This window comes from Chryseobacterium sp. 27AL, from assembly GCF_057815395.1.
Genome location: NZ_JBYRIW010000001.1, coordinates 115344 through 173014 on the forward strand (window position 1 = coordinate 115344; position 57671 = coordinate 173014).

General features: G+C 37.1%; 57 protein-coding genes and 1 riboswitch (2 of these 58 cut by a window edge). Of the genes, 30 read left to right on the forward strand and 27 right to left on the reverse strand.

Annotated features, from left to right (window positions below; translation table 11 throughout):
- From AC3WV0_RS00515 to AC3WV0_RS00535, 5 genes are all read left to right on the forward strand, one after another.
- On the forward strand, positions 1–249 hold the end of the coding sequence (locus tag AC3WV0_RS00515) for a heme ABC transporter ATP-binding protein (protein ID WP_488843000.1). The gene continues 522 nt to the left of window position 1, outside the view; the window shows 249 of its 771 coding nt (coding positions 523–771); its start codon lies beyond the left edge, outside the window; it ends in the stop codon at positions 247–249.
- A 1-nt stretch (position 250) separates the two neighbouring features.
- Positions 251–901: a class I SAM-dependent methyltransferase gene (locus tag AC3WV0_RS00520; protein ID WP_488843002.1), complete on the forward strand. Its 651-nt coding sequence runs from the start codon at positions 251–253 to the stop codon at positions 899–901.
- 4 nt (positions 902–905) lie between these two features.
- Complete coding sequence (locus AC3WV0_RS00525) at positions 906–1934, forward strand: hemin-degrading factor (protein ID WP_488843004.1); 1029 nt, start codon at positions 906–908, stop codon at positions 1932–1934.
- Positions 1935–2125: 191 nt separating this feature from the next.
- On the forward strand, positions 2126–2998 hold the full coding sequence (locus tag AC3WV0_RS00530; protein WP_488843006.1) for a ChaN family lipoprotein: 873 nt from the start codon (positions 2126–2128) through the stop codon (positions 2996–2998).
- Between the two features lie 497 nt (positions 2999–3495).
- Positions 3496–4125, forward strand: a complete 630-nt coding sequence (locus AC3WV0_RS00535; protein WP_488843008.1) for a peptide deformylase — start codon at positions 3496–3498, stop codon at positions 4123–4125.
- Positions 4126–4159: 34 nt separating this feature from the next.
- Here the strand turns inward: AC3WV0_RS00535 and AC3WV0_RS00540 are convergent, their stop codons facing one another.
- The 13 genes from AC3WV0_RS00540 to AC3WV0_RS00600 form a co-directional block, all read right to left on the reverse strand.
- Entirely contained in the window at positions 4160–5194 is a 1035-nt protein-coding gene (locus tag AC3WV0_RS00540; RefSeq protein ID WP_488843010.1) for a serine hydrolase domain-containing protein, read from the reverse strand.
- A 130-nt stretch (positions 5195–5324) separates the two neighbouring features.
- A complete protein-coding gene (locus AC3WV0_RS00545) occupies positions 5325–5747 on the reverse strand; it encodes an organic hydroperoxide resistance protein (protein ID WP_488843011.1) in 423 nt (140 codons plus the stop codon).
- Positions 5747–6181, reverse strand: coding sequence for a MarR family winged helix-turn-helix transcriptional regulator (locus tag AC3WV0_RS00550; RefSeq protein ID WP_488843013.1), 435 nt, complete (start codon positions 6179–6181; stop codon positions 5747–5749). Before AC3WV0_RS00550 ends, AC3WV0_RS00545 begins: the two co-directional genes overlap by 1 nt.
- A gap of 23 nt (positions 6182–6204) precedes the next feature.
- Positions 6205–6837, reverse strand: a complete 633-nt coding sequence (locus AC3WV0_RS00555) for an NAD(P)H-dependent oxidoreductase (protein WP_488843015.1) — start codon at positions 6835–6837, stop codon at positions 6205–6207.
- A 128-nt stretch (positions 6838–6965) separates the two neighbouring features.
- The gene (gene lipB / locus AC3WV0_RS00560; protein ID WP_488843017.1) at positions 6966–7697 is read right to left on the reverse strand and encodes a lipoyl(octanoyl) transferase LipB; all 732 of its coding nucleotides are present in this window, start codon (positions 7695–7697) and stop codon (positions 6966–6968) included.
- 32 nt (positions 7698–7729) lie between these two features.
- Positions 7730–8497 (reverse strand): tryptophan synthase subunit alpha, encoded by a 768-nt coding sequence (trpA, locus tag AC3WV0_RS00565; protein WP_488843019.1) that lies wholly within the window; start codon positions 8495–8497, stop codon positions 7730–7732.
- Positions 8498–8659: 162 nt separating this feature from the next.
- Positions 8660–9838 (reverse strand): tryptophan synthase subunit beta, encoded by a 1179-nt coding sequence (gene trpB, locus AC3WV0_RS00570; RefSeq protein WP_488843021.1) that lies wholly within the window; start codon positions 9836–9838, stop codon positions 8660–8662.
- A gap of 86 nt (positions 9839–9924) precedes the next feature.
- On the reverse strand, positions 9925–10377 hold the full coding sequence (gene tnpA, locus AC3WV0_RS00575) for an IS200/IS605 family transposase (RefSeq protein ID WP_488843022.1): 453 nt from the start codon (positions 10375–10377) through the stop codon (positions 9925–9927).
- 164 nt (positions 10378–10541) lie between these two features.
- A complete protein-coding gene (locus tag AC3WV0_RS00580) occupies positions 10542–11207 on the reverse strand; it encodes a phosphoribosylanthranilate isomerase (protein ID WP_488843024.1) in 666 nt (221 codons plus the stop codon).
- Positions 11208–11228: 21 nt separating this feature from the next.
- Positions 11229–12008, reverse strand: coding sequence for an indole-3-glycerol phosphate synthase TrpC (gene trpC / locus AC3WV0_RS00585; RefSeq protein ID WP_488843026.1), 780 nt, complete (start codon positions 12006–12008; stop codon positions 11229–11231).
- A 20-nt stretch (positions 12009–12028) separates the two neighbouring features.
- A complete protein-coding gene (gene trpD, locus AC3WV0_RS00590; RefSeq protein WP_488843028.1) occupies positions 12029–13015 on the reverse strand; it encodes an anthranilate phosphoribosyltransferase in 987 nt (328 codons plus the stop codon).
- Positions 13016–13037: 22 nt separating this feature from the next.
- Positions 13038–13607 carry an anthranilate synthase component II gene (locus AC3WV0_RS00595; RefSeq protein WP_488844684.1) on the reverse strand — a complete coding sequence of 190 codons (570 nt, stop codon included), beginning with the start codon at positions 13605–13607 and terminating at the stop codon, positions 13038–13040.
- A 45-nt stretch (positions 13608–13652) separates the two neighbouring features.
- Positions 13653–15074 carry an anthranilate synthase component I family protein gene (locus AC3WV0_RS00600; protein WP_488843029.1) on the reverse strand — a complete coding sequence of 474 codons (1422 nt, stop codon included), beginning with the start codon at positions 15072–15074 and terminating at the stop codon, positions 13653–13655.
- Positions 15075–15448: 374 nt separating this feature from the next.
- On the opposite strand from AC3WV0_RS00600, the gene AC3WV0_RS00605 reads away from it, so the two are divergent.
- The 6 genes from AC3WV0_RS00605 (at position 15449) to AC3WV0_RS00630 (ending at position 20126) form a co-directional block, all read left to right on the forward strand.
- Positions 15449–15673, forward strand: a complete 225-nt coding sequence (locus tag AC3WV0_RS00605) for a hypothetical protein (RefSeq protein ID WP_042720120.1) — start codon at positions 15449–15451, stop codon at positions 15671–15673.
- A complete protein-coding gene (locus AC3WV0_RS00610) occupies positions 15673–16047 on the forward strand; it encodes a c-type cytochrome (protein ID WP_488843032.1) in 375 nt (124 codons plus the stop codon). Before AC3WV0_RS00605 ends, AC3WV0_RS00610 begins: the two co-directional genes overlap by 1 nt.
- Positions 16048–16974: a 23S rRNA (adenine(1618)-N(6))-methyltransferase RlmF gene (gene rlmF / locus AC3WV0_RS00615; protein WP_488843034.1), complete on the forward strand. Its 927-nt coding sequence runs from the start codon at positions 16048–16050 to the stop codon at positions 16972–16974.
- Positions 16975–17096: 122 nt separating this feature from the next.
- Complete coding sequence (gene lysS / locus AC3WV0_RS00620; RefSeq protein WP_488843036.1) at positions 17097–18797, forward strand: lysine--tRNA ligase; 1701 nt, start codon at positions 17097–17099, stop codon at positions 18795–18797.
- Between the two features lie 127 nt (positions 18798–18924).
- Entirely contained in the window at positions 18925–19179 is a 255-nt protein-coding gene (locus tag AC3WV0_RS00625) for a hypothetical protein (RefSeq protein WP_488843038.1), read from the forward strand.
- A 128-nt stretch (positions 19180–19307) separates the two neighbouring features.
- The gene (locus AC3WV0_RS00630; RefSeq protein WP_488843040.1) at positions 19308–20126 is read left to right on the forward strand and encodes an OmpA family protein; all 819 of its coding nucleotides are present in this window, start codon (positions 19308–19310) and stop codon (positions 20124–20126) included.
- 49 nt (positions 20127–20175) lie between these two features.
- On the opposite strand, the gene AC3WV0_RS00635 is transcribed toward AC3WV0_RS00630, so the two are convergent.
- The 3 genes from AC3WV0_RS00635 to AC3WV0_RS00645 are packed head-to-tail and all read right to left on the reverse strand — an operon-like array spanning position 20176 to position 23041.
- A complete protein-coding gene (locus AC3WV0_RS00635; RefSeq protein WP_488843042.1) occupies positions 20176–20679 on the reverse strand; it encodes a ClbS/DfsB family four-helix bundle protein in 504 nt (167 codons plus the stop codon).
- A gap of 17 nt (positions 20680–20696) precedes the next feature.
- Positions 20697–21701: a cytochrome d ubiquinol oxidase subunit II gene (locus tag AC3WV0_RS00640; RefSeq protein ID WP_488843043.1), complete on the reverse strand. Its 1005-nt coding sequence runs from the start codon at positions 21699–21701 to the stop codon at positions 20697–20699.
- Positions 21698–23041, reverse strand: a complete 1344-nt coding sequence (locus AC3WV0_RS00645; RefSeq protein ID WP_488843045.1) for a cytochrome ubiquinol oxidase subunit I — start codon at positions 23039–23041, stop codon at positions 21698–21700. Before AC3WV0_RS00645 ends, AC3WV0_RS00640 begins: the two co-directional genes overlap by 4 nt.
- Positions 23042–23274: 233 nt before the next feature.
- Here AC3WV0_RS00645 and gyrB point away from each other — a divergent pair, with 233 nt between their 5' ends.
- The 8 genes from gyrB (at position 23275) to AC3WV0_RS00685 (ending at position 35311) form a co-directional block, all read left to right on the forward strand.
- Positions 23275–25209, forward strand: a complete 1935-nt coding sequence (gene gyrB, locus AC3WV0_RS00650) for a DNA topoisomerase (ATP-hydrolyzing) subunit B (RefSeq protein ID WP_488843047.1) — start codon at positions 23275–23277, stop codon at positions 25207–25209.
- Positions 25210–25330: 121 nt separating this feature from the next.
- Complete coding sequence (locus AC3WV0_RS00655; RefSeq protein WP_488843048.1) at positions 25331–27223, forward strand: DUF3858 domain-containing protein; 1893 nt, start codon at positions 25331–25333, stop codon at positions 27221–27223.
- A 3-nt stretch (positions 27224–27226) separates the two neighbouring features.
- Positions 27227–29158, forward strand: coding sequence for a DUF3858 domain-containing protein (locus tag AC3WV0_RS00660; protein WP_488843050.1), 1932 nt, complete (start codon positions 27227–27229; stop codon positions 29156–29158).
- 79 nt (positions 29159–29237) lie between these two features.
- Positions 29238–30068, forward strand: coding sequence for an RsiV family protein (locus AC3WV0_RS00665; RefSeq protein ID WP_488843052.1), 831 nt, complete (start codon positions 29238–29240; stop codon positions 30066–30068).
- A gap of 22 nt (positions 30069–30090) precedes the next feature.
- Entirely contained in the window at positions 30091–30906 is an 816-nt protein-coding gene (locus AC3WV0_RS00670) for a hypothetical protein (protein WP_488843054.1), read from the forward strand.
- Between the two features lie 5 nt (positions 30907–30911).
- Positions 30912–31802: a diacylglycerol/lipid kinase family protein gene (locus tag AC3WV0_RS00675; protein ID WP_488843055.1), complete on the forward strand. Its 891-nt coding sequence runs from the start codon at positions 30912–30914 to the stop codon at positions 31800–31802.
- Positions 31803–32149: 347 nt separating this feature from the next.
- Entirely contained in the window at positions 32150–32746 is a 597-nt protein-coding gene (locus AC3WV0_RS00680) for a hypothetical protein (protein WP_488843057.1), read from the forward strand.
- A 183-nt stretch (positions 32747–32929) separates the two neighbouring features.
- Entirely contained in the window at positions 32930–35311 is a 2382-nt protein-coding gene (locus tag AC3WV0_RS00685) for an autotransporter outer membrane beta-barrel domain-containing protein (protein WP_488843059.1), read from the forward strand.
- 813 nt (positions 35312–36124) lie between these two features.
- On the opposite strand, the gene AC3WV0_RS00690 is transcribed toward AC3WV0_RS00685, so the two are convergent.
- The gene (locus AC3WV0_RS00690; protein ID WP_488843061.1) at positions 36125–37405 is read right to left on the reverse strand and encodes a dicarboxylate/amino acid:cation symporter; all 1281 of its coding nucleotides are present in this window, start codon (positions 37403–37405) and stop codon (positions 36125–36127) included.
- A 123-nt stretch (positions 37406–37528) separates the two neighbouring features.
- Positions 37529–39214: a gamma-glutamyltransferase gene (gene ggt / locus AC3WV0_RS00695; RefSeq protein ID WP_488843063.1), complete on the reverse strand. Its 1686-nt coding sequence runs from the start codon at positions 39212–39214 to the stop codon at positions 37529–37531.
- A gap of 90 nt (positions 39215–39304) precedes the next feature.
- Between ggt and AC3WV0_RS00700 the strand changes: the two genes are divergently transcribed.
- Together AC3WV0_RS00700 and AC3WV0_RS00705 are read left to right on the forward strand one after the other, a co-directional pair.
- Positions 39305–40267, forward strand: coding sequence for an NAD-dependent epimerase/dehydratase family protein (locus tag AC3WV0_RS00700; protein ID WP_488843065.1), 963 nt, complete (start codon positions 39305–39307; stop codon positions 40265–40267).
- A gap of 89 nt (positions 40268–40356) precedes the next feature.
- Complete coding sequence (locus AC3WV0_RS00705; protein ID WP_488843067.1) at positions 40357–41109, forward strand: polysaccharide deacetylase family protein; 753 nt, start codon at positions 40357–40359, stop codon at positions 41107–41109.
- A 3-nt stretch (positions 41110–41112) separates the two neighbouring features.
- Here the strand turns inward: AC3WV0_RS00705 and AC3WV0_RS00710 are convergent, their stop codons facing one another.
- From AC3WV0_RS00710 to AC3WV0_RS00720, 3 genes are all read right to left on the reverse strand, one after another.
- Positions 41113–41943 (reverse strand): class I SAM-dependent methyltransferase, encoded by an 831-nt coding sequence (locus AC3WV0_RS00710; protein WP_488843068.1) that lies wholly within the window; start codon positions 41941–41943, stop codon positions 41113–41115.
- 28 nt (positions 41944–41971) lie between these two features.
- Positions 41972–43177 carry a metallophosphoesterase gene (locus AC3WV0_RS00715; RefSeq protein ID WP_488843070.1) on the reverse strand — a complete coding sequence of 402 codons (1206 nt, stop codon included), beginning with the start codon at positions 43175–43177 and terminating at the stop codon, positions 41972–41974.
- A gap of 69 nt (positions 43178–43246) precedes the next feature.
- Positions 43247–44314, reverse strand: a complete 1068-nt coding sequence (locus AC3WV0_RS00720; protein ID WP_488843072.1) for a 3-oxoacyl-ACP synthase III family protein — start codon at positions 44312–44314, stop codon at positions 43247–43249.
- Positions 44315–44416: 102 nt separating this feature from the next.
- On the opposite strand from AC3WV0_RS00720, the gene AC3WV0_RS00725 reads away from it, so the two are divergent.
- From AC3WV0_RS00725 to AC3WV0_RS00760, 8 genes are all read left to right on the forward strand, one after another.
- Positions 44417–44986, forward strand: a complete 570-nt coding sequence (locus AC3WV0_RS00725) for a hypothetical protein (RefSeq protein ID WP_488843074.1) — start codon at positions 44417–44419, stop codon at positions 44984–44986.
- Between the two features lie 3 nt (positions 44987–44989).
- On the forward strand, positions 44990–45721 hold the full coding sequence (gene ubiE, locus AC3WV0_RS00730; RefSeq protein ID WP_488843076.1) for a bifunctional demethylmenaquinone methyltransferase/2-methoxy-6-polyprenyl-1,4-benzoquinol methylase UbiE: 732 nt from the start codon (positions 44990–44992) through the stop codon (positions 45719–45721).
- Positions 45722–45724: 3 nt separating this feature from the next.
- Entirely contained in the window at positions 45725–46507 is a 783-nt protein-coding gene (porT, locus tag AC3WV0_RS00735; RefSeq protein ID WP_089998545.1) for a type IX secretion/gliding motility protein PorT/SprT, read from the forward strand.
- A gap of 137 nt (positions 46508–46644) precedes the next feature.
- The gene (locus AC3WV0_RS00740) at positions 46645–46947 is read left to right on the forward strand and encodes a hypothetical protein (protein ID WP_029294115.1); all 303 of its coding nucleotides are present in this window, start codon (positions 46645–46647) and stop codon (positions 46945–46947) included.
- On the forward strand, positions 46947–47234 hold the full coding sequence (locus tag AC3WV0_RS00745) for a cell division protein ZapA (protein ID WP_089998547.1): 288 nt from the start codon (positions 46947–46949) through the stop codon (positions 47232–47234). Before AC3WV0_RS00740 ends, AC3WV0_RS00745 begins: the two co-directional genes overlap by 1 nt.
- Before the next feature lie 227 nt (positions 47235–47461).
- A complete protein-coding gene (gene rny, locus AC3WV0_RS00750; protein ID WP_488843078.1) occupies positions 47462–49027 on the forward strand; it encodes a ribonuclease Y in 1566 nt (521 codons plus the stop codon).
- Between the two features lie 74 nt (positions 49028–49101).
- Positions 49102–50343, forward strand: coding sequence for an MFS transporter (locus AC3WV0_RS00755; protein ID WP_488843080.1), 1242 nt, complete (start codon positions 49102–49104; stop codon positions 50341–50343).
- 168 nt (positions 50344–50511) lie between these two features.
- Positions 50512–50703, forward strand: a complete 192-nt coding sequence (locus AC3WV0_RS00760; RefSeq protein WP_089998551.1) for a hypothetical protein — start codon at positions 50512–50514, stop codon at positions 50701–50703.
- Between the two features lie 246 nt (positions 50704–50949).
- Here the strand turns inward: AC3WV0_RS00760 and AC3WV0_RS00765 are convergent, their stop codons facing one another.
- From AC3WV0_RS00765 to AC3WV0_RS00785, 5 genes are all read right to left on the reverse strand, one after another.
- Positions 50950–51870 (reverse strand): YeiH family protein, encoded by a 921-nt coding sequence (locus tag AC3WV0_RS00765; protein ID WP_488843082.1) that lies wholly within the window; start codon positions 51868–51870, stop codon positions 50950–50952.
- 97 nt (positions 51871–51967) lie between these two features.
- Positions 51968–52852, reverse strand: a complete 885-nt coding sequence (locus AC3WV0_RS00770; RefSeq protein ID WP_488843084.1) for a LysR substrate-binding domain-containing protein — start codon at positions 52850–52852, stop codon at positions 51968–51970.
- Positions 52853–52881: 29 nt separating this feature from the next.
- Positions 52882–54189 (reverse strand): voltage-gated chloride channel family protein, encoded by a 1308-nt coding sequence (locus AC3WV0_RS00775; RefSeq protein WP_488843086.1) that lies wholly within the window; start codon positions 54187–54189, stop codon positions 52882–52884.
- 31 nt (positions 54190–54220) lie between these two features.
- A riboswitch (Fluoride riboswitch) is annotated at positions 54221–54288 on the reverse strand.
- A 14-nt stretch (positions 54289–54302) separates the two neighbouring features.
- Positions 54303–55175, reverse strand: a complete 873-nt coding sequence (locus AC3WV0_RS00780) for a sugar phosphate isomerase/epimerase family protein (protein ID WP_488843088.1) — start codon at positions 55173–55175, stop codon at positions 54303–54305.
- Positions 55175–55642: an acyl-CoA thioesterase gene (locus tag AC3WV0_RS00785; RefSeq protein ID WP_312903029.1), complete on the reverse strand. Its 468-nt coding sequence runs from the start codon at positions 55640–55642 to the stop codon at positions 55175–55177. Before AC3WV0_RS00785 ends, AC3WV0_RS00780 begins: the two co-directional genes overlap by 1 nt.
- A 108-nt stretch (positions 55643–55750) precedes the next feature.
- On the opposite strand from AC3WV0_RS00785, the gene AC3WV0_RS00790 reads away from it, so the two are divergent.
- Positions 55751–56104 (forward strand): arsenate reductase family protein, encoded by a 354-nt coding sequence (locus tag AC3WV0_RS00790; protein WP_488843091.1) that lies wholly within the window; start codon positions 55751–55753, stop codon positions 56102–56104.
- Between the two features lie 560 nt (positions 56105–56664).
- Here AC3WV0_RS00790 and gcvT read toward each other — a convergent pair.
- A protein-coding gene (gene gcvT, locus AC3WV0_RS00795) for a glycine cleavage system aminomethyltransferase GcvT (protein ID WP_488843093.1) crosses the window boundary here: on the reverse strand, positions 56665–57671 show its 3' portion. Its footprint extends 70 nt past the window's final position; the window shows 1007 of its 1077 coding nt (coding positions 71–1077); its start codon lies beyond the right edge, outside the window; it ends in the stop codon at positions 56665–56667.

Genomic DNA, 57671 nt, shown 5'->3' on the forward strand with positions numbered 1-57671 from the left:
CAGTATAAAGCATTGGGAATTATTAAAAATTTTACAAAAAGGGCAAATTCTGCCGTAGTGGTTCTCCACGACCTGAATCTTGCAGCACAATATGCAGATAAAATATTGCTAATGAAATCAGGAAGGGTGGCAGCATACGGAACACCGGAAGAGGTATTTACTACGGAAAACATCAGTAATGCGTACAATTTTCCATGTACGATCTGCGAACATCCGATTACCAGTAACCCCATGATTATTTTCGGATAAAATGGACAAAGAAAATTTAAAAATATTAGCACAGCATCTTGCCAATCCTCAAGGTGAAAAAGGCATTGAAATCGGTGAGATGATGAATGCCACCAATATCGGAATGACGTTGGAAAGCATTAAAACACTTTTAATAGAAGATAACGAGCACATCCTGGAAATCGGACACGGAAACGCTGCACATGTTAAAAGTATTCTAAACAGGGCTCAAAATGTAAAGTATACAGGAATTGATATTTCCGAAACGATGCATAATGAGGCAAAACGATTAAATGAACCTTTTAAAGATCAGGTCGATTTTGTTTTGTATGAAGGTGAAAAACTCCCTTTCGGAGATCAAACGTTTGACAAGATATTTACCGTAAACACGGTTTATTTCTGGCAGCAGCCGGTGGAATATCTAAATGAAATTTACAGGGTTCTAAAAAAGACAGGAATTTTTGTCCTGACTTTCGGACAAAGGGATTTCATGGAGAAACTGCCATTTACACAATTCGATTTCACTTTATACAATACCGATGAAATGGAAGAGACCGTCTCACGAAGCCATTTTAAAAGAATGAAAATTTCCGAAAAGGAAGAACAGGTGAAAAGTAAAACAGGAGACGAAACAATAACAAGAAATTATACGATTTTAACCATTAAAAAATAAAAAAATGAGCACATTAGTTAACGATCTTAAAGAAAAATGGGAAGCTCTTAAAGCTGAAAATCCACATTTGAGAATCAGAAACGCAGCTGCAGAACTTGGTGTAAGTGAAGCGGAATTATTGGCAACAAATGTAGGCGAAGGCGTAACGGTTTTAAAGCCGGAATTTAAAGATATTTTAACGGAAACCGAAAAGTTAGGAAAAGTAATGGCTCTTACCCGTAACGACGAGTGCGTTCACGAAAGAAAAGGAACTTACCAGAATGGTGATTTCAGCAGTCCTCACGCACAGCTTTTCGTAGGAGAAGATATCGATCTTAGAATTTTCCTGAACCACTGGAAATTCGCTTTTGCTGTTGTGGAGGGCGATAAAAAAAGCTTACAGTTTTTCGGAAAAGACGGATTGGCTTTGCATAAAATTTACTTAACCAAAGACAGTAATGAAGCTGCTTTTGATGCAATAGTTGATCAATTTAAGGCTGATGAGCAGCAATCATCATTCGAATTTGAAACGGTAGCTCCAAAAACGGAAGATAAACCGGATGCTGAAATCGACATAGAAGGTTTCCAAAATGCATGGAGATCACTGAAGGATACCCACGATTTCTTTATGATGACCAGAAAATTTGGAGTAAGCAGAACGCAGGCATTAAGGCTTGCCCCGGAAGGCTTCGCAAAAAAGATCGACAGCTCAAAAGTGGTGAATGTACTTGAAGATGCTTCTGAAAAACAGCTTCCGATCATGATTTTCGTAGGAAACAGAGGAATTATCCAGATTCACACGGGAAATGTAAAGAAAACATTATGGCACCAGCAGTGGTTCAACGTAATGGATCCGGATTTCAACTTACACCTCGATGTCACAAAAATCGCAGAAGCGTGGATCGTGAAAAAACCTACAGAAGACGGTGAAGTAACTGCCATTGAAGTATTCAATAAAGAAGGAGATTTCATCGTTCAGTTATTCGGAAAAAGAAAACCGGGAATCCCTGAATTACAGGAATGGAAGGATCTTGTAGCAGATCTTGAAAAATAAATAGTTAGATCATTTTTTTAAAGCCGTTTTGTATATTGCAGGGCGGCTTTTTTGATCTAAATACAATTTGCGCAAATATTTCACAAATAACTCAAATCCTGTTACTCAATTATCATGGATCTGAAAAGTCAAAAAGTATTGTGATATTTGTGTAAATTATTTCTGGTATTTGTGTTAAAAAATAAATTAGAATGAAAAATATTTTCTCAATACTATTATTTGCCCTATTCTGTTCATTGAATGCGCAGGATTTCAAGGCTTATCAATTCTACAACAAAAAAGGAAAGGAAATCGGAACTGAAAAATTAGTGAAAGAACTCGCTGATTACGATATCGTTTTCTTTGGTGAAAACCACAACAGTTCCATCAACCATTGGCTGCAGTTAAAAGTTACGGAAGCTTTATTTGAAAAGAAAAGTGGACAACTTATCCTGGGTGCCGAAATGTTTGAAAGGGATAATCAGGAACAATTAAACAAATACTTACATGGAGCATTTGACGCTAAAACGCTAAAAGATTCCGCAAGGCTGTGGAATAATTTTTCCACGGATTATAAACCGTTGGTTGATTTTGCTAAAGCTCAAAAACTGCCGTTCATTGCGACCAATGTTCCCAGAAGATACGCCTCCCAAACCTCAAAAGAAGGACTGGAATCGTTGAATAATTTACCGGCTAAAGACAAAACATATATCGCTCTATTACCAATCAAGGTGACACTTGACACCCCCGGTTATCCTGAAATGAAAAAAATGATGGGCGATCATGCGGAAGAAATGAAAGTGATGAACTTTATTTCGGCACAGGCCATTAAAGATGCCACCATGGCAGAATCGATCCTGAAAAATTTACAGCCAGGAAAAACTTTTATCCATTACAACGGAAATTATCACAGCAAAGAATTCGGTGGTATTTACTGGTACATCAGACAAAAAAATCCTAACCTGAAAATGGCGGTCATTTCGGTCTTCGAATCTGAAGATCCCGAATTGAAAGTTCCGCAAAAAGATTATATTCCGACAGATTTTAATCTGATCATTCCTGCAGATATGACGAAAACGTATTAGAAGAGCCAAGTTTAAAGGTTAAAAGTTAAAAGTGATAAGCGATTAAAATTACCCACCATTTTGTCATTCTGAACAAAGCGAAGCGGAGTGAAGAATCTCTTAAAATAAATGTAATAGTTTGAGATTAATCAATCATTATTTAATTCTTTATCACAAAGTAAACAAAGGTATTTATTAAATAGATTCTTAATTTAAGATAACGAAAACTGAACTTCGTTCGTAAACCTTTAGTTTATGCTTATTATAAATTAAATTTAGCTATCATTTGCTGAGTGTTAACGCCTTTGCGAACGGAAAATATACGCAATCATTTCAAATGAAACCTTGCGCTCATCGCGTTGAAATAAAAACAGAAAATTCCCATTAACATTGCTATGATAATTTTCACTTATAAAAAGATAATTTGATCCCAATCATCCGTACAAATCTGCGAAATCTTTGGTCTATAGGATTAAAAGTTAAAAACATCATTTATATTTGCTTAACATTCAACAAACATGAAGACCATTTCTTTTCTACTGATTTTCTTTATCGGTTTAGTGCAGGCGCAGAAACTTACTGCTGAAGAGATTTCCCTGATCAATCAAGGCAACATCAACACTGCATTACCGATTTATCAAACAACCGATGAGCATCAGCACAAAATATTGCTGAGCCTCTCTACAGCGATTGATCCGTTGGACAAAAACACGGCGACACTGGTCAAAAGAATGAAGGAATCTTTATTGTCTACCGATGGTGGAGTAGGAATTGCAGCTCCTCAGGTCGGAATCAACAGAAGAGTGATCTGGGTTCAGCGTTTTGATAAGCCTGGTGAACCATTAGAATATTTCATTAATCCGGTGATTGTCTGGAGATCAGAATTGCAAAATCTTGGTCCGGAAGGCGATTTGTCGATTCCAGATTTCAGAGATCAGTTTTACAGAAGTAAAGTCATCCAGCTGGAATATGTCGATCTTAAAGGGCAAAAATATTCAGAAATGGTAGAAGGTTTTACAGCGGTTATTTTCCAGCATGAAATTGACCATCTTTTCGGTATTTTAATTTCAGATAAAAAAGAAAGGGAAAAGAACGATGCTTATCAGAAAGTAGATGCTTTTAAAAGAAGTGATTCTGTGACGAGATAATTTTCTTATTTAATTTTCCTGAAATTTATGTCTCTTATTTCCAGAGAAGGTTTTCTACAACTGTTTTCATTCCGTTGCATTGATCTTCATTAGTAAAATAGACATACCCAAATTTTTTATCGGGATTAATCATAAAAGATGATGTATAGCCTAGATTGTTTCCTCCATGCCAGAAGTTTTTAGAATCATTAATTTTGATAAAGGCCAGACCCAGAGTCCATGAACTGATACCAAAATACTGTGCAATAGGATTATCTTTTTCAAGCTCAACAGCTGGTCTGAACATTTCCGGATAGTCCTTATAATGCTTCATTAAACTGATCAGAAACTGTCCGTAATTCTGGATATTGGCATACATTCCGCCGGCAGGATCAAAACTGGTCCGGTCTCTTTCGTCGTGTACAGGCTGATTGTTTTGGTATCCTTGAGCCATATTCTGTTCTGCTTTTGTGGAGATGACAAAATGGAAATCTTTTAAGTGTAAAGGTTGAGCTACTTCGTGCTGAAAGATAAGGTCAAGATTTTTCAGCGAAGTCTTGTTGAGTTTGGCAACCACTTTGGCGAGGTACATAAAAGCTTCTCCGGAATAGGAAAACTTTTCACCAGGTTCCGATTCCAGTTGAATTTTTTCAGTTTCACTCCAGTTGGGAAGTCCGGTTGTATGGCTTAAAACCATTTTTGCCGTGATTTTTTTATACCTTTCGTCTGTAATGTTTTCGTTAGGCAAATATTCAAAAAGAGGCCGGTCTATATTTAATTTTCCTTCTTTTGCTAATTTTAAAACAAAGAAAGCAAAAACAGGTTTAGACAGAGATGCAGCCTCAAAGAATGTTGAATCATTCATTTTCTTTTTCTGTTGAATATCAGCCCATCCAAAACTTTTACGGTAAACAATCTTTCCTTTATTGATCACTGCCACAGACATCCCCGAAACATGTAAAGAATCCATAGCTCGCTGAATGTGCATATCAAAGTCTTCTGTACGTAATGCTTTTCCTGAAAAACTTCTCAACTGTGCATGATGGAATTGACTGATCAGTACAACCGGGATTAAAAGATATTTTTTCATAATTGGTCAATGCTTTTCTGTTTTTACTTTAAAAATAAGGGATTAAGGTGAATAAACAGATCATATCAGTACTTATTAAATAAAAAAATCTGCTTCCGAAGAAACAGATTTTTATATTCTAAGAATAGTTCTAATTATTAGTTACCGAAAGTTTTACTTCGATATTATTTCTTGTTGCATTAGAGTAAGGACAAATCTGGTGAGCTTTTTCCGTCAATGACTGAGCCTCTTCAATAGAAACTCCCGGAATATTCACATCTAATTGTACGGCCAGCCCAAAGCCGCCATTGTCAATCTGGCCGATACTTACTTCTGCGGTTACGGTTGTTTCACCTGTTTTTATCTTTGACAAAGAAATTACTCTGTTCAGTGCACTGTCAAAACATGCCGAATATCCTGCGGCGAAAAGCATTTCAGGATTGGCAAAATCGTCATTGGCACCCCCGAGCGCTTTAGGCATTTTTACGTCAAGATCAAGAATTCCGTTGTCACTTTTTACATGACCGTTTCTTCCTCCGGTTGCCTTTACTTTTGTCGTATATAAGGTTTTCATTATTTTTCTATTTTGTTTAAAATTTTCATAACGCTTGTTTTCAGATCAAGCCAATCTTTTTCAGTAGCATCTATTTTTTTATAAATTTTTGCCGGAATTTCACAGGCTTTTGTCTGCAAAGCTTTTCCCGCTTCTGTAATGAATACTTCGACGACTCTTTCATCTTCTTTTTTTCTTTTTCTTGAAATAAATCCTTTATTCTCAAGCCTTTTAAGAAGTGGCGTAAGGGTGCCGCTGTCCAGATACAGCTTTTCTCCGATATGATTTACCGAAAGTCCGTCGTTTTCCCACAATACCATCATCACAAGATATTGAGGATAAGTAATATCAAGTTCATCAAGAAACGGACGATAAAGACCCGTAATCTCTTTTGCGATCACGTAAAGTGGAAAGCAGAGTTGGTTTTGCAGTTTTAAAGATTCCTGATGTTGCATGATGCTGAAAATTAAATTGTTGATTATTTTCTAATGATAAATTCCTCCATAGGAATTCTGACTTTTTTCATATGCGAAAGCCAGTCGTTTTGTTCGTCTCTGTAGCCAAGATAGAGTAAACTTACGCTTTTTAAACCTAATTCTCTTAAACCTAAAATCTCATCTACCACTTCATTGCTGAACCCTTCTGCAGGTGTACTGTCGATTTTCAGTTCTGCAGCCTGTGCCATCGCAAGTCCGAGAGCAATATAAGTTTGTCTTGCGGTATGTGCAAAATGTTGTTCAGGAGTCTGAGCACCGTATATTTCTTTAATTTTATCCGTATAGCTGGAAAAGCGCCCTCTTGGCAAATCTCTTACATCGGTATGATAATCATATACTTTATCAATTTTCTCATCTGTATAGCTATCCCACGCTGCAAAAACCAAAACATGCGAAGAATCTCTCATGACTTCAGGATTCAATGCACCCTTAACCATTTTTTCTTTTAATTCCTGGCTCTCTACAACCACTACCCGGAATGGCTGAAGACCTGACGAAGTAGGGGCAAGCCTTGCGGCCTCTAAAATTTTATTTAAATCTTCTTCTGAAATTTTTTTTGCAGGATCATACGCTTTCACGGCATGTCTCCAGTTTAAATTTTCTATTAATGACATTTTGCTAATTATTTTTTATTTGCAATAGTCTATGCAAAAATGTTGCCAAATTAAATTGTGTGCAATTTAATTTTTTACTTTAAATAAAAATCTGTTTCAAAAAAAGAAACAGATTCGCTTAATAATATTTAATTTTTATTTATCAACTCTGCACTGAAAACCTCTTCAAAATGCTTCCTGATTTTTCCTTTGATGTCTTCCACTTCATCGGGCGTCAGTTCTCTTTCAAGTTCTCTTTTAAGGGAAGTCACTTGTTTGTCTTTGATTCCACATGGGATGATGTATTCAAAATAGCGCATATCGGTGTTGACGTTTAAAGCAAAACCATGCAGTGTCACCCACCGGGATGCTTTTACACCCATCGCACAGATTTTTCTGGCGTAAGGCTTCCCTACATCCAGCCAGACTCCAGTTTCACCTTCGGATCGCTCACCTTTCAAACCATAGTCAGCAATGGTTCTGATGATCACTTCTTCCAGATTTCGCATGTATTTGTGAATATCAGTGAAGAAATTTTCCAGATCGAGAATGGGGTAGCCTACAATTTGTCCGTATCCGTGATAGGTGATATCTCCGCCGCGGTTTACTTTTACAAACGTGGCATCGATTTCCTTTAATTTATCAATTCCGGCTAGCATATTTTCTTCGTGCCCGCTTTTTCCTAATGTATAAACGTGGGGATGTTCCACTAAAAGAAAGTGGTTAGGTGTTGTAATATGCTGTTCTGCAGGCAAGTCGCGGTTTTTGATTTTAAGATCTATAATGTTTTTCATTAAAGATTCCTGGTAATCCCATGCAGGCTGATATTCCAGAGTTCCTAAATCTTCAAATGCAACGACTTTATTTTGATGTGTATTCATTTTAATTTTTGATAATACAAATTTAGTGATTTTTAACCTTTCACAGAATGGATGAAATCTATAGCCTCGTTCTTCCAATCTCTATGATGGAGTAAAATATCAACAAAGGCAGTTCCGATGATTCCGCCGCTGGCTTTTTCGGTTACCTTTTCAAAATCTTCTTTTGTTTTGATTCCAAAGCCAATCATGACCTGATTTTTTAACGGTAATGAGGCTATTCTTGAAAAGTAGCTTTCATTTTTCAGATCGGCATTTGTATTTCCTGTGGTGGATGACGAACTTACTGCATACAGAAAGCCCGAACTTAAAGAATCAACGTATAGAATTCTCTCATCTGAGGTTTCCGGAGTGATAAGAAATGTAAAATTTAAATTGTATTTATTAATAATCTGCTGATAATTCTTTTCAAATTCAATAGGTGGCAGATCGGGAATTATTAATCCTGAAATACCGCTCTCCGAACATTCTGCACAAAATTTTTCAAATCCGAAACTTAAAACAGGATTAATATATCCCATCAGGATAATCGGAATTTTGATAACATTCTTTATAGATTTCAGCTGTGAAAAAAGTTTTTGAATGGTCATGCCGTTTTTTAAGGCAAGTTCATGAGCTTTCTGGATTACAGGTCCGTCGGCAACCGGATCAGAATAAGGCATTCCGATTTCGATCATGTCGGCACCAGAATTCTGGATAAGTTGTATAATTTCTGCAGTGTCTTCCAATTGGGGAATTCCCGCCGTGAAGTATATGTTGAGTTTTTTCATTTTAAAACTTTTTAATGTTGTTGTTTTAACCACAAAAGAGTCAAAAGATATTTATAAATATTAATGAAAATCAACAGCTTTCAAAAGTGTAAAAATCTTTGATTTTTATTTATGTTTTCTTTTATCATAATTTACTATAATCTTATTTAATCTTTTATTTCTTTTGTGAGTTGATAAAAACATAATACGGTTTATTTATAAATGCTTCAGATAAGTTTCCATATCCTTATCTCCACGGCCACTCAGGCAGATTACGACGACGTCATTCTTGTCAAATGTTTTTTTATCCAACACCGCCAATGCATGCGCACTTTCCAAAGCCGGAATAATTCCTTCAAGCTTGGTCAACCGGAAAGCTGATTGCAGCGCCTCATCATCATTGATGCTGAAAAATTCCGCTCTTTTTTCTTTAAACAAATTTGCGTGAAAAGGTCCGATCCCCGGATAATCCAGACCGGCAGAGATGGAGTGTGGCTCAATTACTTGTCCGTCGTCAGTCTGCATTACCAGGCTTTTGCTGCCGTGAAGGATGCCTGTGGTTCCGAGGAAAGTTGTTGCAGCAGATCTCCCGGAATCTATACCAAAGCCCCCGGCTTCAGCGGCGATGAGCTTTACATTTTCATCATCCGCAAAATGATAAAAAGCTCCTGCCGCATTGCTTCCGCCACCAACACAGGCAATGACATAATTTGGATTTTGGCGTCCTGACTGTTCTAAAAGCTGTTCTTTAATTTCTTTTGAAATAATACTCTGGAATCTGGCCACCAGATCAGGGAAAGGGTGAGGACCTACAACACTTCCAATAACGTAATGCGTTGTGGAGGCATTGTTGATCCAGTCTCTTAACGCTTCATTTACGGCATCTTTCAAGGTTTTAGATCCGGAAGTTGCAGGAATGACCTCTGCGCCGAGCATTTTCATTCTCGCCACATTAGGAGCCTGCCGCTGAATGTCAATTTCTCCCATGTAAACAATACATTCCAACCCTAATAAAGCACAGGCAGTCGCTGTTGCAACGCCATGTTGCCCCGCTCCGGTTTCTGCAATAATCCGTTTTTTTCCAAGGTGTCTGGCTAATAAAACCTGTCCTAAGGCATTATTGATCTTGTGTGCTCCGGTATGATTGAGATCTTCTCTTTTTAAATAAATCTGAGTCTGGTATTGATCACTTAAATTTTCAGCAAAATATAGAGGCGTTGCCCGGCCTACATAGTTTTTTAACAGACCCTGATATTCTTTCTGAAAATTTTCAGATTCAATGATTTCAAGGTAATTGTTTTGTAATTCTTCTACATTGGGATAGAGCATTTCGGGGATAAATGCTCCTCCGAAATCACCGTAATATCCGTGTTGATCGGGATTTTTATAATTCATTTTTTTGTCTTTTAAAATTTATTTTTTTTGATTGGGCAAGTCCCGAAGGGACGGCCTATCTCAGGATTGGATGCAGTCCAATCAAACTAATCCCATAAATATTTTTCATCATATTTCATTCTATGTTTTTCGAGAATTCCAATCAGTTCATCCTGATAATGAATCTGTTGGTGATGCTGTCTCTGGTGTCTGATATAATTTTTCATCATCAATACATTTTCTTCAGTCACTGAAAAAGCTCCGTAGCCATCCTGCCAGAAGAAATTTTCATATTTTTTTCCTTTTGTTTTTATCCATTTTGATGAATATGATTTAATTTCCTGAACTAATCTCATTAAAGCAATTTTCTTTGAAAGCAAACAAAGGATATGAATATGGTTATCTGTTCCTCCAATTTGTAAAGCATTACATTCTAAATTTTTACATATGACTGCAATGTAAGAAAAAAGCTCTTTTTCTATTTTTTCGTCAATGAAATCTTCTCTGTGTTTTGTGCTGAAAACAATGTGTACATAATTTTTCACCAATGATTGTGACATCTGTTTGTGTTTTTAAATGATTGTTGATTTAATTTAAATCGGATTTACTTCCGATTCTGTTTTAAGTCGTCCTTTCAGGACTTGTTTTGTGATTTTTTTGTGACTTTAATCTAAATCGGACTTACATCCGATTCTTTTGTAGGTCGTCCTTTCAGGACTCTTTTTTATTTGATATTATTTTTTAAAGTTTTAATTTTTTCTAAATCTTTGATTCCGGATTTTATCTCAAATCGTGAATTGATGTCTACAGCAAATGGCGTGTGCTTTAACAGCTTTATTTTTTCAATGTTTTCTAATGAAATGCCTCCGCTAAGAAAATAGGAAAGAGGAATTTCAATATGGTTTAAAAGGTTCCAGTCGAAGATTTTTCCGGTTCCGCCGAATGCTATTGAATCGGTATCGAAAAGGAAATAATTGATGTTAAATTGATATTGATGAATGATTTTTTGTAATTCAGTGACGTCTTGGTTCCCAATTCTTATTGCTTTAATAATTTCGACCTGAGAATTTAATTTTTTTCTTAATTCCGAAATAAAATCTACTTCCTCATCACCGTGGAGCTGAATAAAATTCAGTTTTGCACTTTCTGCAGTATCCGTTATTTTTTTTACGCTTTCATTCACAAAAACACCGACTTTTCCCTGATGTCTGATGTCCGCAATTTGTCCCGGAGTCATATGATTTAGAATAAATCTTGGTGATTTTTCATAAAAAATAAAGCCGAGAAAATCTGTATTCATAGCGACCAGTTCCTGAATCTGTGTCAGTTGTATCAAACCACAAACCTTGAGTTTGAGCTGATCGTTTCCAAGTAATGTTTGCCTCTCCATTTTTGTTACATTTTTTCACTGTTACATTGTTATATTTAAAATAAATTCACTGAATTTCTTGCCCGGATTTTGATCCTTCATAAAAAATTCTCCCATCAGGAAACCATCAAACCCTTTTTCTTTCAGATATTTAAAATCTTCGACACTGTAAATTCCGCTTTCTGCTACTGAGAGAACCTCTTCCGGAAGTTGATTTTTCAGCTGAACAGAATGATCAAGATTAACATCAAAATTTTTTAAATTACGGTTGTTGATGCCCACCATATCAACATCAGCGTTATAATATTTTAATTCACTTTCCGAATGAATTTCCAGTAAAACTTCAAGATTCAGCTGATGTGCAAGATCTGTAAAATCCCTAACCTGAGAAACCGAAAGACATGCAGCAATAAGCAATACCACATCGGCGCCCATGCTTTTCGCTTCATAAAACTGATATTCATCAATCATAAAATCTTTTCGCAATATCGGAATATTAATATGATCGCGGATTTGAATAATGTCTTTAAAACTTCCTCCGAAAAAATCCTTATCTGTTAAAATGGAAATTCCGCTTGCCCCTGATCTTTCATAAGCCGAAGCTACCTCCAACGGACTCGCCTGATCATTAATAACGCCTTTGGAGGGTGACTGTCTTTTGAATTCCGCAATAATTCCGCTTTTGTTTTTAAGAGTTTTCTTAAGTGAAAATGGGGTTCTTCCAAAATATTCGGAATCTTTCAACTGCTGGAGGGATATTTCTGCTTTTAAAAAATCAAGTTCTTCCTTTTTTCTGTGTATGATTTTATCAAGTATGTTCATATCATTAATAAATATTGTAATTAATTGATTAACAGATTGAAACTTTGAAAAGCTTTTCCGCTGTAAAGACTTTCTCGGGCAATTGCAAGACATTCATTATAATTACCGAATTTCTTTGTATTTAAAAGCGCAACCGCAGCATTGACAAGAACTACTGAATTCTGCTGATCACTGCCATTTCCGCTCAGAATATTCCTGAAAATTTCTGCCGTTTCCTGAATGCTTGCGCCTGCTTTTATACTTTCAGCAGTCACCGCCTCAAAACCTAAATCTTGAGCTGAATACACTTCTTCACCATTTTTAGTAATAATTTTGGTGTCGTGTGTGAGACTGATCTCATCATACCCATCCAATCCATGAACGATGACAAAGTCGCGGGCATTTTTTTGCAGCAGATACTGATAAATTCGTGCAATTTCAAGATTGTAAACACCGATCATGGAAAATTGGGGTTTTGCCGGATTAACCAGCGGACCAAGCAGGTTGAAAAATGTTCTTAGTCCTAAGGATTTTCTCAATGATCCTACCGACTTCAGTGCCGGGTGGAAATAAGGAGCATGTAAAAAGCAGATATTGGCTTTTTCAAGATCTTCCTGCAGTCTTTCCGAGCTGTTTTTGAATTGATAGCCACATTCTTCCAGTACATTTGATGATCCTGTAAGAGTCGATGCCCCGTAATTTCCATGTTTTATGACTTTCTGACCTGCGCCGGCAACGACAAAACTGGCTAATGTTGAGATGTTTATCGTATTTTTTCCATCACCACCGGTTCCTACGATATCAATAGCGTCTTTCGCATCAATATCTACAGGAATGGCCATCTGAAGGAGCGCTTCACGGAAACCTTCCAGTTCTGGCAGCGTAATATTACGCATCAGAAAAATGCTGATAAAAGCAGTAACTTCCTGCGGATTAAATTTATTCTGAGCGATTTCAATCATAATAGCTTTTGCCTGAGACTTCGACAATGTATGATGGTTGAAAAGATATTCGAGGATTTCTTTCATTGATTGAGCTTTAAAATGAATTTTAGTTAAGGAGAAAATTCCGGATTATTATTTCTCCCTCGGGCGTCAGAATACTTTCCGGATGAAACTGAACTCCGTGAACATCATAGGTTTTGTGCTGCAGGGCCATGATCATACCGTCTTTGTCAATGGCTGTAATTTCAAGCTCTTCCGGAAAATCTTCACGATTGACCACCCAACTGTGGTATCTTCCTACTTCGAGTCCGCTGGTAAGGTCTTTGAAAATTTTTGTATCTGGTTTTACCAGCTCTGCAGAAGTAGCAACTCCATGGAAGATTTCTGACAGATTAATAAGACTTCCTCCAAATGCTTCTGCAATAGCCTGCTGACCGAGACAAACGCCCAAAATACTTTTTGTAGGAGCATATTCTTTAATTAATTCCAATAAAATTCCAGCCTCTTCAGGGATGCCGGGGCCAGGGGAAAGAACTATTTTGTCGTATTTCCCGATTTCCTCCAAAGTAATCTGGTCATTTTTTACCACGTCAACTCTGGTATTTAAAATTCTCTCAATAATCTGGACAAGATTGTAGGTAAAGCTGTCGTAATTGTCGAAGACGAGAACTTTAATTTCATTTATATTGTTATTCATTTGTTCTGATTTTTAAGTTTATATTTAATGATCAACCAGCTTTTCAGCTTTCTCTACGGCTTTTTTTAATGCATTAAGCTTATTGTTCACTTCCTGCAATTCACTTTCAGGATCAGATTTTGCGACGATTCCTGCTCCGGCCTGGTAATACAACGTATTGTTTTTGCTTAAGAATGTGCGGATCATAATAGCCTGGTTGCAGTTCCCGTTTAACCCGAAAAAGCCGATACATCCACCATAGTATCCTCTGGAATCTTTTTCATAAGTGTTAATAAGCTGTAATGCTTTGTGCTTCGGGGCTCCACTTAAAGTTCCTTGTGGAAAGGTAGCGGCCATCATTTTGAAAGGATTGGTTTCTTCAGGTAAATCGGCAGTAACTTCACTTACCATGTGAATAACATGTGAGAAAAGCTGTATTTCCTTGAGTTTTGTTACCGTTACATTTTTCCCGATTTTTCCGAGGTCATTTCTGGCAAGATCAACAAGCATGGTGTGCTCTGCATTTTCTTTGGGGTCATTTTTTAATGATTCAATGGATTGAAGATCGGTTTCAAAGTGGCCCGTTCTCTTAAATGTTCCTGCAATAGGATGAATAATGGCTTTGTTGTCTTTAATAATTAGTTGACTTTCAGGACTGGAGCCGAATAATTTGTAATTTCCGTAATCAAAGAAAAATAAATAAGGCGAAGGGTTAATATTCCGAAGGGCACGGTAAACGTTGAACTCATCCCCTTTGAATTTTTGTTCAAACCTTCTGCTCAGCACCAACTGAAATACATCACCTCTCATGCAGTGTTTCTGGGCGGTTTTTACAAGATCAATATATTCTTCATCGATAATATTGGAAGTTTCCGGACCGTTTTTTTCAAAAGGATAAATCACTGAATTTTTATTTTTGATAAAACTTTCCAGCAGATGAATCTCAGACTTTATGCCTTCAATCTGGTTTTCAATAATATGCATTTCATCATTGTAATGATTAATGGCAATCACATATTGATACAGGCGGTACCGAAGCAGCGGAATCTCAACTTCTTTACTTTGAGGTTTAAAAATCAGATTTTCAAAGAATTGTACAGCTTCAAAACTGGTGTATCCAAACAGACTTTGGGCAGTTTCAACAACCGGATCGTGTGTTTTTTCACATTCAAAAATTCCGGAGAAATCCCCGAAAAGAGTTTCAATATTTTGCTGTAAAGATTGTTTAAAAGGTTCCTGTCCGGGAATTTTTACTTCAAATTCATTTAAATTTTTAATCTCGATTCCTGCAATGGCATTAATGGCAATAAAAGAAAAATTATTGTCAATATTTTTAGAATCTGAACTTTCCAGCAGAATGGTATCCCTGAATTTATCGCGTACCTGCAGATAAATATTCATCGGAGTCTGAAGATCCCCGAGCGTTTTTTTAGAAACGGTTTTTATTTTTATTTTTTTACTGAACATTACAGTTTATTTAATAGGGTTGGAACAAAAAAAGACTTCAACGGAATACGTCAAAGTCTTTATTATATAATTATAATCGCTGTATAAGAATCACCAACACGACAATAACTTCAGACCCGACGAAGAGTTTGAAAGCCACCACCAATTTTTATTGTTGTTGATATTAAACATGCCACAAATGTAAATATTTTTTTCAATACAAAAAATGAAAACGGTGAAATTAATTTTATTTTAACTGATCTAACAAATTTTATTCATTCCTCAAAGATTTATTCAATAGCTCTTTTTTATCAGAATATCTTTAATATGAACATTTATCATGATTTTAAAACTTTATTTTTTATATTTTTGCTTAATAATTTTATAGAGAAAAAATGAAAAAAGTATTAGCAATCGCATTTATCGGAGGTTTATTAGTGGCTAACTGTTCTAAAAAGCCAAATCATGACTTACAAGACAGCAACACCATGTTGCCTGAACCGGATGCTCCAACAGTAGTGGATTCCAGCGCAACAACAAGAGATACACCGGAAGCTGATGTAAATGCGGCCGTATCAGTTCCTGCAAAAGATGCAAAAGCAGATACGCTTACTAAATAATGAGAAAATTTTTGCTGGCGGGAACTATCGGGTTTCTGATGTTTTCCTGTTCCAAAAAAGAAAATATACCGGTTGACACAGCATCATCAGAAAAAACAGTTGATGCAGAGCCTGCGAAGGCCAATCTCTCCGGGGATCAGATCATCGAAAGTCTTGACTGTTCGGGATGTCATGCGGTAAATGAAAGAATGATAGGACCTTCTTATCAGGAAATTGCAGATAAATATTCTGATAAAGATACTGAACTGCTTGCTTCCAAGATCATAGAAGGCGGAAGCGGAGTCTGGGGCAATGTTTCCATGTCTCCTCATCCTCAGGTGTCAAAAGATGAAGCTAAAAAAATGGTGGAATATATTCTAAGACAGAAAAAATAAATGTCCGCCGAAAAATCCAGTCTGCATACAAGAAATCTGCACCGCGATCCTTACGATTTTGATCGGCTTATTTCTTGTGTGCCAGAACTGAAACAATATGTGTTTACCAATTCTTATCAAACGGTAACCATAAACTTCAGCATTCCCAAAGCTGTAAAACTGCTTAACAAAGCTTTATTAGAAAGTTTTTATCATATTAAAAACTGGGATATTCCGGAGAATAATCTTTGTCCTCCAATTCCCGGCAGAGCAGATTATATTCATTACATCGCCGATTTATTGGCTGAACAACAAAGAGAAATTCCGACAGGTTTAAAAATCAGGGGTTTGGATATTGGTGTGGGAGCAAATCTTGTATATCCTTTAATAGCGCATCAATCTTATGGTTGGCAAATGTTGGGAACGGATATTAATGAAGATTCTTTAAAGAACGCCCGACAGATTTTAGATCATAATCCTGAGTTGTTATCTGAAATTCATTTAAAGCAGCAATTTCAACCTGAATTTATATTTAAAAATATTATCAAACCTGAAGATCGCTTCACTTTTTCGATGTGCAATCCGCCTTTTCACGATTCTGAAGAGTCTGCAATAAAAGGAAATCTCAGGAAAACACGAAATCTTAACAAATCAAAAATCAGCAAACCGTTGCTTAATTTTAGCGGACAGCAATCTGAACTTTGGTGTGAGGGCGGCGAATTGGCTTTTATTACAAAAATGATTCATGAAAGTTTTTTGTATCGTTCTCAGGTTCTTTGGTTTACATGTTTAGTTTCAAAAAAGGATAATCTATATAAGTTAACGACCCTTCTGAAAAAAGTGAAGGCAATAGAATTCAAAACGATTGATATGGCTCAGGGGCAGAAAGTAAGCAGAATGTTAGCGTGGACGTTCATTCCTCAACAAAATCGCAACGACTGGTTCTGATAAATTCGGTTAAATTTTTTTAACTGAACAAATTTTAACTGAAATAAATTATATTTCCGTAAAAAGTCGTTGACCATCAATTCAAAAATCACTAATTTTGCACGTTATTTTAAATAAATACAATGCAATTATCAGAACAAGAAATCATTAGAAGAGAAAAGCTGAACAAGCTTGTTGAAATGGGAATCAATGCGTTCCCTGCAGATGAATATGTAATTACAGATACTACAGAATCTATAAAACAGGATTTCGCTGATAATAAACAGGTTAAGATTGCAGGAAGACTGATGTCAAGGAGAATTCAGGGGAAGGCTTCTTTCGCTGAATTGCAGGATTCTACAGGCAGAATTCAGGTGTATTTCAACAGAGATGAAATTTGTACAGGTGAAGATAAGACTTTGTATAATGAAGTTTACAAGCACCTTTTAGATATTGGAGATATTATCGGTATTGAAGGCGAACTGTTCACCACTCAGGTTGGTGAAAAAACAGTGTTGGTAAAAAACTTTACCCTTTTAACGAAATCTTTAAGACCTCTTCCACAGGCAAAAACGGATGAAAATGGAGTTGTACACGATGCTTTCAACGATCCGGAACTGAGATACAGACAGCGTTATGTAGATTTAACGGTAAATCCTCAGATAAAAGAAGTTTTTGTGAAAAGAACAAAACTGTTCAATGCCATGAGAACATTCTTCAATGATGCAGGATATTTTGAAGTGGAAACACCGATCTTACAATCGATTCCGGGAGGAGCGGCTGCAAGACCTTTTATCACGCATCATAATGCTCTGGATATTCCATTATATTTAAGAATTGCAAACGAGCTATACCTCAAAAGACTCATTGTAGGTGGTTTTGACGGAGTTTATGAATTCTCAAAAAACTTCAGAAATGAAGGGATGGACAGAACACACAATCCCGAATTCACAGCCATGGAAATCTATGTAGCCTATAAAGACTACAACTGGATGATGGATTTCACGGAAAAATTATTGGAATTCTGTGCGGTTCAGGTAAACGGAACAACGAAAGCAACTTTCGGAGAATATGAAGTGGATTTCAAAGCGCCTTATCAGAGAATTTCAATGACGGATGCGATTTTGAAGTTTACCGGTTTTGATATTACAGGGAAAACAGAACAGGAATTATTCGATTTTGCAAAATCCATCGGAATTGAGGTTAATGAAACCATGGGTAAAGGGAAATTAATCGATGAAATTTTCGGTGAAAAATGTGAAGGTAATTTTATCCAGCCAACATTCATTACCGATTATCCTATTGAAATGTCACCTTTAACCAAAAAACACAGAAGCAAAGAAGGCCTTACGGAACGTTTCGAGCTAATGGTTTGTGGTAAAGAAATAGCTAATGCTTATTCTGAGCTGAATGATCCGATCGATCAGAGAGAACGTTTTGAAGATCAGTTGAAATTGTCTGAAAAAGGAGATGATGAAGCAGGTCAGTTTATTGATGAAGATTTCTTAAGAGCCCTTGAATACGGAATGCCGCCAACGTCAGGATTAGGAATTGGAATGGACCGATTGATTATGTTCTTAACGAATAATGCATCGATTCAGGAAGTATTGTTCTTCCCGCAAATGAAGCCTGAAAAAGTGACTCCACAGATCGAGCTTGGAGAAGATGAAAAAGTTATTCTTGAAATTTTAAATTCCCAGGAAGAACCGTTTTCATTAGCCGAAGTGAAAGAAAGAAGCCAGCTGTCGGGTAAAAAGTGGGATAAAGCTTCCAAAACTTTAACGAAAAATAATTTAGTGAAAGTGGAGAAGATTGATGAAAACCTTTTAATGAAATTGGTTTAAGATTTTGAACATTTTTAATAATATAAAAGTTGTCTTCGGATGATCTTTTTGTGCCAAAATGGCATTTTTGTTTAACATGGTTAATTTTTTGAATTTAAATATCCAGTAAAAATAAATATCGATTAATATGATAAGTAAAGAATATACTTACTGGCATTTGACTCAACAAGGTTGGGTTTCTGGAGATTCAAAAACTGATTTTAATAGTTGGTCTAAAGATGCTCCGACTGATACTGTTTTAACGATTGAATACAGGGAGGAGATGAAAGTACCTGGTTCAGTTGAAAAAAGTTCTATAAGGCTTAATGAAACAAAGGATAAACAACTATTAAGTAGGCTAGAGAAAATGTTTCCATTTAAACCACATATTGTTGTTTATTAGCAATCTTAATAAATTACAAGGCTGTTTAGAAAAACAAACGAAATATGAAAAATCCTGAATTTTTTCAGGATTTTTTTTATGTAAATAAACTATAATCCAATATTTCTCGTTCTTTCAAAAACTTTAAAGTGAAAATTCTTGTATTGCTGGTTTTTTGTTGTATCAGTATCCAATCACAGATGCTTACTTCTGTCTATTTCGACTATGACAGCTATCGACTCACGAAAGAATCCCAAAGAAAACTAGATAGTTTAGCAAGTCTGAAAAGTAATCTGAAATTCAGGATTTTTGGAAACTGTGACATTTCCGGAAGCTCGGAATACAATAAAAAGCTGTCTGAAAATCGGGCAAACACAGTAAGTAAATACCTTCAGCCAAGAATCGGAAATACAATTGCTTTGGAAAGTGTCGTTGGTTTGGGCAAAGAAAAGCAGGTTAATGATAACAGTACCGAAGAGTTACGCAGCAAAAACAGAAGAGTCGATATATTTGTTGATCGGGTTATGACTGCAGAAGAAAGACTTTCGGGCAGGGCATTTGCGAGTTTTTTCAGTAAAAAAATATCTGATATGAAAATTGGAGAAACTTTTTGTCTGCCTAATGTTAATTTTATCGGCGGCCGTCACGTGTGGTTCCCGAAAGGAAACAAAGTTTTGATTCAGTTCGCTGATATATTAAAAGATAATCCATCCCTCGAAGTTGAGCTACAGGGGCATATTTGCTGTGATTACGACAATTTTGATGGAGAAGATCTTGATCTGAAAACATTTAATCTTTCCTTTACAAGAGCGAATGCCATCAGGGAGTTTCTTGAAAAGCGGGGGATAAGTTCCGGTAGAATAAAAGCAATTGGCCTCGGGCATCTTAATCCGGTGGCATATCCGGAGCGTACAGAAGAAGATTTTGTTAAGAACAGAAGAGTTGAAATTGTCCTGCTAAAAAAATGACAGATTTTCGGCGGAAGCGAAGCTTCCGCCGAAAATCATTAATTATAATCTACACTTTCTTCCATTTCCGGATCTGGGTTCTGAAGCTGTTGAAAGGCGCTACCGTATTAATATGAATCCATTTCCAGATAGGCCATTTTGCTGCTGTGGTAGCCCATTTCCTTTTTTCCGGAAGGAATAGCACATCATCATCAAGATTTTCTACCCATGCTAAAATTTCAGTTATCTGTTTAGATAATATTTCGCGTTGTTCTTTCAGACTGTACGAACCATAAGATCTGTAGAAAAATTCATGAAGACCTTTTAAATTATTCCATTTATAGTCTTGTGTTGGCGTTTTCACATCAATCCCTTTTAATTCATCTGATTCCCAGCTTAAAAGCAAACCTGTCCATCCGATCTGATAAGAAAGATTTTGTGATGGCGTTTTGTCGATGTTCACTTTCGGAAGATCTTTTTCAGATTCATTGATAGCGTCAAATTCCTGATCATACAAGACGTATGATTTCTTGATAGCATCGGTCAGTTCTTCTTTGCTTGCGTAGGCTGGCATAATGTTACTTATTTAAATTATCTTCTTAGCTTGCTGAACGATGCCATTAAATAAAACAAAAATGGTAAAATAAAGATACATCCCAATATTAAGGCCCAACCGAGGACAGAAATAGTTTTCGGGGCAGCAACATGTTCAAGTAATGAAAGGTGCTGGCCATTTCCGAAAAGAATGATATTGGGATTATGTTGATACGTTGCGGCGACCAGGATCATAATAATCTGAAAGCCGGCCAAAGCCCTTACCGGAAGAAGTTTACGCCTGTTCATGGCTCTGAGGATTAATAATAGGCAAATGGTTGCAAAAACAGTAGCCATAATTCCCAGAGGTTTTGAAAATACCCACATAAGTAATGGAATATCAGAAAGGTAAGCAGTCAGAAATACCAAGGCACCGGTAATCACAACAAAAATCATGGTCTGTTTTGATTTTTTAATCATTAAACTTAATTCTGCATGGTCTACTGTTTCTCTGAGGGCAAAAATAGAAGCGAGATAAGCACAGATCGCAATGGTAAAAAGCCCGACAGCAACTCCAAACCAATTGAGCCAGCTGAAAATATACAGGTCTAAAAAACCCTTAGCATCAGGATTAATAGAGTGTGAAATGGTTGCAGCGGCAATTAATCCTAAAAAAAACGGTGTCAGAAGACTTGAAAAATAAAAGATCTGCGTATACAGTTTTTGCCATTCATCCTTTACTGCGTCATAATGTCTGAATGTAAATGCGGTTCCCCTGGCGATAATCCCGATAAGCATTAAAACCAAAGGAATATGAAGATACGTTGAAAGCGTGGTATAAATTTCAGGAAAGCCTACAAAAAGAATAACAATAGCAATAATCAGCCACATGTGGTTGGCTTCCCAGACCGGAGCTATTGATTCGTACATGATAACTTTCGTTTTGGAGCGGTTCTTTTTTCTGGTAAAAAGTTCGACAATCCCGGCGCCAAAATCTGCTCCGCCTAAAATCACATAAAGACAGATCGACAGCCAGAGAAAGCCTATGACTATATATATCATAATTTCTTTTGTTTAGCGTTAAATTGAGGATCGGTAGGGTCATAAAGTTTCGGAACCATTTTTATCTGTCTTGTCAGAAGAAAGATGATTACAAAAGATAACGAAACAAAAACGGCAGTAAAGAAATAGAATGAATACTGTATTCCGGGCATTGGAGTTACAGCATCAACGGTTCTCATAATTCCATAGATGATCCATGGTTGCCTGCCCACTTCTGTGACAGTCCATCCTGCTTCCAGGGCAATATATCCGAAAGGTGTGGCTATTAAAAATGTTTTCAGAAGCCAGTTTTTTTTCAGCCATTCTTTTTTGAAAAATACGGCAAAAAGGTAAATCATCCCTATAATGATCATAATCACTCCAAAGAAAATCATGATCTGAAAAGCAAAATGGACAACCATTACCGGAGGCCATTCATCTCTTGGGAAATCATTTAATCCTTTTACTTCAGCATTAAAATCATTGCTTACCAAAAAGCTTAACACTTTAGGGATCTTTACGGCATATTTGATCTCTCCTTTCTGTTCATCAGGAATGCCTCCAATCACAAAAGCAGCGCCTTTTTCTGTTTTAAAATGTGCTTCCATGGCGGCTAATTTTATCGGCTGCCGTTCTGCTACTGATTTAGCGGCAACATCACCACTTAAAGGCGCTCCAAAAGCTCCGATTAAAGCGAATCCCGCAGCAATTTTAAATGCTTTGGTATGAAATTCAATATTCTTTTTCCGCATAATCATATAAGCATGAACGCCGGCAACCGCAAATCCTGTGGCGCAAAAAGCAGCAACGGTCATATGCAGTGCCTGCGGAAACCAGGCATCGTTAAACATCGCTCTGATAGGGTCTATATTTAAATATTGTCTGTTAATATAATCAAATCCTGCCGGAGAATTCATCCAGGCGTTGGCGGCAACGACTAAAATTCCTGAAGCCAAACCACTTACACCAACGAGAAAACCGCAAAACCAATGAAACCATTTATTAAACCGGTCCCAGCCATAGAGGAAAAAACCGATAGCGATGGCTTCGATAAAAAAGGCAGTTCCCTCCAGGGAAAAAGGCATCCCGAAGATAGGGCCGGCATGCTTCATAAACTGTGGCCACAGCAATCCAAGTTCAAAGGAAAGCATCGTCCCGGAAACAGCTCCGGTGGCAAAAAGAATAGCAACGCCTTTGCTCCAGGCTTTGGTAAGACCTTTATAAATTTCGTCGTTTGTTTTCAAATATTTCCAGTGGGCAAACGCCATCAGAAACGGCATCACCATACCGACACATGAAAAAATAATATGAAAACCGAGGGACATTGCCATTTGGGCACGGGCTGCAAGGAAATCGTCCATAAATATCAACTTTTTAAGTAAATAAATGTAAGGATAAATTGGCTATTTCTCAATATGATTTACGACAGTTCTTATTCAGATTGAAGATTTTAACTTTGTATTTTTTAACTTTAAAATCGCATCAGTTGGTGTGGAAAAATCGATCTGTTTTTGACATATTTTAACTTTCATACCTCGAAAAAAATCACGATATTTGTGGGTCTTTGCATTTAGCAGGATTTTTAATATTTTATATGAGTCAGAAACAATATACAGCTAGTAGTATTCAGGCATTGGAAGGGATGGAGCACGTTCGTATGCGTCCTTCAATGTACATTGGTGATGTAGGAGTAAGAGGTCTACATCATTTGGTTTATGAAGTAGTGGATAATTCTATTGACGAGGCTTTGGCAGGATACTGCGATACAATCTTCGTTGCCATTAAAGAAGGAAACGGAATCGAAGTAAGTGATAACGGTAGAGGTATTCCGGTAGACTTCCATGAAAAAGAACAAAAATCTGCTCTTGAGGTTGTAATGACAAAAATCGGGGCCGGAGGTAAGTTCGACAAAGATTCTTACAAGGTTTCAGGAGGTCTTCACGGAGTTGGGGTGTCGTGTGTAAATGCACTTTCCAATGAAATGGTAACCACCGTTTACAGAGACGGAAATGTTTATCAGCAGATATATTCAAGAGGAAAAGCACAGACCGGTGTTGAAGAAATCGGGCACAGTGATCAGAGAGGAACGAAGCAGTTTTTTCAGCCGGATGATACGATTTTCACAGAACTGGTTTACAATTATGATACGTTAGCAAGCCGTTTAAGAGAGCTTTCTTATCTTAACAAAGGAATTACCATTACTTTAACGGATGAAAGAGAAAAGCTGGAAGACGGTTCTTTCAGATCCGAAGTTTTCCATTCTGAAGGCGGATTAAAAGAATTCGTTGCATATATCGACGGAAACCGCGAATCCATTATGGAAAATGTAATCTTCATGGAGGGTGAAAGGGATGATATTCCGGTAGAGGTAGCCATGCGTTATAATACATCATTTACCGAAAATCTTCACTCTTACGTTAATAATATTAATACTCATGAAGGAGGTACTCACCTGGCAGGTTTCAGACGTGCTTTAACGAGAACCCTTAAAAAATATGCCGATGATCTGGGTATTCCTCAAAAGGAAAAAGTAGAGGTTACAGGAGATGACTTCCGTGAAGGATTAACGGCAGTAGTTTCTGTAAAAGTAATGGAACCTCAGTTTGAAGGACAGACCAAAACGAAATTAGGAAACTCCGAAGTTTCAGGTGCTGTTGATAAGATTGTGGGTGAAATGCTTACAAACTTTTTAGAAGAAAACCCTACTGAAGCCAGACAGATTGTACAAAAGGTTGTTCTAGCCGCAAAAGCAAGACAGGCTGCGAAGAAGGCCCGTGAAATGGTTCAGAGAAAATCTCCTATGGGCGGTTCCGGACTTCCGGGTAAGCTTTCCGACTGTTCGTCAAAAGATCCTGCAGAATCAGAAATATTCCTTGTAGAGGGGGATTCCGCGGGGGGTACGGCAAAACAGGGCCGTGACCGTTTTTTCCAGGCGATTCTTCCGTTAAGAGGTAAAATTTTGAACGTGGAGAAATCAATGCTTCATAAAGTGTATGATAACGAAGAGATTAAGAATATTTATACCGCACTTGGCGTTTCTGTAGGAACGGAAGAAGACAGTAAAGCACTGAATATGTCTAAACTGAGATATCACAAAATCGTAATTATGACCGATGCCGATATCGATGGTTCTCACATTTCTACATTGATCCTGACATTCTTCTTCAGATATATGAAGGAATTGATTGAGAACGGATACATTTATATCGCTCAGCCACCTTTATATTTATTGAAAAAAGGAAACAAAAAGCAGTATGCTTACAACGAAAAAGAACGTGAAGAGTTTACTTTGGAAATGTCTCCGGATGGAAAAGGTGTTGAAATCCAACGTTATAAAGGTCTTGGAGAGATGAATCCTGAACAGCTTTGGGAAACAACACTTAATCCTGAACACCGAATCCTTAAGCAGGTGACAATAGATAACGCTGTTGAAGCAGACAGTGTTTTCTCTATGCTGATGGGAGATGAGGTTCCGCCGAGAAGAGAGTTTATCGAGAAAAATGCGAAATATGCAAAAATTGATGCATAATTAGCGATTATCCAAATATATAAGGCCTCAGAAATGAGGTCTTTTTCCTTCACAATTGATGTATTAAATTTAATTTTAAGTCTTGCAGAGATTTTATTATTTTTGCTAAATTTTAATAACCATGATTAAAATACTTTGTACCGTTGCCCTTTCCGTAGCATCATTTTATTGTGCACAGAACTTTCCGGCTTCAGCAATTCCCGAAAACCTTAAGAAAAATGCCGACGCGGTCATCAGAAAAGATCTAACTACCATTCAGATTAATAAGATCGATGATATTAAATATCAGCTTTACACCGTAAAAACGGTTCTCAATAAAGATGGAGATTCAGATGCTCAGGTATATATTCCCTACCAAAAAGGAAACAGTATTTCCGATGTGAAAGTCAATATTTACGATGAATCGGGAAAGAAAATAAAATCATATTCCAAATCGGATTTCGGTGACTTTGCCAACAATAATCAGGGAACATTTTATTCGGATAACCGGGTAATGGCATTATCTTATACACCCACGCAATATCCCTATACGGTTGAATTTTCTTATCAGATTGATGATGAAAATACGGTCTTCTTACCGGATTTCACCCCTTTTACTACCACAAAGGTTTCACTGGAAGAAGCTCAGATGAAGATCATCAACAAATCAGGAATTGAGCTGAAATCAAAAATTTATCCTTCACCATACAATTACACAGCAGTTACTGAAAATGAAAATACCGGTGAAAAAACATATACTTATAAAAATGTACCTGCTATAGACGATGCTTTTTTACTTCCTCAGCCTGTAAAAATTTTACCGAAAGTAAGCTTTGCCTTGACCAAATTCAACCTCGAAGGAAAGCAGGGGACCCTCAAAGACTGGAAAGATTTCGGTAGTTGGTATTATAAAAATATCCTTGAACCGGTATTTGTATCTACTCCAGCCATCAAGGCTGAAGTTGCCTCCTTAAATTTACAGGGAACCACCGAGGAAAAGGTGAAGAAAATCTATCAGTACATGCAGAGCAAAACAAGATATATTTTCGTAGCCCTGGGAATTGGCGGTTGGCAGCCAATGCTTCCGGATGAAGTTCAGAAGAAAGGATACGGCGACTGTAAAGGATTGTCAACCTATATGAAAACCTTATTGGATGAAGCTGGGATTCCTTCTTATTATTGTAAAATCAATTCAGGTTCTTCTCCTGTTTCGTTTGATAAAGATTTTCCAAAAATGGGAGGTAACCATATTATACTCATGATTCCTACAGAAAAAGGAAATATCTGGCTGGAAAACACTTCGCAGCAGATTGCTTTTAATCACCTGAATTATACGACGACAGATAGAAATGTCCTTGCTGTAAAAAAAGATGGTATAGAAGTGATTGATACACCTTCTTATCTTGCCGAGCAAAGCAAGGAAAAGCAGATCCTAAAAGTAAAAATCAATGAAGATAACAGTATTTTGGGAGAAGGTAATTTTTCTTATACAGGACTTCAGTACGACAACAACCTTATTCTTGCCACTCTGTCTCCGAAAGAAAGAACGGAATCCGTGAAAAATATGCTGGATGTTCTCCATTTCGAAAAGATCGAACTTAAAAATTTCCTTAATGATAAGGATAATGCAGTGGCCAAGTACGATCTTGATTTTAAAGCGAATAATTATTCTAAAAATGCGGGAAGCAGCATGATTTTCAGAGCGGTTCCCATTTATTCTGATAATGTATATAAAAAAGAGGACAGCCGGGAACTGCCTTTCGAGCTAAGACAGTCTTTTGAAGATGAATATGAAATCAGCTTTACCTTGCCACAGAATTATAAAGTAGATGAACTTCCTGAAAATGTTCTGCTTAATTCTGAATTCGGAACGTATAAACTAAGTTTTGTAAAAAGTGGAGAAGGAGTGAAAGTCAGCAGAACCATGAAAATCAATAAGGGACTTTACCCGAAAGAGAAATATAACGACTATATCAATTTCAGAAAAAAAACTATTAACATCGACAACTCAAAAATTTTAATCTCTAAGATTTAACACATGAAAAAAATATTATTTATCGTTTTTTGCTCTATGCATTTTCTTTTTGTAGAAGCCCAGAAGCATAAGTTTCTTGATCCTCCAAAATTCAATGATGCCGACCTTTCAAAACAAAAATCAGCGCTGGATGAGAATGCACCGGCCGAGATTCTTTATAAATCTTTACATTTCAACATCGATTATAATTCAGGAAATCTTATCAAAACAGCATTTTACAGAGTAAAGATCTATGATAAGGACAAGGCTGAAGATTGGCTGAACCTGGAAGTCCCGCTTTATCAGAACGGAAGTAATCAGGAAACGCTCTCCAAAATGAAAGCTTTCACTTATAATCTAGAAAACGGAGCTTCAGTAGCAACCAAAGTTGATAAAAGTTCCAAATATAAAAGTAAAGAAAGCAAGTACGTATCCATCACAAAGTTCGCTTTCCCGAATGTGAAGAATGGTTCTGTCATTGAATATCAGTACGAGGTTACTTCGCCGTTTCTTTTCATCATACCGGAGATTCTTATTGAAACTGATACTCCTTCGCTGTATACAGAATATGTTTTGGACAGCCCGGGAAATATTTCTTACAATGTCAATTATACAGGATTTCTAACCCCTAAATACAGAGAAATTGAAGAAAGAATGATGTACGGAATAAACTACAGAACGTACAGATTCGGATATGAGAATGTAAAAGGATTTAAAACAGAAAAGTTTGTTAATAACGACAGGAATTACAGAACAAAAATAAGTGCAGAGCTGCATTCTACCAACTACCGTGAGCTGAAACTTTACTCCTCATCATGGGAACAGATAAAGGAGCGTTTGTATGAAGATGAAGATTTTGGGGGAGAGTTAAAGAAAACCAGACTGGCCAAAGAAAATATGCCTGCCAATATCTCCGGAATATCAAATGAAATTCACAGAGCTAATGCAGTTTTTGATTATGTGAAAAATACATTTACCTGGAACAAGGACAGAGGAATCTACGTAGAAGACGGAATCAAAAAAATGCTGGAAACCAAAACAGGAAATGCTGCCGAAATCAATCTTTTCCTGGTGATGATGCTTCGTGAGGCAGGTCTTAAAGCAGATCCGCTTACCATTTCAACAGTAAGTAACGGACTTATCAATATTGCGTCTCCCAATGTTTCCAACATGAATTTTGTAATTGCAGCGGTTCAGACAAAAGACGGTTTTCATTTGTATGATGCCACTGTGAAACAGTCTTCCATAGATCAGCTTCCGCCAAGAGACTGGAACCAGTTCGGAATCCTGATTGCTAAAGATAAAGTCCAGCAGCTTTCCCTTACCAATGCGAAAACGAGCTTCACATATCTTACAGCAACGGCAAAAATCAATAGCGACGGAAGCATATCCGGAAATTATTCTGACAAAGATACAGGTACCTATGCTATGTTTGCTAAAGAAAGCTATGATGATAATGCCGAGAAATACAAAAAACAATATAAAGACAATTTCGCAATCGATTTCACAGATATTGATTCAAAGGTTACTGAAAACGGAGATTTTGAAAGTACCATGAAATTTTCTTCGGACAACCTGATAGATAAGATCGGTAAGAAAATAATCATCAATCCGATGCTGTTTCTGAATAAAAATTCCAATGAATTTGATCAGACAGAAGAAAGAAAATACATGATCGATTTTACCTCACCATTTACGAGAATTAAAAAAATCGTTCTTGAAATTCCGGAAGGGTATGCGATTGAAGAAATGCCTAAGAATAAAAAAATTGTAACCGATGATAAAGAAATTGAATACAGTTATTTTGCCGAGCAGAAAGGAAATACCATAGAAGTGGTTTCCACGACGAAGGTGTTGAGCCCAACCTACCCTAAAGAATATTATCCTGCATTTAAGCAGATTTGGGGTGTGGCATCCAAGCATGAGAATCAGGTAATCAGCCTCGTGAAAAAATAAAAAGATAGAAATTTTCGAAATAAGTTTAAAACCATTCATTTTTTGAATGGTTTTTGCATATACGTAGAAAATTAGAATTATGAAAAATACGATTGCCGTTCTGGCTCTTTCGACACTCTTTGTTGTATCGGCCTGTAAAAAAACTGAAAACAATTCTACCGATACTGTAAAAACGGATTCTGTACAGAACAATACATTCAGCGTAGACTCGGTAAAAGTGAATGATTCTTTGAAGCTTAGCGATTCATTAATAGTTAAATATTCCTCCAAAATGCTGGTGTTTCCGTCTATTAAAGACAAGAAATTGTTGGACAGCATTTATTTCGGAGATAAAAATATTCAGGATTTCTCGAAGAACGGACTTCAGGCATTACTTGAAAAAAATAAAAACAAATACTTCAACGACGTTAAAAAAGATTCAAAAGACTGGATTTCCGATATGAATTTTTCTCAGGAATGGTATTCAGACATGGGAATGAATTTGAAATCAAGAATCAACGATTATATGCATATTGAATATACGTGGGGGTCATACGAAGGCGGCGCTCACGACAATTATGGATTTTCCGAAAGAGTTTTTGATTTAAAAAACAATAAAAAGCTCGAGTTGAAAGGCATCACTTCCATGCCTAAAGCGAAGATCGAGGCGATTCTTCTGAAGAATATCAATAAGATCAACAGCGGAACCACGGACAGCAACGGGAAGGTCAACAATTCAGAGATGCTTCTGGTAGATGTCGTTCCGGCTACCGAAAATTTCTATTTTGATGAGAAGAATCTGTATTTCCATTACAGTCCTTATGAAATCGCGGCATTTGCAGCAGGAGATATTACGATTCCGGTTTCATGGGAAGAATTAAAAGGAACCATCAATCCTGAATTCAAGAAAAGGATGAATATCAGTTACTAAGAATCAGTGATAGCCAGCACAAATGATGAAAAGATTTTATCTCATATGGACCACGCTTTTGCCCTTACTTTTTGTAGCATGTAAAGAGTTGGGAAATGATAAGAAGAAATCTGAAAAAGTAAGTTTCGGAAGAACCTTTATCGATTCTGTGATCGAAGAAGATACGATAAAGATCTCTGATTCTGTGTTGCTGCGGTATTCTTCCAAGCTTTTATGGTTTCCTGATCTTAAAGACACAAATCTTCTGAAAGAAATTTATCCCGGAAAACAAATTACCGACTTTTCCCGAAACGGACTTCAGAACTACCTGAAGCAGGAAAAGGAAAATATTTATAACAGGATGAGAAATTCTGCCGGGATTCGTGAAGTTAAGCAACAGCAACAGTGGTCGTACATTTCTCTGATGAATGTCCGTATGAACAGGAATAATTATGTTTCTGTTCAGTACTATACAAGCCAGGCAGGAGCACAGGATAAGGTCAGCTATTATTATGAGGAAAAAGTATTTGATTTTAAAAACCTTAAAAAGCTGCAATTATCGGACATGATTACTCTTTCTGAAGAAACGGTGAAGGGCATTTTAAAGCTCAATCTCGGAAAGACGACTCTTATGCAACAGATCAAAACGTATGATCCCGAAACCTATGCTCTTATTTCTGCGGCATCTTTTCCGGTGACACGGAATTTTTATTTTGATGATTACAATTTATATTTTCACTATAACGCAAACGAAATTATTCATGATGATGACATCGGCGATCTTATTATTACCGTTCCTTGGAATGATCTTAGCGATTACCTAAGACCTGAGTTTGTGCGGCGAATGAAAATTAACTGAATTTAATGCTTTCTAATCTGGAAGCATTTTTTATTTTTGCATCAATGGAAAAAGTTGCCTTTATCATCAATCCGTTTTCGGCCAAAAAGAACTATCAGCCGTTTCTCAATGAACTCAATGCTAAGGTTAAAGATCCTTTGTATTATATCTCAGAATCGATTCTGGGAACAGATGATTTTATTCAGAAACATTATGCTGAGGTGGATATTTTCGTTGCTATCGGAGGAGACGGCACCATTTCCACTGTGGCAAAAAATCTCATCAATACGGAAAAAGTATTGGCTATCTTTCCGGCAGGATCGGGGAATGGTTTTTCCAACGAAACCAACTTCAGCAAAAATCTTGATGAACTTCTCGAAAAGCTCAAAGCAAAAAAATCTAGGAAGATTGATACCTTCACGATCAATGGCAGGCTGTCCATCAATGTGTCGGGGACGGGTTTTGATGGGAAAGTGGTAAAGGAATTTGAAAAGACTACCCGCGGTTTTAAAAACTATATCAAAGTTTCCCTGAAAACCTTTTTTAGCTATAAACCGAAAAAAGTTAAGTTTTTTGATGAAAAATACAAGCAGTACAACGGCAAATATCTGATGGTAAATATTGCCAACACCCGTCAGTTCGGAAACAACGCCTACATTGCGCCGCATGCAAGTAAAAGTGATGGGCTCGTAGATATGGTGTTGGTGAAAAAGTTTCCGATAACATATTCTCCTTTTTTTGCTTTCAGAATGTTTACTAAAAAACTGAAAGATGACAACTACATCACCTATCTTCCGGTTTCTGAAATTGAATTTAAGGTAAATACAAAAAACTGGCATATCGATGGTGAATTCAATAAAATAAAATCACCAATTCACGTAAAAGTACAGCCTTCAAGCTTAAATATTCTGATATAAAATACTTTTCAAAAGATCCCTAAATAATTAAACTTATTTTTTTCGCCTGTTAGACAATTTTGCCTGATTATACAAGGCAGGAATTCTTATATCATTATATCAAAAAAAGTAGTCACACCTAGACTACTTTTTCTGTGACAAATGTAAAGAAATTATCATTACTTCCAAATAATAATCTGTTGTTTTTTAATATGTTAATTAATTTGAAACAGTAGATTCCTTTAAAAACCGGGCGTTTAAGAGGAAAAGAAACTGCCCTCATTTTTACCTTAAAAAAAGAGAAGCATATTGATTCTTAAATCATTGGCTTTAATAGTAGTCTAGGTGTGACTACTTTTTTAAGCACAATGAAACTACAAATGATGACCCTTTCTCAGCTCCCTCTGTTCCTGCGTTTTAGCGTAAGGATACTGTGCTTTCAGCTGTTTTCCATTGCTGTTTTTATCAGTTCCCAGACTCCTTTTTCCTACTCCGATTCAACAATTTTTATATCTGAAGATTCTTATCTGTATGTTGAATTACCGGTTGATATCTCCCATGCAACATCTTTGTCAGGAAAAAATCAAGTATCATCAAAACAGTTTAATGCAAATAAGCGTAAAGCTTACTTTAGGCTAAAGTCACCATCTATTACCAAAAATGTTAACCGATCAAATCAAGCCTGCTTTACAATTCCGAAGAGTTCGCATTATCTTGGAAACTCAAGCAATCTTTTATCAACAGCCGTTTTAGGAAATCCTTCTCAAGCAAAACACCACCAGAAAATGATGGATTCGTCTTTAAGAGTTTTCTTGGACGTAAATTTTTGTGAAACGAAACTTCAATATCATCTTATTGACCATATCAACCTCTTAAAAATTATAACCAATCACTTCAGCCGCCCTCCACCCATATTTACGATATTTTATCAAACACAAATGACACGGATTATTAAACACAAATGAGCACAAATAGCTTTGCACAAATAACACAAATGCTTTAATTAAACAGCACACTTTCCACTTCGTTTGTCATCCCGTAGGGATCTAAGCAAAGAAGATCACACAACATTTGTGAAATTAGTGAAATTCCATTAGCGTCATTTGTGTTTTAAAACAAAACAAACAAACCCATAAATACAACAAACAATGAAAAATATATTTACAGTGGCTGTTCTATTCATCAGCCTCATTATTAAAGCTCAGGTGGGGATCAATAATACTTCCCCAAAAGCAACCCTTGATATTACTCCAAAAACAACTGATGGGAGCAAGCCCGAAGGACTTTTAATTCCACAATTAGACGGCAATTCGCTAAAAACTGCAGCATATGGAACTTCTCAAAAAGGAGTGATTGTCTATGCGAAGTCAGCAGCCAGTCCCACCGATACCAAAACCGTGAATGTTACTGCGGAAGGGTATTACTTTTATGATGGCAGTGTATGGCAGAAAATGACCGGGGCAGCCGCGGGAGATACCACCAACGATGCCTGGGTAAATGACACCACCAACGGTCTGGTAAAATTAGGAACGAAAGCAGATGGTTCAGCCAGAGCAGCAGGTACTGAATTTGTTGCACAAGACAATGGATCTGTAGGTATCGGAACAAATTCTCCGGCCAGTTCTTCAATTCTTCAACTTGACGCAACAGATAAAGGATTTGTACCTCCGCGTATGACTGTATTACAAAGAGATGCTATTACCACACCTTTATATGGAACAGTAATCTATAATACTGATCAAAGCTGTATGGAACAATATGTAGGAGGTAGTGGGCCGGGAATATCAAGCACCGGATGGAAAAGCTTATGTAGTTCAAATATCAATTCTTCAGTTACAAGTGTAAACTGTACAGGAGTTCTGGCAGGAAACTATTATTCTAATGTTCAGATGACAACAGCGAACACAAAGACCGTTACCATCAATTTTACGACTGCCGGAGATTATTCTGCCTCAACCGATGAGGTAAACGGTGTCTATTTTGTAGGTCAGGGTACTGTTAATGCCTCGGGAAGTAAAAACATTATACTTACGGCATCGGGAACTCCGATGGCTGATGGTACTTTTACTTATACGGTGACGACCGATGGAAAGACTTGTACTTTCAGTGTTACTTACACTAAAGCTCCCGTACCAATTAATTCTATTGATTGCTTATCAGGAACACCTGCTGCTGGTACATATACTACAGGAGTAGCAATGACTGCATCAAACACAAAGAATATTTCTGTAGATGTAGGGACAGGATTTGGTACTTCTAATACCAATACATTTTCTACAAATGTTGTCAATGGAGTACAGTTCACTAAAACAGTTACATTTCCATCATCCGGTGTGCAGGCTGTGACATTAGTTGCTTCCGGAACACCCATTAACACAGGTACATATACTTATACTGTTTCTGGTCTTAATACCTCGCAAACCTGTACATTTACTGTGAATTATGATTGTAATAAAGTAACAAGTGGCAATCTTTTTTCGGCATTGGGAAATACACCTTCAGCAAGTATTGGGCATAGATTTACAATTACAGCACCCGGACCGGGTAGATTTTTATTGAAAGGTAGCGCACAAGTATGGACCGATAATGGATCAAAAGGCAGCTGGTATGCTGTAAAATATGGTAGTACTACTTTAACATATGGTGCAATAAATTCGTCTGCCTGGGCAAATGTTTTTCAAAACGTTCCCTTCAATACCTCGTTAGATGTTACTGCTGCAGGATCTTACAATATTGACATTGCTTATGGATATAGTGCGGGAATACAACAATATAACTTAGAATATATATTTGTACCATCCGGAACCCAATGTCAAGCTATTTCAGTAGATGCTAAGCCTTTTATTGATTACGTCAATAACTTACCAAGCACTATGGGTCACAGGTATAGTTTGACAGCACCTGCAGCCGGTAAATTTATATTACTCCCTCAGATGCAGGTATGGTCATCTGCAACCTCAACGAATGGATTTGATCTTAAAAATGGATCTTCTGTCATTGCTTCTGCACGACTTGCCTCAGCTGCGCCTGAACATTTATATAATAATATCACAACAGCTGGAGAGTTTTCTGTAAGCAGCGCAGGTAATTATAACTTTGATTTGGTTCCAACTTCAACAATAAACGGAACGATCAGACCGGGACTAGTTTCAATTTTTATCCCGACCACAGCTGCAGGTTATTCTAGTGGCAACAGTTCAACGGCAACGATAAACAATGGCGCTGGAAGTAACAGTCATCGCTTTACAATTAATGCCCCAGCAGCTGGTAAACTTTTATTGTTTGGTTCTGCAAATCTATTGTCAACAACAGGGGCGACTTTGGGATATGATGTAAAGGTTGGAGCTTCAACATTACAAAATATGATATTACCTGCTATTGCTCCATCAAACAGATATCAAAATATTCCTTTTGCTACAGAGTATACAGTCACATCATCTGGTCCTGTTAACATTGACCTAGTCCCTATAAATACTAACTCTACAAATATGCAGTATCCTGTACTTCAATGGGTATTTATTCCTAATTAATATATCAATTTAAAATAAAGTTTATACCAAACATCCTGCACAAATCAAAGCGTATCTCTACGATAACACTTAACCAAAGACACTATTGAAGTGCTGACGCAGTATTCTAGCAGTCAGTCTTTAAAAGAACCCCGCACTGCTACCCTGGATAAGCAATTGACGGTAGAGTAGAACAAGCGGATTGCTTCGGTGCAAGCAAGGTGATTGTTAGGTAGCAAGCAAGGGTCTTACTACGAGGCTAACAAGACGCTTGCTAGGGAGCAAGCAATCGGCTTGTGATAAAATGCAATAATTTCTGTTGCGAAATAATCGACAGGAAAATGATAGGAAAATCGTTTTCGTCAGTGAAAATGATTTCTCAATGAAAGAACTGACATATATTTCTTTAGTATAATGGTGCTTCGGCTTGGGAAAGATTCCCGGCCGGAGTTTTTTTGGGCTTCAGCTTGCTCAACCACCATTGAACGGAGGGTACCAGGCTTCCCTTGTCATCCCGTAGGGATCTAAGCCCGAATCTTTCCAGGGTAATGTTAACGATGCCGAGATTCCTACGGAATGACAAAAGGGTGTGGGTAGTGTTCGGGAGTTTTAGAGCGTGAGCGTTTTATCATTTATCTTGTCATCTCGTAAGGATCTAAGCACGAATCTTTCCATCTGTCACCCTGAGCCTGTCGAAGGGTCGGTTAATACTCACCAAAGTACTCCTAAGGCTTCGACAAGCTCAGCCTGACACCGCAAATGATGATAACAAAAGTAGTCGAATGGCAGAGCCTAAGCGGAGTCGAAGGCCCGCAGTACAAGAGGTGAAATTTATCAGACTTCCAGTTTCTTTTCTACTTCATTCGGATGATCCAGGCAGAACTGCAGCTGCTTTTTATCCAGCTGTTTTTCCCAGTTGGCCACGACTACTGTTGCTACAGAATTTCCGATGACATTGGTTAAGGCCCGGCATTCACTCATGAATTTATCGATTCCCAGAATTAAAGTCATCCCCGCAATCGGAATTTCGGGAACCATGGCCAGGGTGGCAGCTAATGTCACAAAACCGGCACCTGTTACCCCTGCCGCACCTTTTGAACTTAGCATAGCCACTAAAAGCAGTATGATCTGTTTCTCGGGCGGAAGATGTATGTTCAAAGCCTGAGCAATAAATAAGGAAGCCAGTGTCATATAGATATTCGTGCCGTCAAGGTTGAAAGAATATCCTGTAGGGACTACAAGTCCGACAATAGCTCTGGAACATCCTGCTTTTTCAAGTTTTTCCATAATTCCCGGAAGTGCAGATTCTGAAGAGCTCGTTCCCAAGACCAATAGAAGTTCTTCTTTTAGGAAATATATTAATTTAAAGATATTAAACCCATTATACCATGCAACCGCTCCAAGCACCAGGACAACAAAAAGGGCTGACGTTATATAGAAGGTTCCGACAAGAAAAATGAGATTCAGAACCGAGTGTAAACCGTACTTGCCAATGGTAAAAGCCATCGCCCCGAATGCTCCTATCGGAGCGAGCTTCATGAGCATATGAACAATTTTAAACACGGGTGTTGAAAGGTCCTGTAGGAATTCAGTGATTTTTCGGCTTTTTTCTTTTGTTAAAACTAAAGCAACACCCATTAAAATCGCTACCAGCAATACCTGAAGTATATTTTCTCCCACGAGCGGACTAAAAAGGGTTTCCGGGATGATATTCATAATGAAGCCGGTAAGGGTAGACTCATGGGCCTTCTGCTGGTACTGGGAAACGTCTCCCGAAAGGGTAGAAGGATCTATGTTAAGACCATGCCCGGGCTGTAAAATATTTCCGACAATCAGTCCGATGATCAGCGCCAGTGTTGAGAATGTCAAAAAGTAAATCATGGCTTTAATGGCAATTCTTCCTACTTTCTTCAGGTCCGTCATGTGGGCTATTCCTAACGTAAGGGTAATGAAGATCACGGGAGCGATAATCATTTTAACGAGTTTTATGAATCCGTCACCCAGCGGTTTCATCTTTTCTCCGAGTTCCGGATAAAATCTTCCTAAAAGAATCCCGGCCAGAATAGCTATGATGACCTGAAAATATAGCTGCTGATAAAGTTTTTTTGCTTTCAATGAAATTGTTTTGAGAAGCGAAAATTATGAAAAAAATATTGTTTGATATGATAAATGTCAGTAAAAGTTTCGGCGGTGCTTTTAGCACCGCCGAAACTGTATTATTTTATTATTTAAATATGATTATTCTACCGCTACAGAATCGTCGCCCCTGCCATCAGCAACTGCATGAATGCTTCCGTCATCGTCCATTAAAATCAATTCTGTTCTTCCGATCTGTCCCTTTCTTTCCACTTTATATCCTAATTTCTCCAACTCTGTAATGGTTGTTTCAGGAAAGTTTTTTTCAAAAGCGACCGTTTCCGGAAGCCACTGGTGATGGAACTTAGGAGCGTTGACCGCAATATTGGCGGTAAGCTTAAAATCAATGACATCAACAACAGACTGGTATACCGAAGTAGGAATGGTAGTTCCTCCCGGCGTTCCTACCACCATATAAGGTTTACCACCCTTCATAATGATCGTCGGCGTCATGGAAGAAAGCATTCTCTTGTTGGGCTGGATAGAGTTGGCCTCTCCGCCTACAGCTCCGAACATGTTGGGAACACCCGGCTTTATGGAAAAATCATCCATTTCATTATTCAGGAAAAACCCGGCTCCGGATACCACGACTTTGCTTCCGTATAATCCGTTTAAGGTGGTCGTGACAGCAGCGGCATTTCCTTCTTTATCAATAACTGAAATATGGGTGGTTTGTGTAGATTCTGCAGGTTGTTTAATTATTTTTCCGACCTCTGCGCTCGCCGAGGCTTTCTGAAAGCTGAAACTTTTCCATCTGCTTTTTAAATACTCATCGGAGATCAGGTATGAAGTTTTATCCTGAATAAAATCGGGATCACCCATGTATTCTGCTCTGTCGGCATACGCTCTTCTTTCGGCTTCCACCATGATCTGAACTGCTTTTGTCGAATTCAGTTGATATTTTTCCAGATTTTCATAACTCGCCATTTTTAACATCTGGGCAAGTAAAATCCCGCCGCTTGAAGGCAATGGCATCGATACTACATTATTTCCTTTATAGTCAAACTCCAAGGCTTTTCTTTCGGCAACTTTGTAATTTTTTAGATCTTCCAGAGTAATAATCCCATTTCCTTTTTTCATTTCAGAAACAATAAGCTCTGCGGTTTTCCCTTTATAGAAGCCTTTCTGTCCGTATTTCTGAATGAGTTTTAACGTTTGAGCCAGTTCTTTCTGAATCAGGAGATCACCCGTCTTCCATGGAATGTCTTTTACGAAAGCAATATTACTATTATTATGTTTCTGAAAATATTCTTTATGGGCATTTAATAAATCTGCTTCCGGGCGGGTTATGGCAAATCCTTTTTCTGCTAAATCTATCGCAGGCTGAATAAGCTTATCCATAGGAAGTTTGCAGTACTTTAACGTTGCAAAAAAGCCTGCCACACTTCCGGGAACACCGACCGCCAGTCTTCCGTTTTGGGAAAGATCTGTATCTGCTTTTCCGTTTTTGTCGATATACATGTCATGTCTGGCTTTATGAGGCGCCGTCTCCCGGTAGTCAATCGTAAATCTTTCACCATTATTTTTGACACCCACTAAAAATCCGCCTCCTCCGATATTTCCGGCCTGAGGATAAACAACGGCAAGCGCATATTGCGTCGCTATTACAGCATCATAAGCATTGCCTCCCATTCTGAGCATTTTCGCACCTGCTTCGCTTGCCAGAGGATGGGCCGAAACTACAACTCCCTTATTCCTTACCTTAACTTCTTTTACAATATTGAAATCGGTGTATTGTGCTGAAAATGTGTTAGTAAATAGAATGAGTAAAATGATAATGTTTTTCATTCGCAAATTTTATAATCCAATTTACAATTTTGTTTTAAGATAGGCTTTAAAATATTTACTTTTGCTTTCATCAACTAATAAAAATCAAAAATGGAATCCCACACGGAAAGAATACTTATTACAGGTGCCTTAGGACAGATCGGTACCGAGCTTACAAACAGACTTGTCGAAATTCATGGCGCTGAGAATGTAGTGGCTTCAGGCCTCGACAGATGGCAAAAAGGAATTACTTCAGCAGGACATTATGAAAGGATGGATGTTACCAATACCCAGCTGGTAAGACAGGTCGTAAAAGATTATGAGATCACTACGGTTTATCACTTGGCTTCATTATTGTCGGGCACTTCTGAGAAGCAGCCTGTTTTTGCATGGAAGCTTAATCTTGAGCCGCTTCTTCATTTTTGTGAAATGGCAAAGGAAGGTCTTATTCAGAAGATATTCTGGCCAAGCTCGATCGCTGTTTTCGGGAAAGGGATTCCCAAGGAAAATGTAGGTCAGGATGTCGTGCTGAACCCAACAACAGTGTATGGAATATCAAAAATGGCAGGAGAAAAATGGTGCGAATATTATTTCGATAAGCATGGGGTAGATGTAAGAAGTATCCGATACCCGGGACTGATTTCCTGGAAAACTCCGGCCGGTGGAGGAACAACAGACTATGCCGTTGAGATTTTTTATGAGGCTATTGAAGAAGGGAAGTATACCAGTTTCATTTCTGAAAATACAGGAATGCCAATGCTGTATATGGATGATGCGATCAATGCGACTTTAAAATTAATGGAAGCACCGAAGGAGAATCTTACCGTTCGTTCATCATATAATTTGGGAGGAATGTCTTTTACCCCAAAAGAACTAGCCGAAGAAATCAAAAAAGAAATTCCGGATTTTGAGATCGATTATAAGCCGGATTTCAGACAACAGATTGCTGATTCATGGCCTGCATCAATTGATGATTCTGTGGCCAAAAAAGACTGGGGATTATCTTATGAATTTGGAATTTTGGAGATGACTAAAGATATGATTAAGAACCTTAAAGTGAAGTTAGGGAAGTAGTTTTTAGATGTAAAGTTATACTTTAAATAGAATTATTGTTAACATCTGATTTTTAATTACTTTTAAATTTTATCTAAAATTAAATTGATATGGTTTTATTAACTTTTAACATCATTAATATTGAAGCTTCCTGCAAAAATGCAGCCCAGGTATCCGATGTTGAAAGGCTGAAAATTTCAATCGATAATACAAAAGCGATTCTGAGAATTTTAGATATTCATGATATAAAAGCGAGCTTTTTTGTGGAGATTTCTATCGCGGAAAAACTTCAGGATTTACTAAAAGCAATTTCATCCAAAGGGCATGAAATTGCTTTTTACAATAAAGACTCTACCGTAGAAGAAGTTGAAAATACGAAGATATTTGTTCAGGAACTTTTAGAAAAACAGGTCAAAGGAATCCGGCAAAAGGATATAAAAATCCCGCCTCAAAATTTGAAGCTGATGGAATTTAGCTATATTTCAAATATCGATAATGCTAATATCCTTTTTCCTTTCAAACGCCTGAAAAGGACTACGGAAATTGTTGAGGAAGACGGATTAAGTATTGTTCCTGAAAGTATTTCCCCATACAGTCAATTGCCTTATAATGATTTTGTATTCCAGGTGCTGCCGATGAAATATTATCAGAATATGGTTTTTGAAACCTTGAAGAATGATGATTTTGTTTTGATTTATTTAAATTCCTGGCAGTTTACTGATTTTGGCAAATACCATTTTGATGTTCCTTTTTACAGAAGACTGAATTCCGGTAAAAAAATGGAGGACAAGCTGGATGCCCTCCTTAGCTGGATTAACGAGAAAGAAATGGCTACTTCCCGTATGAAAGATTATATATTTTAGACCCTATTCTTCATTTTTACAGATGGCCAGAAGATCTGTAGAATACTGCATGTCTTTGGCGAATAAAATGTCTTCATGCGAATATTTTGTGGCAAAATCGCTTGAAGTATTATGCAGTGATTGAGCCGGGTTATTGTGTCTGTTCCTGATTCTCTTTAAAAGGTCAAATACTTTTTTCTGAAGATTTAAAAGATAAACTCTTAAAGAATAAGGATAGATATATAACGTGGAAGGTAATACGGCTATTCGCTGTTTTCTTGTCCTTCTGATCTCTTCCCGAACCAAGTCTGAATTTGATCCGATTTTTAAAATTTCTACCTGGTTAAAATATTTTCTGAGAAGTTTTTCCAAGCTTTCAGGAGTATATTCTTTCAAATGGAAAATATTCCAGGGCTGCTGAATGTATTTAAATAGTCGGTGCTTTATATCGGGAGTTGAAATAATTAATATTCCGCCTGGATTTAAAAGCTGTTTTAGTGTAGAAGTATACTCTTTATCATCTGGTACATGTTCTATGACCTGAAATGAAGTGATGATGTCAAATTTTTCATTTCCCAATTCAGCAATCGTTTTGAAATTCAGATTGGGAGATCTATATTCCTGGCCCGCAAAATCTACCGCTTCTTTGCTGATGTCAACACCTGTAACATCTGCTGCAGTTTCAGAAAGCATGTGTGAACCATATCCCGAACCGCATCCGTAATCAAGAACTTTTTTATCTTTTACGAGTTTTTTAGCGTATTCGTAGGTCGCAATGTGCATTAAATGCAGGTATAGTTCAGATTTATTTGTAAAATGATGATGTATGATGTGTCTTTCTCCGGTATCCTTCATTTGCTAATTATTTGGTTAAAAAGGTGACTTATGTCAATTCAAAAAGCGTAATTTCAGGTAATACGCCCACTCTTCCCGGATAGGCCAGAACGCCGAAACCACGGTTAACATACAGCATTTTTCCTTCGCTTTCGTATAAATCTGCCCATTTTGGGTATTTATACTGAACCGGTGACCACTTTACATTTTTAAGATCAAGACCAAACTGCATCCCGTGCGTATGTCCTGAAAGCGTCAGCTGAACGTTTCCAGGGTGTTTTTTAACGACGTAATCAAAATGGGTAGGGTCATGGCTCATTAGGATTTTTGTAGCGGATTCCGGCACTCCTTTCAGGGCATCGTCTATTTTTCCGAATTGAGGGAAAGGTTTCAGCCCCCAGTTTTCTACTCCAAGGATATAAAGTTTATCGCCGTTTTTCTCAATTATACGGTTTTCATTCCGAAGCATATCAAAACCGGCCTGTCTTTCATAATCGATCAACGTATCAAGATTTTGTTTTTTTTCGTTTAGTGAAGTCCAGTTGACGTAGTCGCCATAATCATGATTTCCGAGAACAGCAAATTTGCCATCTTTTGCTTTAATCTTTGAAAATAGCGGAATAAAAGGCTTGAATTCTTCTGCCACATTGTTAACCATATCCCCGGTAAATAATACAAGATCAGGATTTTGTTCGTTAATCAGATTAATGGCATGCTCAAGTTTACCCGGATCAGAAAAGCTTCCGCTGTGTACATCAGAGATTTGTATAATTTTATACCCCTTGAAACTTTTTGGAAGATTAGCAAAATTGATTCTTACTTTTCTTACTTTATGACGGTACTTCCCGAAAGTAATCCCATCAATAAAAAGGGCGGAAAGTACACCGCCCAGTCCTAAACCAACCAGGCTTAAAAACTTTCTTCTTTCAGGGAAGTGATTTTCTGAAGATCCTACCAAACCGATAAGATATCCAAAGATTCTAATGATATCGTCAATCAACAGGAACAGAACGACAAAAATTTTAGGAAGAATAAAGACCAAAAAGAGAGATATTATGATCTGTGCTCTCATCATACTTCTGTCGGCCCTGCTGAAATGCATCACCTCGTAGGCGAAGAAGCCATACACCGCAAGAGAAATTGTCCAGTATCCGATTCGTATCCAGAAATTATCTGTAAGGGTTCTGATAGCTTGATAAATATATATTTCCAAGAAAAGGAAGATGGCTGCAATAATTAAAAAGTTTCTTTGCATAATCCGTTTAAAAAAAGCACAAAGAATAGTTTCCCTGTGCTTTTTATATTTTTAAATTAAATAATAATATTAAGGAAATCTGTATACGATAGCATTGATGTTCATACCGGCACCTACCGAAGTCATTACAATGTTACCTTTTTCTTTAAACGATTGACCGTCCATTTTTCCTTTAATTATTAAATCAAACATGGTAGGAATTGTTGCTACGGAAGAATTTCCGAAGTCCTGAATCGTCATTGGAGAGATGGAATGATCATAATCTTTCACGTCATAAAGTTTATGAAGTCTTTCGATCATGGCATAATCCATCTTTGCATTAGCCTGGTGAATCAGAATTTTGTTAATATCTTCAATAGAAAGACCTGCGTCTTCGATTGTTTCTTTTATAGCTGCAGGAACGTTTTTCAGGGCGTATTCATAAATTTTTCTTCCCTGCATTCTTACAAATAGACGGGTCTGGTCAGATTCTTTGTTGATGGATGGTCCATTTGCCAGATAATCCAGCTCAAGACCATTATCACAGATGGTATTATGGGCAATGATTCCTACGCTTTCATCGTCGGTCGCCTTTACCACAACTGCTCCGGCTCCGTCTGCAAAGATCATTCTGTTTCTGTCGTGAGGATCTGTTACTCTGCTTAAGGTTTCGGCACCGATCACAAGAATTGTTTTGGCAACTTTAGCTTTAATTAAATTATCAGCCAAAATCATCGCTTCCACCCATCCCGGACATCCGAAAAGCATATCATAAGTAACGCATTTTCTGTTTTTAATGCCTAATTTATTCTTTACCCTTGCGGCCATTGTCGGCATGAAATCTGCATATCCGTGAACGGTTACTTCACCGAAATTACTGGCGTAAATGATGTAATCAAGTTCTTCCTGATCTATTTTCGCGTCTTCGATAGCAATTTTGGCAGCCTCGTATCCGATTTGTGAATTGGATAGATCTTCTTCTATGAATCTTCTGTTTTCTATTTCTGTAATTTCTACAAATTTTGCAATAGTTTCTTCAGCAGGTTTGTCAATCTTTACCCCGTCTTCTGTATAAAACTCTGAACCTAAGAAATAGTCTCTCCCGATAATTCTGCTGGGAAGGTAAGATCCAGAACCAATTATGATCGTATTCGGCATTCGTTTAAATGATTTTTTTAAAGACGCAAAGTTAATAATTAATATTAATAACAGAGAATTAAAAATATTATTAAATTTGCAAAAATTGTACTTTACAATCCTATGAAAAACAATCCATCCTTAAAAGGCTTACTGATTGCAATTGTGGCGTTTATTTTTGCCTTTGGGATCTACTTCCTCTTTTTAGCCAAAAAGAATTATTATGTCGTAGACAATCCGACTTCCGATACATTTTATTATACCATAAATAATGGTTCTGAAGGGACAATTGCCGGCGGACAGACCGTTCATGTGGACCTGAATAAAGGTAAAAACTCCATCAGGGTTTTTGATAAAAATAAAAAATTACTGTTTGATTCTGCTTTTGAGGTGAATAAGGTACGGGGCCTTATCAATATAGCACATCAGGATTATTATATCAATGATCAGTATTATGGCTACAACCTTAAAAAAGATTCACTACTTTTGGCACTGGATAAAACCGTCATTGACGGAAAAACATATTTTGGAGGAGCAAGACGCTTCAATAAATTATTTACTGATGATTTTTACTACAATGTAGATGAGGATTACGATAAGGTGATCAAAAATATCCAGCAGGTGGAATCAAGATCAAAAATCTTCAGGAAACAGGATTACCTAAATTATTATAACGAATATTACAAGTTTTAAGTTTTGACAAAAGATATTACCAAAATTACGCCCTACAACTCTGAAGCTACGAAGAAGAGCCAGGTAGAGGATATGTTCGACAATATTGCACCGAAATATGATCTTCTGAATCATGTTCTGTCCATGAAAATAGATGTTTTATGGAGAAATACCTTGGTGAAATGGATGAAAAATGACAATCCGCAGGAAGTGCTGGATGTGGCTACAGGAACGGGAGATCTTGCGATTGCGATTGAAAAGGGAACGGGTTCTAAAGTAATTGGATTAGATTTATCGCAACAAATGTTAAATGTTGGCGTTATTAAAATAAAAAAACTTAAATTAGACGGCAAAATTTCCATGCAAAAAGGAGATGCAGAGAATTTACCTTTCGAGGAAAACAGATTTGATGCGGTTTCCGTTGCATTTGGAGTGAGGAATTTTGAAAACCTTACCAAAGGTTTGGCGGAATTAAGAAGAGTTGTTAAAGATAACAAGAGTGTTTATATACTGGAGTTTTCAAAGGTTGAGGGTTTCCTGGCGCCATTTTATATGTTTTATTTCAAAAATATATTACCTGCCATCGGCAGACTGGTTTCCAAGGATAATAGGGCATACACATACCTTCCGGATTCTGTAAATGCTTTTCCTTTTGGGGAAAAGATGAGACAAATTCTTTTAGATACAGGATTTAAAAAAGTTGAATATAAAAAACTAAGTTTAGGTATAGCCACAATTTATAAAGCAACAAAGTAACCTATGAGTAAATTTTTATTAAGAGCACTGGTTTTAACCTCAGTAAATATCGCCGTTTTAGCAAACGCGCAATTCAGAACCCGAAACAGAATGGATAAGTTGGAAGATTTCGACGAGCAGAAATTCAGCTGGGGTTTTTATCTGAATGGTAACAGACTAGACTACCGTATCGTTTTGAATCCGAGATACGGGATGAATAATAATCAGAATCTTGTTTCATCTAAAGAAAGCTACAGTTTCGGTGCTGGTTTGATCGCAAAATGGAGACTGAATGATTATTTGGATGTAAGATTGGAACCAGGGTTACAATTTGGGCAGAGGCAGTTGACTTTTAACACACAGTCTAATGACCAGTATGCGGCGGGTACTTTAACGAACGATCCTTTTATTCCGTTTCCTTTAACAGAAAAAGACAGAGTACGAGAAATTAAAACTACTTTGGTAGATGTTCCTGTGTTGCTGGAATTCCACGGACAGAGATGGTACAATTCTCGACCATATGTGGCTGCCGGGGTAAACTATATCGTGAATCTTCAGTCTAATTCAGATTCTACCGATGACAACCTGCAGCAGGTTTTCAGATCAACAACGCACAATTTTGCATGGTCTGCGGAGATGGGGATTCAGTTTTACTTTAATAAATTTAAGCTGACCCCGGCAATCAGAGGGACGTTCATCATGAACAATGAGATTGTTGCTGATAATGCCACAACACCTCCGTACTGGACTTCTGCGATGTCTACTTTACAAACAAGAGCCGTATTCTTTGTACTGAAATTTGAATAAGAAATAATTATAAAATATAAAAAGGAGATGCATTTGCGTCTCCTTTTCCGTTTGAAAACAAAATATAGAGACTTTTATTTTTGTTAGTGTTAATATTTTGTTATTTTTGCTATTAGTTAGAATATACAAAACCTGAAATGCTTCAAGATTTAGAAAACAATTTTTCAGAATTAGAGAAAAAGATTTTGCTGTTACAAAAGAACTATAAAAATCTTACTGAAAAGTTCTCAGAATTAAGTATTGAGCATGAAGACCTGAAGAAAAAATATGATGAAGAAAGGAAGAAAAATCAGGTATTAGCAGAAGAACAAAAAAATATAAAACTTTATTCAGCAATATCCGGAAATCCTGAACATAACAGATTGATGAAAAATCACATCAACAGATTGGTAAAGGAAATAGATTTCTGTATTGCACAGCTTCAAAACAGTGGATTATAATGGAAGTAAGAAGAATAACCATTAATATTGCAGGAAGGGTATATCCGCTGAACGTACCGGCAGCAGAAGAAGAAACTTTGCGTAAAGTCGGGAAGCAGATTGAAAATATGATTAAAGATTTTGAACAAAATTTCGATGTCAGAGATAAACAGGATGCGTTGGCGATGTGTGCCCTTAAATTGGGAACCAATGCAGAAGTAGTATCGATGAATTACGAAAAAACAATACAATCTACCAACGAAAGATTAGTGAAAATTAATCAGTCGTTGAATGAAACAGGGAAATAGATTTTTTTTCCCAAAAAATGCTGCCTACAATAATTCTAACACATTAAAGGTAAACTCAACGCTAAACAATTACCGAACAAATGTCCATTGAATGGCGTGCCGGTCCGTCCGGATTACAGACAGTGGAAATCAGTTCAAATCGTGTTGATTAGGAGTTTACTCTCAATCTCTGGATTATTGTGGGCTTTTTTTATTTATGTAAATACAATTAAAACTCAATATAAATTATGATAGAAGTTATAGTCGGCGTTGTCTGTTTAGTAATCGGAGCTGCGGCAGGAGTATTTTTCTCCAAAAGTTCACTGAATACTAAAGCAAAATTCATTATAGACGATGCAAAGAAAAATGCCGAAAATCTTATAGAAAAAGCCAATGTACAGGCAGAATCCATAAAGAAAGAGAAAAATCTCCAGGCTAAGGAAAAATTTCTTGAACTTAAATCCCAGCATGATGCTGATATTCAGGGGCGTGAAAAGAAAATGCAGGAGGTTGAAAAAAGAATTAAGGATAAAGAGCATAAGCTGAATGATGAGCTTAGTAAAGTAGGAAAACTAGAGAAAGATCTGGATAAGCAAATCGCTGATTACGCTAAGAAAACAGAGATTTTAGAGAAAAAACAACACGAATTGGATATTGCTACTGCTAAAAAAGTTGAAATTCTTGAAAAAATTGCAAATTACACAGCAGAAGAAGCAAGAGCAGAATTGGTAGAAACCATGAAAGCAGAGGCTAAGACAAGAGCTCAGGCACACGTTCAGAGCATCATGGAAGAAGCTCAGCTTAATGCGAAGAGTGAAGCAAGGAAAATCGTTATCCAGACTATTCAGAGAATAGGAACAGAGCAGGCCATCGAAAATTCCGTTTCTGTATTTAATATTGAATCGGATGAAGTAAAAGGTAGAATTATCGGTAGAGAAGGTAGAAATATTCGTGCTTTAGAAGCCGTAACGGGCGTGGAGATCATTGTTGATGATACACCGGAAGCTATTCTTCTTTCATGCTTTGATCCGGTAAGAAGAGAGATCGCGAGATTATCACTTCACAGATTGGTTACAGACGGAAGAATTCACCCTGCAAGAATTGAAGAAGTAGTTGAAAAAACCAGAAAACAAATTGAAGAGGAAATTATTGAAGTAGGGAAAAGAACGATTATTGATTTAGGAATTCACGGATTACATCCTGAACTGATCAAAATCGTTGGTAGAATGAAATACCGTTCTTCTTACGGACAAAACTTACTACAGCACTCAAGAGAAGTAGCAAACATTGCTGCAACGATGGCTGCAGAATTAGGATTAAATGTAAAATTAGCGAAAAGAGCAGGTTTATTACATGATATCGGTAAAGTTCCTGAGCAGGAATCTGAGCTTCCTCACGCCTTATTAGGAATGCAATGGGCAGAGAAATACGGTGAAAATGCAGAAGTGGTAAACGCTATCGGAGCTCACCACGACGAAGTGGAAATGACATCACTACTGTCGCCGATCATCCAGGTAGCGGATGCAATTTCAGGGGCAAGACCGGGTGCGAGAAGACAGGTGCTTGAATCATACATCCAAAGATTGAAAGACCTTGAATCTGCTGCGTTAAGCTTTGATGGTGTTTCATCAGCATATGCAATCCAGGCAGGTAGAGAATTAAGAGTAATGGTAGAAAGCGGTAAAGTAAATGATGAAGTCGCTTCCCAGCTTTCTTATGATATTTCAGAAAAAATCCAGAACGAACTTACTTATCCGGGACAGGTAAAAGTAACCGTAATCAGGGAAACAAGGGCTGTAAATATTGCGAGATAACAACCAAAAAAGATATTTCATAAAAACCTTTCAAGAAATTGGAAGGTTTTTTATTTTTAGCAAAATTAAATTCAATGCAAGAGCTTTCCTTGTCTTCGAAACTGAAGTACATTTTTTCAATTCCTGTGATCATTTCCGCTTTGGGATATTTTGTTGATATTTATGATTTGTTATTGTTCGGTATTGTAAGAATTCCCAGTTTAAAAGCTTTAGGTTTAAATCCTGATACTGACGGAACATTTATCCTCAATGCCCAGATGGTAGGATTGCTTATTGGAGGAATATTCTGGGGAGTTTTTGGTGATAAAAAAGGGAGGCTGTCTGTACTCTTTGGCTCAATTTTAGTCTATTCACTGGCGAATATCGCGTGTGGATTTTTACCGCATTTCCCTGAGAAGCATTTGGTCTATCAATATGCTGCTTTGAGATTCATTGCAGGCATTGGGCTTGCCGGGGAACTTGGAGCAGGAATTACGCTTGTTTCTGAAAGCCTTCCGAAGAATCTGAGGGCTATTGGGACCTCCGTAGTTGCCGGCTTTGGATTAATGGGAGCTGTTGTGGCCCAGCTAACGGTTGAATTAGCCGGCGGCTGGAATGTTTCCTACATTATCGGAGGTATTCTTGGAATCTTATTATTATTTCTCAGAATCAGCGTATCAGAATCGGGAATTTACAAGAACATGGAACATCAGCACGTTTCAAAAGGAAACTTCTTTTCTTTTTTCACCAATAAAAATCGGTTTATAAGATACGTCAAATGTATTGCAATTGGTCTGCCTACATGGTATTGCATTGGAATTCTGGCAGTTCTTGCCAATCAATTTGCTCCGGAGCTAGGCATTAAAGATCTTAGTCCTGGAAAAGCCATTATGTGGGCTTACATTGGAATTTCCGTAGGCGACCTGGCCAGCGGATTTATTTCTCATCTTTTAAAATCAAGGAAAAGAGCCATTCTCATCATGCTGCTTTTTACCATTATCGGAGTTGTTATCATGTTATTCGGAAATACAGATACAGAAACCAGATATTATATTTTCTGTGTCTGGCTGGGACTTGGAACAGGCTATTGGGCAATGTTTGTAACGCTGGCTGCAGAACAGTTCGGAACAAACATCAGAAATACGGCTACGACTACTGTACCGAATATGGTTCGCGGACTTGTTCCTGTAATGATTCTGGCTTTTGACTTTTTTAAAAATGATTTTTCTGTTATTATAAGTGCAGCAATAGTAGGAACAATCGTGTTCGCACTCGCATTTTATTCTTCACTGACAATATCCGAAACCCATAACAGAGACCTGGAATTTACAGAATAATTTATGCTATTTAAAATATTTCCACGAATATTTTCGTTATTAATTTTTAATAAGTTAAACAATATAAATAAATTATCAAATTTAATATTAAATTATGCTTTGAATAATTAATATTTGTTTAACTTTGAGACTGTAATTAAATTATATCACCTTAAAAACCAAATCACAATGCAAAATTTTTTGAAAAACGCCAAGAAATTAAAGAAGTCAGATCTTAAAAACATCGTAGGAGGTGTAGGAGGCGGTGGCTCACTGGGAACTCCTGATCTTTCACTTTGCGGATGCAGCTGTACAGGCGCAGTTACAGGGCCAAAATACTGCTCATCTTACATCGCTTGTCCACAGGTAATTACCTGCTAATCAACAGAATTATTTCAGTTAGAAATAAACATTTCCACATTTAATACGCAAAAGCCTTCTGGTTCTCCGGGAGGTTTTTGTAATGATATATTATTTTATTCTTAGGAGCTTTTTCTCGCTTTCCGCACTCGCTATTTTATATTTTTATGGTTTTGGCGGGCCGAAGGCCCGCCAAAACCATAAAAATATAAAATGAGCTCAGACAATTGCTACAATCGAGGCTAGGGTAGTAGTCTATATACAACTTTAATTCATATTTAAAATAATTAACAGACTTCCTGTACTAATAAAAATCCATAAGAAGACTGCAAAGGCCAGAGGTTTCATGCCAATACTTTTCAATGCCTGGATGGAAAGTGTAGAACCGATAAGAAATAAAGTTAGATTGAGTCCTGATTTCGCAATAACGGTAATAACCGAACTTAACTGATCTATCGGGAAATACGTATTAAGCAAAATAGCGAGAATAAAATATCCGATAAACCACGGAATTCTGATTTTTGAATCTTTACTTTTAAAAACAAGCATGGTCATAAGGGAAACCGGAATAATCCATAAAGCGCGGGCAAGCTTGACGGTGGTTGCAATATATTTACTGGCTGCTCCCACAACTGAGCTGGTATCATGAATTCCGATTGCGCACCACAATCCGAATTGTTCCTGGGTGAGATGTAGCATATGCCCGACGGCCGGATACAAAAACAAAGCAATGGAATTTAAGGTAAATACGATGGCAAGTGCCAAAGAAATTTGTTTAGGCTGGGGCTTAATGATGGGAGAAGTAGCTGCAATGGCACTTCCACCGCAAATTGCTGTTCCGACCGAAATTAAAAAAGATAAGGGACGTTCAATTTTTAATGACTTTCCTACAAAATATCCCAGAATCATGACCGTTGAAATACTGATTACAGTCAGCATAAATCCCGATTTTCCCGCTTCTAAAGCCTCATTTAGCTTTAATCCGAAACCCAATCCGACGATAGAAATCTGTAATAATATATGGATATACTGATGAAGGCTTTTCTCAAAAGGATTTCCTGTAAGTAAAACTAACACAAAACCTAAAAGTAAAGCAATAGGCGAAGAAATAAAAGGCGTGAAACAAATCAAAGCCAAGAGAATAAAAATTATTTTCCTCGATCTTTCATATTGAATGAATTTTTTCATTTGTAAAACTTTAAATTATCATCCAAAATTCCACAAATTATTATAACAAAATAAATTGTATTTTGTTATTGAAAATAACTTTTAGTTATAGATTAATTCACTCTACATTCATAAATTTCAGGAAAAGCCTTATCAATTCAGATTGCTCACCTTTTGGAAGAATAAAATGAAAATCTCTTTCGATGCTGAAATTTTTAATGTCAATGATATTCAATAGATTATTTTTCAATTCATTAAGAACGGTGCTGATGGAGAGAAAGGCCATACCTTCAGAATGTAAAAGATAATTTTTAATACTTTCACTACTTCCCAGTTGCATCACAATATTTAATTCATCTGCAAGAATTCCTTTTTCCTTTAAACGATTCTGAATAAATTCTAATGATCCCGAACCATATTCCCTGAAAACCAAATCAATGGAATGCAGCTCTTTTAAACTTATTGTTTTGTTGGACAACGGATGAGTTGCTTTTGCGACAAGAACAATTTCATCTTTTTTAAATTTTTTGTAATCAAAATAATTGGATTGAGACTCGCCCTCGATGATTCCTAGATCTATTTTTCCATCTTTCAGCAGCTCAGAGATTATTTCCGTATTGTGAGCAATCAGTTCAATCTGAATTTCTTTATAGTACGATTTAAACTTTGCCAATATTTCCGGTAAAATATATTGTGCTATTGTTGTACTGGCTCCGATGATAAGTTTTCCTTTGTGCTGCTGGTTGATCTGACTGATCTTAAATTCCAGGTCTCGGTAAATATTTCTGATTTTTTCAGCATACTCAAATAAAATTTTCCCGCTCTTTGTTAATTGAATGGTAGTGCCTTTTCTGTCAAACAATTTGGTATTAAACTGATTTTCTATTTCCTTAATATGTTTTGTGACGGCAGGTTGTGAAATATTTAACTCTGCTGAAGCCTTCGTAAAACTCAAACGTGAAGCTACGGTATGGAAAACTTTTAATCTGTAATCAAACATCATTAAAGATAATAATTTAAAAAAATAGTATTTTACAAATCTTCAAAGCTTTTATTGACAAGATATTCCGATCTGCTGTTTTTGGCCTCTCCGATCTTTTGTTTTGTATAGATGCTGTTGTTCCCTGAAAATAAATAAGCAACAATACATGCTATTGAGACATAAACACCGCATTCGGCTCCAAACAGTTCAATCCCCATTAGTGTGCAAGCCAAAGGAGTATTGGTTGCCCCTGCAAAGACTGCAACGAAGCCCATACCTGCTAATAAGGAAAATGGAAGAGGAACAATAAGGGAAAGCGCGCTGCCTAGTGTAGCCCCGATGAAAAATAAAGGAGTAACCTCACCGCCTTTGAAACCTGCGGAAAGTGTAACCACCGTAAAAATCATTTTTAAGGCAAAATCATAGAAAGGCAGCTGTTTTCCGAAAGCTTCTTCAATCACAGGAATTCCCAGCCCGATATATCGTGTTGATCCCATTGCAAAAACTGCGACAGCTACGATTATTCCGCCGGCAAAGGATCGGAATGGCGGATAATGTATTTTTAATTTGAAAAGATTGCTCGTGTTATGCATCATTTTGCTGAACGTTGCAGCGCATATTCCGAAAGCAATTCCGGCAATAATGCAGTAAATAAATGATAAAAAGTCAATTGTTGGGATACTGTCGATATGATAGTGGGTATGCTGTACGTTCCAGAGTTTAGTTACCTGATCCGCTAAAATGGCAGAAGCAAAAGCAGGAAAAATCCCGTTGTATCTGATTTTACCGATTAAAAAAACTTCAAGTCCAAAAACCGCTCCCGCCAGAGGAGTTCCGAACACAGATCCGAATCCTGCGGCAATCGCTGAAACGATCAGGATTTTCCTTTCATTTTGGTTTAATCTTAAAAGCCGATTAAACTGATCCGAAATGGCCCCGGCCATCTGCAAGGCTGTTCCCTCACGTCCTGCAGATCCTCCAAAAAAATGCGTGACAATAGTACCCAGGTAAACAAACGGTGCCATCTTAAAAGGAATTGTCTTTTTTCCAGGCTCATGAATGGTCTCGATCAGAAGATTATTTCCGGCTTCTACATCTTTTCCGTAATAGTGATACAGCATTCCAACGGCTAATCCTGCTAAAGGAAGAAAAGCAATCAGCCAAATATGTTTTTCTCTGAAGTGTGTTGCCCATGATAATGATGTTAAAAAACCTGCAGAAGCACTTCCGACAAGGAGCCCGATAATAATACTGATTAACAGCCATTTCATAACATATAATAATGCCGGATATTTCCGTAAGAAAAATCGGGTACGGATTTTGGTTTTTCGGGTGAAAGGTTTCAAATTTTTAGACATAATTTACCTGATCAAGTTACTGTTAATAATCTTTTAATCAGGCGTCATCAGCTTTTGAAAAGCGGTTGGGCAAGGAAGAACACCATTTCCTTTTAACGTTACAAATATAAAAATTATTTCAGAAAGAAATCATGTTTAGCAATAAAATCCCGGCTGATGCGAATACTTTCAAACATATCTTTATCGCTGGAATCCTGTTCCAAAAACCAATGCTGAAGACCAGCTTTTTCTTTCGCTTTAAAAATTCTTTCAAAATCTATCGTTCCGTTTCCTATTTCTGTAAAATTCAGGGAGCCGGGTTTCATATCTTTCACATGCCATAACGGAAATCTTCCCGGATATTTTTCAAAATAACTTATGGGATCAAGCCCTGCTTTGGCAATCCAATACAGATCAAGCTCCATTTTTACTAGATCTGATGAAGAATGTGTTAAAATAAAATCATAAACATTTTGGTTTTCATCAAATTTTTCAAATTCAAAATCGTGATTGTGATAGGCAAACTGTATTCCCGCATTCTTTGTGATTTCCCCTGATTTGTTAAATAAGTCTGGAAGTTTCTTATAATTTTCGATGGTTCTTTCTTCCGGAAAAAGATAAGAGCACACCATATATTCTGAACCAATGAAATGCAGATCTTCTACGGATTTTTCCCAGTTTTGCAATAAAGTTCCTTGTTCTTTGTGCTGAATTCCCGTAGTATGATGTGAACTGATAACTCTAAATCCAGTATTTTTCAGGATCTCTTTAAATTCATTTCTGTTTTTTTCGAAAAAATTACCGTTGTATCCATAAATTTCGAGTCCGGTAAAGCCTAATGAAGCAAGTTTCTCCAGTGTTTTTTCAAGGTCTTCTGCAATAGCATCACGAACGGTATATAACTGAATAGCCAATGTGTTTTTTCTTTTATTTACATTAAAAATTCCACAGGAATATAAGCCTAAAAATCCCAGGGATGAAAGTTTTATAAAGTCTTTTCTAAGCATTACAGGAAGGGTTTCATTTCATCTTCGATCTGTGTTCTCAGTTCCATCAGGCGCTTGGCATACTGTTCTTTCTGTCTGTCTTCTTCAGTTTCAGGAATCCATTTTGGAACAGGAAGCTTTTTACCGTTTTCATCAACTGCGACAAAGACAATAATGCAGTGCGTTTTTTTGTCGAATTTCGGCTGTTTCAAGTTCCGTGAAAAAACATTAATCGAAATATGCATGCTTGAAGATCCGGTGTAAATCACCTGTGCTTCTACTTTTACAATTTCCCCGATTTTTATAGGTTCATAAAAGCGGATTCCGCCAACATACACGGTAACGGAATAGTTTCCACTCCAAGTTGTGGCACATGCGTAGCCGGCCTGATCGATCCACTTCATGACGCTTCCTCCATGTACGTTGCCTCCATAATTAACATCCGAAGGTTCGGAAATAAACTGAAAAGTAATTGGCTTGTTCTCCATTAATCAAAAAATTTGATTAAAGGTATTTATAATTTTTAAAATTTTAGATTAAATCTTACTTTTGAAGTCGAAAACTTAGTTTTTATCCTAATATAAATTATCATCTTTATGAAAAAAGTATTTCATTTAAATACATGTGATACCTGCAGGAAAATTTTAGCACAGTTTGACCTTAGTGACTGGGAAATGCACGAAATAAGAAAACAGCCCGTAACGACGGAAGAATTGCAGGAAATGTACAGCCATACAAAATCTTACGAAGCATTATTCAGCAAAAAATCGACACAGATTAAATTAAGAGGACTTGACGTAAAGTCTCTGACAGAAAATGATTTCAAGGAATTGTTATTGGATCATTACACTTTTCTTAAACGTCCGGTTTTCCTGACAGATGATAAAATTTTCGTGGGAAATGATAAGAAAAATATTGAGGCTTTGCAGACATTTTTTGGAGTGAAATAGCTTTGTAAAGAATTCAAATTTAAAATATGTTTTGAATAGTCTCAAACCTCACAGGTTTTTAAAACCTGTGAGGTTTTTTTGTGTCAATGGCTTTTTAATTAAAAAATGATCAGCAACAGAACAACTTTTACGGAAGTCTCAAACAGTTTGCGAGAAACAAAATTCAGTTGACGAAAGTCTCAGGCAGATTGCAGGAAACAAACTGCAACTGACGGAAGTCTCCAGCAATTTGTGGGGAACAAACTGCGATTGCAGAAAGTCTCAAACAGATTGCGCGAAACAAAATGCGGTTGGCGGAAGTCTCAAACAAATATTTCGCAATCAATAACTTTCCAAAATATTCCGGATTGATTGAAAGAAATACAATTTGATTGACCATTTCTAGCCCGGATAGGAACGGCATCCTTTATTTTCGGCGGGAGCGAAGCTCCCGCCGAAAATAAAGATATAGTGGATAGCCGGATCAAGCTCCTAAAAAAATAAAACCTGCAACAAAGCAGGTTTTACAGTATTTTAAACTTTGTCAAAGATTTAAACTTTGACAAAGTGATATTGCAAGGTTACACAAACGGTGCTTTCACCACTTTCGCAGGAATATTTTTATTTCTTACCTGGATGAAAATCTCAGAACCTAATTTGAAGTGAGGTTTGTCGACATAAGCAAGACCCAAACCTACTTTTTTCATTGGAGACTGTGTTCCTGAAGTTACTTTCCCGATTACATTTCCTTCTGCATCGACAACAGGGTAGTCGTGTCTTGGAACACCTTTATCAGTAAGTTCGAAACCAACTAATTTTCTGGTTACCCCTTCTTCTTTTTGTTTCGCAAAAACTTCTTTAGAAATAAAATCTTTATCAAATTTCGTAATCCACCCTAAGCCTGCTTCTATCGGAGAAGTGGTGTCGTCGATATCGTTTCCGTAAAGGCAGAAACCTTTTTCAAGACGTAATGTATCTCTGGCAGCCAGTCCGCAAGGGATAATTCCTTCTTCGGTACCCGCTTCGATAATCGCATCCCAAAGGGTTACAGCATCTTCATTCTTAAAATAAATTTCAAATCCGCCGCTTCCGGTATATCCGGTGTTGGAGATGATTACATCATTCACGCCTGCTACAGAACCTACTGTAAAGTGATAATAAGGAATTTCTGAAAGGTTGGTTTCTGTAAGCTTTTGAAGAATTTCAGTTGCTTTCGGACCCTGAACAGCCAGTAAAGACATGTCATCTGAAGCATTCGTCATTTTTGCTCCGAAAGTATTGTATTTAGAGATGTGATCCCAGTCTTTATCGATGTTTGAAGCATTGACTACTACGAAATATTTGTCGTCTTCCATTTTGTAAACGATCAGGTCATCCACAATTCCTCCGTTTTCATTAGGAAGGCATGAATACTGAGCTTTTCCGTTTTCCAAAGCGTCTACGTTGTTTGTCGTAACATACTGTAAAAGTTCTTTGGAGCCAGGTCCTTCAATGAAAAACTGTCCCATGTGGGAAACGTCAAACAGACCTGCCTTTTCTCTTACGGCAAAATGTTCTTCCGTAACTCCGGAATATTGTACAGGCATTT

What these genes read in the sequence shown, in the direction of transcription:
- AC3WV0_RS00530 (WP_488843006.1), top strand. Translation starts at nt 2,126, where the DNA reads ATGAAAAATATTTTCTCAATACTATTATTTGCCCTATTCTGTTCATTG.
- AC3WV0_RS00720 (WP_488843072.1), bottom strand. Translation starts at nt 44,314, where the DNA reads ATGCCGAATACGATCATAATTGGTTCTGGATCTTACCTTCCCAGCAGA.
- tnpA (WP_488843022.1), bottom strand. Translation starts at nt 10,377, where the DNA reads ATGTCACAATCATTGGTGAAAAATTATGTACACATTGTTTTCAGCACA.
- AC3WV0_RS00685 (WP_488843059.1), top strand. Translation starts at nt 32,930, where the DNA reads ATGAAAAATATATTTACAGTGGCTGTTCTATTCATCAGCCTCATTATT.
- AC3WV0_RS00775 (WP_488843086.1), bottom strand. Translation starts at nt 54,189, where the DNA reads ATGTCTAAAAATTTGAAACCTTTCACCCGAAAAACCAAAATCCGTACC.
- AC3WV0_RS00605 (WP_042720120.1), top strand. Translation starts at nt 15,449, where the DNA reads ATGAAAAAAGTATTAGCAATCGCATTTATCGGAGGTTTATTAGTGGCT.
- AC3WV0_RS00790 (WP_488843091.1), top strand. Translation starts at nt 55,751, where the DNA reads ATGAAAAAAGTATTTCATTTAAATACATGTGATACCTGCAGGAAAATT.
- trpB (WP_488843021.1), bottom strand. Translation starts at nt 9,838, where the DNA reads ATGAATTATAAAAATCCCGATCAACACGGATATTACGGTGATTTCGGA.
- AC3WV0_RS00705 (WP_488843067.1), top strand. Translation starts at nt 40,357, where the DNA reads ATGGTTTTATTAACTTTTAACATCATTAATATTGAAGCTTCCTGCAAA.
- lipB (WP_488843017.1), bottom strand. Translation starts at nt 7,697, where the DNA reads ATGAATACACATCAAAATAAAGTCGTTGCATTTGAAGATTTAGGAACT.
- AC3WV0_RS00635 (WP_488843042.1), bottom strand. Translation starts at nt 20,679, where the DNA reads ATGCCAGCCTACGCAAGCAAAGAAGAACTGACCGATGCTATCAAGAAA.
- AC3WV0_RS00675 (WP_488843055.1), top strand. Translation starts at nt 30,912, where the DNA reads ATGCTTTCTAATCTGGAAGCATTTTTTATTTTTGCATCAATGGAAAAA.
- AC3WV0_RS00700 (WP_488843065.1), top strand. Translation starts at nt 39,305, where the DNA reads ATGGAATCCCACACGGAAAGAATACTTATTACAGGTGCCTTAGGACAG.
- AC3WV0_RS00655 (WP_488843048.1), top strand. Translation starts at nt 25,331, where the DNA reads ATGATTAAAATACTTTGTACCGTTGCCCTTTCCGTAGCATCATTTTAT.
- AC3WV0_RS00665 (WP_488843052.1), top strand. Translation starts at nt 29,238, where the DNA reads ATGAAAAATACGATTGCCGTTCTGGCTCTTTCGACACTCTTTGTTGTA.
- lysS (WP_488843036.1), top strand. Translation starts at nt 17,097, where the DNA reads ATGCAATTATCAGAACAAGAAATCATTAGAAGAGAAAAGCTGAACAAG.
- AC3WV0_RS00680 (WP_488843057.1), top strand. Translation starts at nt 32,150, where the DNA reads ATGAAACTACAAATGATGACCCTTTCTCAGCTCCCTCTGTTCCTGCGT.
- AC3WV0_RS00525 (WP_488843004.1), top strand. Translation starts at nt 906, where the DNA reads ATGAGCACATTAGTTAACGATCTTAAAGAAAAATGGGAAGCTCTTAAA.
- AC3WV0_RS00715 (WP_488843070.1), bottom strand. Translation starts at nt 43,177, where the DNA reads ATGCAAAGAAACTTTTTAATTATTGCAGCCATCTTCCTTTTCTTGGAA.
- gyrB (WP_488843047.1), top strand. Translation starts at nt 23,275, where the DNA reads ATGAGTCAGAAACAATATACAGCTAGTAGTATTCAGGCATTGGAAGGG.
- AC3WV0_RS00640 (WP_488843043.1), bottom strand. Translation starts at nt 21,701, where the DNA reads ATGATATATATAGTCATAGGCTTTCTCTGGCTGTCGATCTGTCTTTAT.
- AC3WV0_RS00600 (WP_488843029.1), bottom strand. Translation starts at nt 15,074, where the DNA reads ATGTTCAGTAAAAAAATAAAAATAAAAACCGTTTCTAAAAAAACGCTC.
- AC3WV0_RS00770 (WP_488843084.1), bottom strand. Translation starts at nt 52,852, where the DNA reads ATGATGTTTGATTACAGATTAAAAGTTTTCCATACCGTAGCTTCACGT.
- AC3WV0_RS00660 (WP_488843050.1), top strand. Translation starts at nt 27,227, where the DNA reads ATGAAAAAAATATTATTTATCGTTTTTTGCTCTATGCATTTTCTTTTT.
- AC3WV0_RS00520 (WP_488843002.1), top strand. Translation starts at nt 251, where the DNA reads ATGGACAAAGAAAATTTAAAAATATTAGCACAGCATCTTGCCAATCCT.
- ggt (WP_488843063.1), bottom strand. Translation starts at nt 39,214, where the DNA reads ATGAAAAACATTATCATTTTACTCATTCTATTTACTAACACATTTTCA.
- AC3WV0_RS00765 (WP_488843082.1), bottom strand. Translation starts at nt 51,870, where the DNA reads ATGAAAAAATTCATTCAATATGAAAGATCGAGGAAAATAATTTTTATT.
- AC3WV0_RS00550 (WP_488843013.1), bottom strand. Translation starts at nt 6,181, where the DNA reads ATGCAACATCAGGAATCTTTAAAACTGCAAAACCAACTCTGCTTTCCA.
- AC3WV0_RS00580 (WP_488843024.1), bottom strand. Translation starts at nt 11,207, where the DNA reads ATGGAGAGGCAAACATTACTTGGAAACGATCAGCTCAAACTCAAGGTT.
- AC3WV0_RS00725 (WP_488843074.1), top strand. Translation starts at nt 44,417, where the DNA reads ATGAAAAACAATCCATCCTTAAAAGGCTTACTGATTGCAATTGTGGCG.
- trpD (WP_488843028.1), bottom strand. Translation starts at nt 13,015, where the DNA reads ATGAAAGAAATCCTCGAATATCTTTTCAACCATCATACATTGTCGAAG.
- rlmF (WP_488843034.1), top strand. Translation starts at nt 16,048, where the DNA reads ATGTCCGCCGAAAAATCCAGTCTGCATACAAGAAATCTGCACCGCGAT.
- AC3WV0_RS00745 (WP_089998547.1), top strand. Translation starts at nt 46,947, where the DNA reads ATGGAAGTAAGAAGAATAACCATTAATATTGCAGGAAGGGTATATCCG.
- AC3WV0_RS00780 (WP_488843088.1), bottom strand. Translation starts at nt 55,175, where the DNA reads ATGCTTAGAAAAGACTTTATAAAACTTTCATCCCTGGGATTTTTAGGC.
- AC3WV0_RS00755 (WP_488843080.1), top strand. Translation starts at nt 49,102, where the DNA reads ATGCAAGAGCTTTCCTTGTCTTCGAAACTGAAGTACATTTTTTCAATT.
- rny (WP_488843078.1), top strand. Translation starts at nt 47,462, where the DNA reads ATGATAGAAGTTATAGTCGGCGTTGTCTGTTTAGTAATCGGAGCTGCG.
- AC3WV0_RS00540 (WP_488843010.1), bottom strand. Translation starts at nt 5,194, where the DNA reads ATGAAAAAATATCTTTTAATCCCGGTTGTACTGATCAGTCAATTCCAT.
- AC3WV0_RS00760 (WP_089998551.1), top strand. Translation starts at nt 50,512, where the DNA reads ATGCAAAATTTTTTGAAAAACGCCAAGAAATTAAAGAAGTCAGATCTT.
- trpC (WP_488843026.1), bottom strand. Translation starts at nt 12,008, where the DNA reads ATGAACATACTTGATAAAATCATACACAGAAAAAAGGAAGAACTTGAT.
- AC3WV0_RS00625 (WP_488843038.1), top strand. Translation starts at nt 18,925, where the DNA reads ATGATAAGTAAAGAATATACTTACTGGCATTTGACTCAACAAGGTTGG.
- AC3WV0_RS00535 (WP_488843008.1), top strand. Translation starts at nt 3,496, where the DNA reads ATGAAGACCATTTCTTTTCTACTGATTTTCTTTATCGGTTTAGTGCAG.
- AC3WV0_RS00555 (WP_488843015.1), bottom strand. Translation starts at nt 6,837, where the DNA reads ATGTCATTAATAGAAAATTTAAACTGGAGACATGCCGTGAAAGCGTAT.
- AC3WV0_RS00740 (WP_029294115.1), top strand. Translation starts at nt 46,645, where the DNA reads ATGCTTCAAGATTTAGAAAACAATTTTTCAGAATTAGAGAAAAAGATT.
- porT (WP_089998545.1), top strand. Translation starts at nt 45,725, where the DNA reads ATGAGTAAATTTTTATTAAGAGCACTGGTTTTAACCTCAGTAAATATC.
- AC3WV0_RS00785 (WP_312903029.1), bottom strand. Translation starts at nt 55,642, where the DNA reads ATGGAGAACAAGCCAATTACTTTTCAGTTTATTTCCGAACCTTCGGAT.
- AC3WV0_RS00710 (WP_488843068.1), bottom strand. Translation starts at nt 41,943, where the DNA reads ATGAAGGATACCGGAGAAAGACACATCATACATCATCATTTTACAAAT.
- AC3WV0_RS00610 (WP_488843032.1), top strand. Translation starts at nt 15,673, where the DNA reads ATGAGAAAATTTTTGCTGGCGGGAACTATCGGGTTTCTGATGTTTTCC.
- AC3WV0_RS00645 (WP_488843045.1), bottom strand. Translation starts at nt 23,041, where the DNA reads ATGGACGATTTCCTTGCAGCCCGTGCCCAAATGGCAATGTCCCTCGGT.
- AC3WV0_RS00670 (WP_488843054.1), top strand. Translation starts at nt 30,091, where the DNA reads ATGATGAAAAGATTTTATCTCATATGGACCACGCTTTTGCCCTTACTT.
- AC3WV0_RS00545 (WP_488843011.1), bottom strand. Translation starts at nt 5,747, where the DNA reads ATGAAAACCTTATATACGACAAAAGTAAAGGCAACCGGAGGAAGAAAC.